Genomic DNA, 57,671 nt, shown 5'->3' on the forward strand with positions numbered 1-57,671 from the left:
TCAAAGACCTACTTAAATCTACAGGTCAACCAAATCCACAGACCGAAAAACCCATAAGACTATCTGCCAAATACCAACTACGGTTCGTTCAACACTACATTCATGCTTGGCCTATCGGCCGCACGAATGCTTAGTTATTAGTCATTGTACTTTTTTATTTTTCTTGTTTTTATTAATATTATTGCATAATGTTGTATAAGGTTGCGTAATCTTTAGCTATGTCAAAATATCTATCTGTTAGTGAAGCTGCTGAGAAGTTAAACGTTAACTCTGAAACGCTTAGACGCTGGGATAAGTCAGGTAAGTTCAAAAGTTCCAGGCATCCTATAAATAATTATAGAGTCTACAGTGAGGATCAGGTTCTTTCCCTTGTTGAAGAAATGCAAATGGAAATTACCTACCGTAAAAAGGATGCTACAGCTAACAAGTATGAATCATATTTTGAAACTAAGCTTGGCAAGCTTTACAATACTGATTCTTTAGATTTTTTGCAAACCTTAGAACCAGCCTCTGTTGATCTCATATTTGCAGACCCACCTTACAATATTAAAAAAGCTGAATGGGATTCTTTTTCTTCCCAAAAGGAATATGTAGAATGGAGCTTAAAATGGATAACAGAGTCAAGCAGAATTCTAAAAAGTACCGGTTCGCTTTATATTTGTGGTTTTTCTGAGATTTTGGCTGATATTAAGTGGGCATCAGCACACTTGTTTAAAGGATGTAAATGGCTCGTATGGTTCTATCGCAATAAAGCGAATTTAGGAAATGACTGGGGTAGGTCTCATGAAAGTATTCTGCATTTAAGAAAGTCGAAAGAGTTCAAATTTAGAATTGATGAGGTTAGAATCCCTTATAATAAACACACCTTGAAATATCCTGTTCGACCTCAGGCAGAATCTTCTCAATATTCTAAAGGGAAGAAAAATGGTAAAAAATACATTTGGGAACCACATCCATTAGGTGCAAAAACCAAGGACGTTCTCGAAATTCCAACTATATCAAATGGATCATGGGAGCGTTATGAACACGAAACACAAAAACCAGTCGAGTTATTGAGGAAAGCTATTCTATCCTCAACTGATAAGGGGGATCTTGTTTTAGATCCTTTTGGTGGTTCGGGTTCAACGTTTGCCGTTGCAGAGGCTTATGAGAGAAAGTGGATTGGAATTGAAAAAGAAGCTTCGTATTGTGATATTATCTCAGAAAGACTTTCTGACCAGGATCACATAAACAGAATTAGAAGTGAGGTTGATACAAGAGAGTCACAAAAAAGAAGGAAGAAATTAAGAGGCGAGTAATCTCCAAACATCCTGAGTGATCAAATTTGAAAAGGATTTCATATACTTATTGTATGGTTCCTTTTTTGCGTTGGGTGGAGGATCCAGATAATAAACACCTTCCAATTCGGTCAAAAAGTTACTATAGACCATAAAAAGACCTGACACCAATGTGAAGCTGATATTGTCCTCTTCCTTTCTCTGAACATCGTTAAGAAAAATTCCTATTACCTTTTGATCATGTTTGACAAAACGTTCAAGTAGTATTTTGTCTATAAACATTTTGCCCATCCTATCTTTTGAAGTGGTTTTAACAGAAACAACAATTTCTTTTTTATCTAACGATTTTGAAGTCGATCTGACCTTGTCGAAAGGTGAAAGAATGAGATCATTTTCGCATTTATATACCTTTTGTCCTTCATCTGTTTCGTAAGGAATTTGTAATACCGTTTTTTTTGTTCGAAACACCAATTTCTGTGAAAACACATTTAACCAATTCCTCGAAGCGGTTTCCCACATGTTTTCTGGCACTATTTGGATTGACTAATAAATCTAATCCAGCACCGATTGATTGTTGAATAGTATAGAGGGTTTGGTCTATGATCAGTAACTCATCATTAAAGAAATCTCTTTCACCATTTTTTATGCGTAACAGAATGGCTAAAAATGCCTGATACTTGATCTCAAAATCGCTAGAGTCGTGAATGAAAAAATTGAGATTGATTGGTCTGATGAATTTTCGGACACCAGCTTGTTCATTAAGATAAATTCTGTAATCCCCTTTATCTTTCTGGTTAGTTAATACAGCTGGCAGATAGTTCAAGATACTCTTGGTTAGAATCACAAACTCAGAAAGGCTGTTTTTCTTTTCTTGTAAATCTGCGTCAAGTGCCATTTTTTCTTTTTTTTCGCTAATCTAAGGTTTTGCAAATTGGAAAGCCAATCGTTCCAAATAAAAAGGCTTTATGCCTAACAATACATAATCTTCATAGCTGATCATTCACCCTTCTTCACATAAGGCAACAGCTTATCAAAGATTTCTGTGTTTTCGTAAATCCCGGTAAACTGTGCACTGTTTACTCCATGAGCAAAAACAGGAATAAGAGTAGCTGAATGGCCTCCTGTAGAAAATGAAAGCGATATTTTATTGTAACTTGTTTTTTCGACACCCTTATCGTCAGTTATTTTACCTGATGCCAAAGTTGCCCCACCGGTTTCATGATCTGCCGTTACCACCACTAGCGTGTTCCCATGCTTCTCTGCATAGTCCAATGCTACTCCAAGTGTCTGGTCAAAATCCAGTACTTCACCTACCAGATACTCTCCATCATTGGCGTGTCCACCCCAATCAATCTGAGACCCTTCTACCATCAGAAAAAAACCTTCTTCTGTACCTGACAGATATTCCAGTGCCTGTGCTGTTGATTTGGCTAAAAAATCTCCCCTGCCATCGATCATTTTAGGCAACCCATCTTTGGCCAGCAAAAAACCATATTTTTTGTTTTTGTCCAATGCCTTATCCAGTCCATCACCAATGGTATCCATTTCAAAGCCATTTTGAGTCAATTTTTCTATGTAATCTTTTCCGTCTTTTCTATCTGCGAAATACTTTAAGCCCCCACCAGCAAAGTAATCTACACCTGATTCAGGCATCCACGCTGCTATTTCGTCTTGCATGCCACGAGATTTTTCGTGTGCAAAAAATGATGCGGGAGTGGCATGGGTGATAGAAGAAGTAGCTATCAAACCTGTTTTCATCCCTTTTTCAGATGCGATTTCTACAAGGGTAGCTACAGATGCCGTGTCCTTATCTACGCCTATGGCTCCATTGTAGGTTTTAACGCCAGCTGAAAACGCTGTAGCTCCAGCTGCCGAATCTGTGATCCTATGTGAAGATGAGGAAGTTCTGATCAGACCCACTGTTTCAAATCTCTGAAAATTAGGTTTTTTATCCTGAAAATAGAAAGCAGTTGACACTTGTGAAAGTCCCATGCCATCTCCTATAAGGAGAATGATATTTTTAGGTTGTTGAGCCTTTTCCTCTACTATTTTATTCTCTGTGGTGCAACCAGTAGCCATCCATACACTAACAACAAGTGCCAGCATTAATTTTATTTTGTTCGAATCCATTATATGATATTGTTGAAATTTAAAAGCTTATTCATCTCAAATTTACTGGAAATGTTACATTCCTGTTTTACTTGGTATTAATATTTTGTTACACCACCCTTACTGCTTGAACACTCAGAAAATGAGTTCCTTATCTTTGGTTTCCATCGGCAGAAAATCAATGTCCAAATAACCTCCGCTGGCATTGTCATCTGTCACAATTTGAGGTTTTCCTTTGATCATTTCCATTGAAAAACGATGGATATGCCCTGCAAAAACGCCAATGAGATTTGGTGCTGAAAATACTTCTTTGTGAAAATTGATTGTAGTAGGCGTATGCCCTGATTCAGGCCACCTCATCCTTCTTTCTATTTTATAATTTCCATCACTGGCAGCTCCCCAATCGGGATTTCCACAGCCGAATGAAACCGGCTTTCCCGGTGCATACATGGGAATATGGACCATCAATACCAATGGCAAACCTGTGGCTACTTGCTTTTTAAAAAATGCGAGCTGATCATCATTGATTTGATAAGTAGAATTGTCAACGATCAGAAACCTAACTCCTTTCACATCATAGGCATACATGAGCGGGTTGTTGCCCTGATACATCGGCAGCAAACGTTTTTCAATCCAGGTATCCCGTAAATCCTCCAATGTACCTTCCATGCCTTCATAGTGCCAATCGTGATTTCCTGCTGTATAAACATAAGGAATGTTGATTTTCTCCATCCGTGACAACACCCATTCTATGGCAGCCTCTGACGGAAAACTAAAAATGTCACCAATCAATGTAATCAAATCCGCCTCAGACTCTTCAGCATGTACCAACGCCTGTTCGAAAGCTATCTCCGGATTGATACTTGCACCAGTCTGAAAGTGGGTGGTCTGATTGTATGCTTTTGACATCCTGTTGCTATATTCCTGGTATGGCAAACCACGCTCATCATCCCGGAAAAGGTGTGTATCCGCAATGTGGACGATTTTAATGGGTTCACTTATCGCTTCAGAGAAAAATTGCAATCGGTTTTCTTCCACTGTTGCAGTGAATTGCATTGTTTTTTTACGAACAGAAGCTTCGCTATTCAGAGATTGAGTAGTTAGCCCAAGTCCTAAAGATGCAGCAGTGGCTTTCTGGACAAATGATCTTCGTTTCATTGAAAAGTATTATAAAAATTGGAAACTCTATAGAAGGTAAACTTATCTATTTCAATTTTAATTTATAGTATTTTAATATGACAATACCTGATCCGGCTGATCACCAAAACCTTTCAGCATCAATTTGTCAGAATACACATCCATAATGCCACACGATGTTTCTGAGGTAGCCTCTACCATGCCTTTCATAGTCAAATGATGGATACCGTTGACTTTCTCATATCCTCCGGCATGGTGGTGTCCGGACACCCACGCCACAACTGATTTATTACCTTCAATCAGTTTCAATACTTTTTTGTTATTCCAAAGCTGAGTACCGTTTTCAGGCAACAACGGCCAATGGCAAAACAATACCACTTTCTTGTTTTGAGATTCTGCCTTTTCAAGCCTTTTCTCCAGCCATGAATATTGTTTTTCTCCAATTCCTCCATTCCAGTCATAAGCATTATTACTTCCTTGTTTCTTCACTTCTTCCAATTTCGCCAATCCTTCACTGTATTTCTCAGAGTCCTTTGCATAAGCAAGCATGCTTAAATCAGTGCCATCCACAACAAGAAATACAAGATTGCCCTCTTCAAATTCAAAATATCCCTTTTTATTGTTCAACCGCTTTTTCACTTCACCCTTGAATTGATCATCTATAGCATATTCATGGTTGCCTATGATATTATAAATTTTTGCTTTTGATTTGTCCAAAATAGCCAATGGTTTATCAAAACTTTCATAGTCCCGGTCAATAACATCTCCTAAACTTACCACAAATGAAAGTTCATGTTTGTTGAACTCTGTAATACAATTTTCTAATTTGCTCAGTGAGTTTCGGTAATCTCTTTTACCCTTTTTATCTGCATCAGCATATTGAATGTCGGCCAACACTCCAAATGAAAATAGTTTTTCTGACGGATTTGTTTTTTTCTGACCATAAGTCAATTGCATAGATATGCCAATAAGCAATAAGGTAAGTCTTAATTTGAAGAAATTCATTTTTTCGCTAAAACAGTTTATGGTAAAATAATAAACAACAAGAGTGAAATATTCACTCTTGTTGTTTTACAAATTTTCAAGTTGTCAATACCCGGTATTATCAGGTGCTAAATTAGGATTATTGGAAATACGTCCAACAGTTATGGGTAAATAATAATGCCTTGCCTCAAAATCTCGAGTCACCACATCAGCATTTTCAATTTTCACTTCATAGGTTTTACTATCCCAGTCAAAATTCATTTTAATAGAATGCATCTCTTTAGAAAGTTCTTCTTCGGCAATCCTCCACCTTCTGAGATCCCAGAAGCGATGACCTTCAAAAGTAAGTTCTACTTGGCGTTCCTGCCTGATTTTCTCTCTATCAACGGAAGTCAGCAAAGCAATTCCTGCCCTTTCCCTAATTTCATTCAGATAATCCTTTGCTTCATCGGTTTTACCTAATTCAAATGCAGCCTCTGCAAGGTTCAGCAAAATTTCACCATATCTGAATACAATATAGTCCGTATCAGATTCCCCTGCCAATGCCTGTTCTTCTGGTTCATTGATCATCTTTCTGATAGAAAATCCTCTTCCATATGTACGATTCTGAAACGGGCTCACTGCGTACCAGGGAAGTCCTTTATATTCACCAATCAAAGTAGTGGTGGTAATTAGTTCACCATCAACATAGGTACCCCCGTGGCAATAGATCATCCCATCTTTAAAAGTAGCTCCGGGATATAATATAGATGCAAAAAAACGAGGGTCTTTATTTTCAAACAGCTCATCGAAACTAATGGGGTTGTTCTCTAAAAAATTATAATCCAGTTTGCCACTGGTGCCATCAACATATTCAAAGCTTTCAACTGTTTCAAGATAAGCAGCAGTTGAACCTCCCCAATTTTTTTCGAACCCTCCCGGATAGTTGTAATAATCGAATGAATGACCAACCTGACCTTTACCATTAAATACTTTAGCAAAAATCACTTCACTGTTTCTTTCTTCCAGAAAAAGGTACTGAAAATTTTCAGCTTTGTCAACCTTTCCCTCGTACAATTCAAACAGCTCCGAATCAACAATAAGTTTTGATGCATCATAAGATTTCTGCCAATAAGCTGTAGCTTCTGCTGCCGGAAATCCCAACAAACCGTCTAACTGTTGTGTACTGTAAGTTGCAATACTAGCTGCATACAACATCGCACGAGATTTGAGAGCAAGTGCAGTGTATTTTGTTGCTCTTCCGTATTCATCTGCTATTTCTGGCAAAACCTGAGCAATGTCATCACATTCACTTGCTATAAAATCGTACACTTCCTTTTCAGTATCCCGATGTACATACAGCTCGTCTTCAGGAGCATTTATGGATTGTGGAATAGTAATTATAGGCACGCCTCCATACCTTTTCACCATTTCGAAATAGACAAAAGCTCTTAAAAATCTGGCTTCTGCCAAACGAACTTCCCGTACATTTTCATCTATTGGTGACTGACTAACATTCTCTATAAAGTCATTAAGGTTTCTAATATGGCCATACGCCCAATAGTCCCAAACACCACCCGTTTCATTGAGTGTTCCCTGTATCCATGATGATGATGCATCATGCACATAAGCTTCTGCCCCCATATAAGCTGGCTGAGTTGCCATCAATGAATTTTCTGAATAAAAGAAAGGAGTATTGGCATATAAATCGGCCAAACTGGCATCTATAAGTTGCTGATCGCTCCAGACCGCACTGCTTGAAATTTTATCCAAAGGCTGTCGGTCAAAAATATCTTCGCAGGCCGCTATTACAAGCACAAACGTTACTATTGATATATATTTTAAATATTTCATGATCAAGTTCTTTAGTTTATAATACAATGTTTAACCCAACAGAATAAGATTTGTACAAGGGATAAGTCCAACTATGGCCTATTCCTTCCGGGTCAAAAGGAAATTTTCCCAGTTTACTTATGGTTAAAGTATTGTATCCTGCCAGGTATATTCTGACTTTATTTAAACTGATCTTATTAATCAACTTTTGAGGCAGACTGTATCCAACAGAAAAACTTTTTAGTCTTAAATAACTTGCGGATTTTAGCCAGAGGTCAGATGTTGTATTCATATAGCTATTGTGGCCATTTGTGGTTCTTGGAAAATCTGCATTAGGGTTTTCAGGAGTCCAACGACCATCATATAAAAATTTATAAGAATTCCACACATTATTAATGGTCAGGGTTCTCATATTTTGGCTAAACTCAAGGTTGAAATTAGAAGCACCCTGCCACAACATACTCAAATCAAATCCTTTATACTCACAGCTAAGATTTAAACCAAACATTATCTCTGGAGTACCATTTCGTCCAATCTCTACTCTATCTCTCCAATTTATGACTTTATCATCGTTGACATCCACATATTTGATCATGCCCGGCTGCAATGTGGAATTTCCTTTTTGGTCATAATCAATAGGACTCTCATCTATTTCTGCCTGCGTCTGAAAAAAACCGTCTGTTTTGTACCCAAAAGTGCGGTTCGTCCATTGTCCCGTTCTTTTGTACAATCGTTCCTCATCAGGATCGTCATACTCTTGCTCAGCATAATCGACATATTTTGATCTTGTCCAGGAAATATTGCCATCAATGGAATAATTAAAATCATTGATACGGTTTCTATGCTTCAGTACCAATTCAATCCCTCTATTGTCAATACTATTGATGTTTTCTTGTGGCAAACTAGCACCAAAAGTATTAGGCAAAGTAGAAGTTCTGCTCCCTAAAATCCCTTTTCTCAACCTGTAAAACCAGTCAAATTCGACACCAAGCAAACCATTCCACAAATCAACCTCCAAACCGGAATTATAGGTGTAAATGTCTTCCCATGATATAAATGGATTTTCTATTCCATTGTTTTTAATTGTCTTATACGGGGTATTTCCAAATACATACTGTGTGGAATAACTATAAGTAGATAAATACTGATAAGCACCAGCATTCAGGTCATATCCGGTATGACTGTAAGAAAGTCTGAGCTTCATGTTATCGATAAATGAAAAATTATCTCTTATGAACTGCTCTTCAGACAGACGCCATCCCAAAGACAAACTTGGAAACAGTGCCCATCTGTAGTCGCTGGCAAAACGTGATGAGGCATCATAACGCAAAGTACCTTCCAACAGGTATCTGGATTTATAGACATAATTGAGCCTACCTACATAACTCATCCTGCTTTCCTCAAATGCACTTCCATTTGTACTCATGTTTTCGCTGGATCCGGCAAACATCTGATCAACAGCTCCTGAGATGAAACCATCTTTATAACCATTGAACCAGTTAGATCTCGTGTCTATAATTTCACTAACCAGAAGCCCCTTTATCTCATGGTCAGAAAATGTCTTTTCATAGTCTATAAATCCCTGAAACGTCAACATTTCCTCACGAGAATTTTCCTCAGACAAACTGTAATTGCCACCTGTGGAAGCCACGGCGTAATCATCATTTACACGATCGTAATAGTAAGTAGAATAAGGAATAGTCCAAGTTTTTTCGTAACTGCGGTCTCCAACATAATTGCCTCTGGCTTTTACAGACAGCCCTTTAACGAATGGAATGTTATATTTCAGAGTCAACGCTCCTGTCAGGTATTGCCGATTGGTATTGTCATAACCACTCAAATCAGGGTTAATCTTTATTTGAGGATTATGTGAGCTTCTCCCTACGTAAGGTATTTTGGTAGGATCCGGATAAGATGCGGGATACTTGTTGGTGGTAGTACCAATAGTTTGAAAAATGGCCTGACTATTAAAAGGTACATCATGGTTGTTGGTAGTACGTGCCGACAAATCCAGGCCTACTGAGAGGTTTTTTGCCAATCTGACATCTACATTTGAACGAACATTATATCGTTTCATATTCACCCCGTCAGAATTGTAAATTCCATCCTGAAACATGTAACCTGCTGATAAAAAATAATCCACATTGTCACTTCCTCCACTCATATTGAGGTTATACATTTTAAGTGCTGACCATTTCTTAATTACCTCACTATAATGATCCACATTCGGATAATCAGGATCAGTGCCATCTTTGTACTTTTGAATTTCTTCATCCGTGTATGCAGGAGCCTGGCCTGCAAATTCATTCGCTTCATTCTGAATTATTGCATATTCCCATGAATCAACAAACTCAGGATATACAGTAGGTGTTTGTACTGAAGTAGATGCACTAAAATTAATAGTTGGTGGTCCGTTCTTTCCCCGTTTTGTAGTAATAAGAATAACACCATTTCCTGCCCGGGATCCATAAACCGCAGCAGCTGCATCCTTCAGCACAGAAAATGATTCTATTTCATTTGGGTCAATATTATAGTAGTTGTCTTGCTGAATCCCATCTACAATGATCAGCGGGCTTCCAAACCCCCGAATACTAATACTGGGAGCAGAACCTGGCTTCCCCTCTGATTGCTTGCTGATGAGACCAGGCAACCTTCCTGCCAAAGCCTGAGAAGTGGCAGCTACCGGTACCTGAGTGAGTTCTTTACTGTTGACAGTAGCCACAGCCCCGGTTACATTTACCCTTTTCTGGGTACCATACCCTACGACCAAAACTTCTTCTAATCGTTCGGCATCAATTTCCATTTGGATATCTATAACGTTTTGATTGCCCAACTGTACTTCCACATTTTTGTATCCCACAAAAGATACGACCAAAACGGCATCATCAGGAGCACTCAGTTTATAGTTGCCTTCTACATCCGAAGTAGTGCCATTTGTAGTTCCTTTAATGATGACGGATGCTCCCGGGAGGTTTTCACCGTTCTCATCTGTGATTTTTCCAGAAACATCAATATCCTCCTGCACAAAAACTGCCCCCTTATTTGAATATCTGTTAAGTCTGGTCTTAACATTAATATTGCTATTGATTTGTCTGAACTGTACATCTGCCATTTCAGATATATCCATAAGAACATCGTATAAGGATTGGTTTTTGTACTTCCTGTTGAATTTTACCTGATTTCTAAATTCCCTCTTATTATAAATAAATTCAAGGCCCGTTTCTTGTGTAATTTTCTCAAAAACAGTTATCAAATTATCATTTTGAAAATTGATATCAATCTGTATCTGTTTTACACTCGTATTTTTTTGAGCATTAATCTCCCCTGTAGCCAATAGTATGCCACTGAATGTGAGAAGAACTATGACTGTGTTCAAAGAATACACTATAATTTTATTAATAGGTAATAATTTAAATTTCATATCTTTACTTGTTTTTAATGTAGTTCAATAATTGCATTAAATCTGATCCTGAATACTCAATTCTATTGTTAGCGCACGTGAAATTGAATCAGGAAAAATAATCAGCAGTGCTCCTTGAGCATTGCTGTTTTTTTCTTTATATATATATCATATTGCCTCTTCTTTTAGGTTTAAAAAACTGATTTCTATATTCTTATCATTCATACTATATTCAAATCGAAGAGTATAGGCCAATGATTCCAACACATTTTCAATAGGTTCATTGTAGTAATTTGCAGTAATCTCACCCTCCGCTGTTCGAGAATTGGCATAAGTAATATTTACTCCATACCAGGCTTCCAACTTTAATTTTATTTGATCCAAATTGGCATTTTTGAGTACTAATACACCATCTTTCCATCCAGTGATCTCTTCCAGTTTGAACCTGTCCTTATTAATTATGTGCTGATCTTTGCTGTATGTAGCTATTTCATTAGGCTCCAGATATATCTCCTGAAGTCCTTTTGAATAAAGAGTATCATTCTTACTCTTTACAGAGACTTTACCACTTACCACTGCTACTTTTATCTCATTGTGATCTGGAATTGCCTGTATATTAAATGAAGTACCCAATACAGTTGTTTCAATATTTCCGGAATGGACAATAAATGGTTTTTCCACATCCCTCTTCACTTCAAAAAATGCTTCCCCTTCTAATATTACTTCGCGCTTATTCCGGTCAAATTGAGAAGGAAATTTGATTAAACTAGCCGAGTTTAGTTTAATAATAGTACCATCACTCAACATAAAGGTGGATTTCTGCCCTTTTGGATTTATCTTTTCAACTATGTCAGAAGAGTGTTTGGTTAGTGTTTGATGATAATTATTAACCAACCAAACCAAGCCTGTAGCTACCAGCAGCACAGCAGCTATACGACCAAAATACTCCCAGAATGGTTTTTTAATATCTTTTACCTTTATTTCATCATGTTTGATTCGATTGTTAATACGCTTATATACCTTTTCTTTGGATATTATTGGAAGTTTTTTATGATGCATCCAATGAAACCTGAATGAATTAAAAATAGTCTTATGCGACTGATTTTCATTCAACCATTCATCTAATTTAGATTTATCCGGATTTTTCTCACCAGATAAAGCCTTGGCTATTATGTCGTATATATCCTCGTCCATACTTATGTCTTTTCAACCTGTCATATAGAGGACGAAGAAAAAATGTGCAACCCTTAAAAAGGATAAAAAAAATTGATTTTCTTATGAAAAAGCGAGGCTATTAATACGTAAACAGATAAATTGAAAAGGATAAGAATTTATTTCTATCTTCGTTTTCTTTTCCTTTCAGATATAAATCTATATCATAAGCAATTTTCTTAATTGCTATTCTCATTTGGCTTTCGATAGTTTTGGGTGAAACAGAGAGCTGTTGTGCTGCATCCTTATATGAGCTACCCGTCTCTCTGATTAGCAAATAAACTTCTTTGCATTTTGGCGGCAACTTTCCGACAGATTCAATTATTTTAGAATTGAGTTCCTGATACAAATAGGTATCTTCAGGAGATTCCATAAAATCAAGCTCTGCTAGATCGTCATTTATCTCAACTTGATGAAGCTTAGTTCTTCCTCTATGCTTATCGTAACATCTATTTTTAGTGACTGTATATAAATATGTCTCAAAATTATTTATTTCATCATATCTATCTCTTATTTCCCAAATCTTCACAAAAACATCTTCAATGATCTCCTCTGCATCTTCATTGGATTGGATAATGGTGTAGGCAACTGTAAAAAGCCAGGAATGATAGCGATCAAATAATTCTTTGAAGGCCTGATGATCGTCAAATCTGGCAATCTTGTCTAATAACTTTCGTATTTCCTTTTTCTCAACTACCAAAACACATTCGTTTATGCCACAATGATATGCCATTTTTTCTAATCAAAATTGGCTTGATTTATATTATTTGATTAAGAAAGTGTTACCAATATTTTCTTTTAAAGATCAATCCATCAAAAAAATCATCGGTTTTCTCAAGCCCTTTTCCTACGATTTAAACTTGTTCTCTTCTGTTTGTTGGCTGGCATCATACACACGTATGGCCACAACATCAGCCTCGGCTGTCTTTTTACCCTGGCTGTACAGGTCACACTTTAGGACGGTTTTTCGATTTTTGACTTCTATCACTTTTGCCCTCAATTCAACAGGATGATTGTTTGAAGTTGGCAACAGGTATTTTACGTTAAGCGTGCCAGTGGCATACCTGTATTCGGGATCTGAGCCCAAAGTTCGACTTTCCAACCTGTAGGCATAAGCCATAGCAGTACCCATGCAATGGCAATCAATTATAGTGGCTATAATACCCCCATTCAGTAAATCTGACCAACCATGGTATTTTTCTTCAGACTGCCAGATGCATACCGATTCATCATTATCCCAAAAACTTTTGATCTGTAATCCTTCATGGTTGTCATTGCCACATCCAAAGCAAACATTGCCCGGCATGTTATCCTGAAAATATTCTTTTTCGTTTGAGTTCATTACCTTTAAAAGCTTAAATTTTCATTTTTTTGTAAGTAACAATGAATAAATCGAAATCCAAAAAGACTAAAACCAATAAGAAATTAGTCGATTCGAAGCAAACCACTAAACCGGACAATCAGGAAAATCAGCCAGAAGAAACTATAGGAATACCCGACATAGGCCTGAAAAAATTTCTAGGCTGTGGTGGATAATCCGACAGTTATTCACTCTGAAAAACACGTTTCACTCTTTGCCCTATATTGGTCATGATCTCGTACGGAATGGTACCAATTTGATTTGCCAATTCCTTTACACTTGGTTTTTCTCCAAATACTATAACTTCATCCCCGATTTTACAATCGACGTTGGTCACATCCAGCATGGTCATGTCCATGCATACATTTCCAAATACGAAAACCAACTGGCCTCTTACTAACATAGACCCTTTGCCATTTCCAAAAGCCCGTAAATACCCGTCTGCATAGCCAATCGGTATCGTAGCAATACTCATGTCTTTATTTGCCAATCCCTTTCTTCCATACCCAACTGTTTCCCCCCTTTTTATTTTCTTGATCTGAGAAATATTGGATTTTAAAGTACCTACGGCTTTCAATTGATGTTGCTCCTGCTCTGTAGGATCATACCCATACAACCCCACACCGAGTCTCACCATATCAAAATGATATTGAGGAAAACGGCTAATTCCTCCGGTGTTGACAATATGTCTGAGGGGTTTGTACCAAAGTGACTCACAAACCTGATCTGCCATTTGGATGAAATGTTTCACCTGTGATTCAGAATAAGAATCGTGCAGGGGACTTTCACTTCCTGCCAGGTGGCTGAAAACACTTCTTATTTTTATTTGCTTGTTTCTGGCAATCAATTGTTGTACCTGCGTCAATTCCTTGGCTGTGAATCCCAATCTGTTCATTCCAGATTCCAACTTAAGGTGAATACTGGGAATACCATCTGTATCTTCAAAATAGGATATGAATTCATGAAGCAAATCAAGGCTGTATATTTCAGGTTCCAGATTATATTCTTTCAACAATCTAAATGAATCTGAAGTGGGGTTCATAATCATGATAGGAACATAAATTCCATGCTTTCTCAATTCCACAGCTTCATCTATGTAAGCTACTCCCAGGTAATCAATCTTGTGGTATTGTAATAAATTAGCAATTTCAAAAATCCCACCACCATAGGCATAAGCCTTCACCATCGCCATTATTTTAGTTCCCGGTTTTAACTTAGACCGGTAATAATTGAGATTATGAACCACATTTTCCAGGTTGATTTCCAACACAGTTCTGTGAATATTTTTCTCCAGTTGAGATACAATTCTTTCAAAAGCAAAGTTTCTGGCTCCTTTCACAAGCACTACCTCATCAGCTAACTTGTGATTGGATTTCAGAAAAGAATCCGTGTCTGGAAAATAGTTTGATGGCACATCAATTTCTGACCTGTATTTTTCAATCTCTTTACCAATACCTATCACTTTAGAAACCTGATTTTTCCTGAACAATTGATTGACTCTCTTGTAAAGAGCTACCCCCTCAATTCCCGTTTGAGAAATATCAGAGAAGATTACCGATTTGGTTCTTTTTTGATTTTGTCGGCTCAGGAAATCAAGCGCCACTTCCATCCCATGCAAATCATTGTTGTAGGTGTCGTCTATCAGGTAACTCTGGCCAACTGCCTGCTTAAGCTCCAAACGCATCTTCACCGCAGGTAGATTGTTTAGCCCCGACTGAATGATATTTTCATCCAAGCCAAGTACCTTCATTACCACAGCGCAATGAATCGCATTTTCAATAAAATAAGGTTCTTTAAACTTCAACCTAAGATTGACGGTATGCCCGTCAAAGGAAATACGCAGCATATTTTGCTCTAGATGCTCAACTGTCCATCCGATAAGTTTACTTTTATCACCAATATATTGAAGTAAAGCATCTTCTACTATTTTCTCCGACTTTGAATAGATTACTTTCTGACAGCCTTTGAACAACAATGCCTTTTCCTCAGCTTTTTCAACTTTGGATTTAAATCCCTGGTTGTGTGCTTCTCCTATATTGGTAAAAATTCCAATGGTAGGTTTAATTATTTTTTCAAGGTTAGCCATCTCACCTGTTTTGGAAATACCTGCCTCAAATATCCCCAAATTGTCGTTTGCACTCATTTGCCACACTGAAAGTGGCACACCCACTTGTGAATTGTAACTCTTTGGGCTTTTTACAACCTGATAAGCCTGCCCCAGCAATGTGGAAAGCCATTCTTTCACAATGGTTTTGCCATTGCTGCCTGTAATCCCCAATACGGGGTAATCAAACAAACTTCGGTGATAAGATGCGATTCGCTGTAGTGCTTCTATAGAGGATGCAACTTTCAGCACACTTGCCTCATTTAATTCAGCGACATCTTTTTCTACCACAAACAAACGAACCCCTTGGTTGTATGCTTCTTCTACATATTTATGCCCATCATGATTGCTTCCCTGAATAGCAAAAAAAACAGATCCTTTTTGGATGGAAACATTCCGTGTATCAATACACAACTCTGATAAAATTACATCGCCGGACTGTTGCAACACTTCTCCGTTACATATAGTTTCTAGTTCGCTAAACAGCATAGGGTATTTTGTTATTAAAATCCTTGATTTTTAGTCCAAATAAAGGTATTCGGTGAAATACTTCCATCATTTCAACGTATGATATTAAACTACTTTTTAAAAACACAATTTAAGGCATAAATATTATATTTTTTTATCTTCTAAATTACTTCATATATCCTTTCTATTTCATTCAATTGGACTAAATTGCAAGATTTAACACATTATTAACTTAGAATTTTATTGATCTCAACACGTGTAAATGAACGTATCTCTCACTAATCCATTTCAGCTAATTTATACATTGTTTGAACACGAATATTTAGGCTATATATTCGAATCTTTTGTGATCCAAAAAGATGAAGAAGGAAGGCTTACATTTTCTCATCAAAACATCTCTTCTAAAAACGCAAAAGAATTCGACTCGGGACTCGATGACACTGATTATCAACTGATCAAATTGATGGATTCGATGCAACAAGACGTTGTAGCCAGACATTTCAATAAGAAAAATGTAAAAGCCAATGATTTTTTTCTAAAGATTTTTAATGGCAAAGATGGCAATGAAGTTATACAAAATGAAATCAAACGGTATCTCGAAATAAGACGATCAAAAATTCTGCCCCTGCTGAAAAACAAAATGCTGTTTGAAATGGGAGCAGATGGCGAACCTACCTGGAAAAAAATAGAAGTATTACAAGAACCTGCAACTGTCCTTTTCCACTTTAGAAGAAACGATGAGGATACTCATTATTTTCCCACTATAAAGTATGCCGGAGAAAAAGTAGATTATCAATACAAAGGCGGATACATTCTCTGCAACGATCCTGCATTTCTGGTTTTAGAAAACAAACTCTATCATTTTGCCAAAAACATTGACGGAAATAAAATCAAACCTTTTTTGGATAAAAAATTTATTTCTGTACCTAAAAAAATAGAGGACAACTATTACAGAAAATTTGTTGCTCAGCTTGTAGGATCTTTTGATGTGTATGCAAAGGGTTTTGAAATCAAAACAGAAAATTACCCGGTAAAACCCCTTCTTACATTTTCCAAACTGGCAAACGGTTCGAAAACACTTTCTTTATTTGGAGAAAATGGAGTTGCTGCAAATCAGGAAGACAGTCAGGATAAAATCCTGTTTGAACTTTCCTTTGGTTATGGAAACTACAGCTATACCGCCGATAAAATAAAAGAAGTAAGCGTACATGTGGATAAACAGGATGACAACTATATCTTTTACCGGATAAAACGAGATCTGAACAAGGAAAAAAAATATATTCACTTTCTGAATGAAGCCAACATGTCGTTGAGGCATGCCCGGGCAACTATGAATACCTCTACTGCCTTTTCATGGATTCGTCAAAATGAGAAATTTCTCAATGAATCAGGCATTACACTCCGCCAAAATGGAGGAGAAGGCAAAAAATATTTTCTTGGACAAACTTCCATTTCCATTCAGGTCAATGAAAATATTGATTGGTTTGATATCCACGCCGTAATCAAATTTGGAGATTTCAATATTCCTTTCAAGGTTATTAGAAACCATATTCTAAAGAAAAAAAGAGAGATAGAATTGCCAAATGGAGAAGTGGCAGTAATACCCGAAGAATGGTTTCTTGAATACTCCGAGCTGTTTGCCTTTTCAGAAGATGTTGAGGGTCAGGAAGGTTTGGCTTTGAAGAAACATCATCTGGCACTGGTGAATGAGTTGAAAGAATCCGAAATAGCCAAAATTCAACTCAATAGAAAGCTGGAAAAACTGAGCAATTCCTTCAAACAAATCGAGGACTATCCAATAGCCAAAGGATTTAAAGGTGATCTGCGTCCATACCAAAAAGCCGGATACAATTGGATGAATTTTCTGAGGCAGTATAAATTTGGTGGCTGTCTGGCAGATGATATGGGTCTAGGAAAAACAGTTCAGACTTTGGCCATGCTTCAAAATGTAAAGGAGCTAGAAGATGGAGGTGTCAACCTGCTTGTAATGCCTACATCGCTAGTTTACAACTGGGAAAAAGAAGCTGAAAAGTTCACTCCAAAATTAAAAATACTGAACTATACCGGAGTAAAAAGGGTCAAAGATGTCAGCCAATTTGCAAACTACGATTTGGTGCTCACATCGTATGGTCTCATCAGACAAGACCTTGATTTACTAAAAGATTTTTATTTCAACTACATCATACTCGACGAATCTCAGGTAATCAAAAATCCTGATTCCAACATTGCCAAAGCAGTAAAGCATCTAAAATCGAGTTACAAACTGATACTAACAGGCACTCCGATTGAAAACACAACCATGGATCTGTGGTCACAAATGGAATTTCTCAACCCCGGATTGCTGGGTGGGAAAACTTTTTTCAAAAACAACTTCCAATTGCCTATAGAAAAAAAACAAGACGAACAGCAAACAAAAAAGCTGTACACGATCATCAAACCATTTTTACTCAGAAGGCACAAGTCTCAGGTAGCCACTGATCTGCCAGAAAAGATAGAAACTGTCAGATATTGCTCTATGACTGAAGAACAGGAAAGTGCTTATGAGGAAGTAAAATCAGGCTACAGAAATGAAATAATGAGCCAAATAGAGGAAGGTGGACTTGGTAAATCTCAGTTCTTACTACTTCAGGGTTTGACAAAGCTGAGACAAATTGCCAATCACCCCAAGATGATCGATGAATCATACAAAGGTGAGTCTGGTAAATTAAAAGAAATCAGCTACATGCTTGAAAATGCCATTAACAAAAACCATAAAATCCTTGTATTTTCACAGTTCGTGAAACATCTGGGTATTATTTCAAGCTATCTGAAAGAAAAAAACATAGACTATTGCTACCTGGATGGCAGTACCAAGGACCGGGAAGCACAAGTCAGCCGTTTTCAAAATAATGAATCGGTAAAAGTATTTTTAATTTCACTCAAAGCAGGTGGCCTTGGGCTCAATCTGACCAAAGCAGAGTATGTGTTTCTGCTTGACCCATGGTGGAATCCTGCCATAGAAGCACAGGCCATTGACAGGGCTCATAGAATTGGGCAGAAAAATACGGTATTCACCTATAGGTTCATCACCAAGAATTCCGTAGAGGAAAAAATCATGATGCTACAGCAAAACAAAAGAAAATTGGCGTCTGATCTGATCACAACAGAGGAAAGCTTCGTCAAAAACCTATCTAAAGAAGATATTGTTAGTATATTGGATTAGTAAAAAACAACTACCCAATGATTACTACTATTCAATCTACGTTCGAGGCACAAAAGATAAAAAGCCTCGAACTAAGGTATGAGTCTATTCAAAACCGTATTGAAAGACTCAAAGCCCTAAAATCCTGGATACTCGACAATAAAGACCGGATCAGAAAAGCGTTATATCAAGATTTGAAAAAACCGGAAACAGATACTGATATTTCGGAAATATTCACCGTTACCTCCGAGCTCAACAAGGCACTTAAGTATATAAAACAATGGACAAGACCAGAGTATGTTTCACCAGGGCTGACTTATCTGGGCACTTCTGCCTACATTCACTATGAGCCCAAGGGAACTACTCTAATCATTGCTCCATGGAATTTTCCTTTCAACCTGGTTTGTGTGCCATTGGTTTCAGCTATAGCCGCTGGAAACACAGCCATTTTAAAGCCATCAGAACTCACTCCTGCCACTTCAGCTTTAATTACCCAAATGGTGAAAGAGGTATTTAACCCGTCAATTGTTGCAGTAATAGAAGGAGCTGTAGAAGAAACCACAGAGTTACTTAAACTTCCTTTTGACCATATTTTCTTTACCGGAAGTACCAACGTAGGAAAAATTGTAATGGCTGCTGCTGCCAAAAACTTAAGCTCGGTAACGCTGGAGCTGGGTGGAAAATCACCTGTCATTATTGATAAATCAGCCAACATAAAAGATGCTGCGAAAAAAATCGTCTGGGGCAAATTCGTAAACAATGGGCAGACATGTATAGCTCCGGATTATTTGTTTATTGACAGTGAAGTAAAGGACAAATTCGTAAGCGAAGTAAAAAACCAAACCCGAAAGCTGTTTGATTCAGACTCTTCAGGGTTCGAAAATTCTGATTCTTATTCCAGAATGGTCAATAAGAAACATTCGAAAAGGCTTTCTACTTTGTTACAAGATGCTTTAGACCAAGGAGCCGTATTAGAAATGGGAGGAGAAAACAGCTCTGATCAAAAATACATGGAACCTACATTGCTGTCAAATGTCCCCTCTGATGCCACTATATGGAAAGAAGAGATATTCGGGCCTCTCCTGCCATTGAATATCTATGAATCTGCTAAAGATATCATTGATCATATCAATTCACAGCCTAAACCCCTGGCACTGTATGTCTTTACCAAAGACAGGAAGTTTGCCAACGAACTACAGCAAAAAACCTCTTCCGGTTCTATGTGCATCAACGATGTTGTAATTCAATATTCTCATCCAAATCTACCTTTTGGCGGTGTTAATGAAAGTGGAATTGGGAAATCTCACGGATACTATGGCTTTCAGGATTTTTCAAATGCAAAGTCGGTCATCAAGCAGAGAATTGGGTTGACAAATACCTCGGCATTCTATCCACCTTTCGGAGAATTCAAAAGGAAAATTGTGGATTTTATGATAAAATATTTTTGATGAGAATATCTACCCAAACAAACAGGCAGGAATTCCTTTTACTCCCATTTCAGCCATAAATACATCACCACTATTGGGGTACTTTTCCAGTTGCTCTGGTGTCACACCTTGTCTGGCAGAAGTAATATATAATTGGTCAAGGTTTTCTCCTCCAAACGCACATGAGGTAACATTTATTGCTGGCAGTTGTATAGATTCTATCAGCTTGCCGGTTTTAGGATTCCAACAGCCAACAGCCCCTCCTCCCCAAAGTGCCACCCAAAGCATCCCGTTTGAATCAATGGTCATACCATCAGGAAAACCCAGACGCTCCTCTACATTGACAACAACTTCGGGATTTGAAATTGTAGCATCATTCTTATTAAAGTTGTACGCCACAATTTTTCTGGTTGGAGAATCGATATAATACATTGTCCTGCAATCCAGTGACCAACATATTCCATTGGACACAGTTACACCTGTTATCATTTTTTCTACTGAAAAATCAGGACTAATTTTATAAACTGATCCAACAGCATCTTTTTCATCCAAGGGCATACTTCCAACCCAAAAATTTCCCAGTGGATCACATTTCCCGTCGTTGAACCGATTATCTGGTAAATCTTTCTCAGGGTCAATTTTGTATTCTATTTGTCCGCTTTCTAAGTCGAAATGAGCAATACCATCTTGCAGTGCAAGCAATACACCTCCTGATTTGACGGGAACAACCGTTCCAATCCTTTCAAAAACATCATACACTTTATCGTTTTGAGAGACAGGATCAAACACATGCAATGACTTACCTTCTATATTTACCCAATAGAGTATTTTGTCAACAGGATGCCAAATAGCTCCTTCTCCCAGTCTCGCTTTTGCATCCAAAACAACTTTGGACGATGTATGATTACCCATATATATGCTTTTGTTATTTGCTATTAGAAATAAAGTACGACACAATATGATTGATCAGCATCGTTTTCCTTTTTTCAGTAATATTAAAGAATCTTAAATGGAATTTAAAACTTCTGACAAAACCCGTAAGTGAATTGGACTACCTCTTCAAATATCCCCTGGACAATAAGGTCTAACCATTTCTATTTTAACCTTTCAATGCATTTCTTTGCATTCAATATGCGAAAAATAAAAAACGAAGAGCTACAAAGAATATCCATTGATGAATTCAAATCTTCGGATAAAAATCCTGTTATTCTGATTTTGGATAACATCAGGAGTTTAAACAATGTAGGCTCTGCATTCAGGACATCTGATGCCTTTATGGTTGAAAAAATATACTTGTGTGGCATCACAGGAATCCCTCCACATCGTGACATAAATAAAACAGCATTGGGGGCAACTGATTCCGTAGATTGGGAATATCAAAAAAATACATTGGATGCGATCAGTAAACTAAAACAAGATGGTTGGCAAATAATAGCTGTTGAGCAGGCAGAAAAGAGCTTATCGCTTGAAAAATTCGAACCACAAAAGGATGAAAAATATTGTTTTGTATTTGGCAATGAAGTATTCGGAGTGGATCAGGAAGTAGTGGACGCATCGGATGCCTGCCTGGAAATCCCGCAATTTGGCACCAAACACTCTTTGAATATTTCTGTGAGCATTGGAGTAGTACTGTGGCATTATGTCAATAAAATATGCTTCTGATAAATTCTGCTTTTCATTTTTTAGAATAAATGTTGAATGTCTGATTATTACTAGAAACCTATTTATTTTACACTTGCATTTAAGTTAAATTTAAGGGAGAGATATTTCTCTCTTGTGCTATGAAAAAATACATCAAACAAACTGATCCGTTTATTGTACCTACAGGTGACGACAAGCTCATTGAAGAACATTTCGGAAACGCCAGTTTAAAGTATGAGGGATGTAGTATATGTAGATGTGAAGCCCCTCCCAGATGGAAAGAACCTTATCAAAATCCTGAATTTGATGAAATAGTGATCGTCTCAAAGGGAAGACTTGAAATTAAGATAGAAAAAGACCGAGAGGTAATAGAAAAAGGTCAATCAATACTATTAAAAAAAGGAGCACGAATAAGATTTCGTAATCCCTTTGATCAGCCTTGCGAATATTATTCTATCTGTATGCCTCCCTTTTCCGTAAAAACAGCGAACAGAGAATAATTATAATCCTGACATTTTTAAATATTATACAGTTATACAAATGGAATACAGAATAGAACATGATACCATGGGCGAAGTAAAAGTGCCTGCGGATAAATACTGGGGTGCACAAACCCAGAGATCCAAAATGAATTTTAAAATTGGTGGTGCAAATATGCAAATGCCAATTGAAATAGTAAAGGCATTTGCCATACTCAAAAAATCAGCCGCAGAAACAAATTGTGAGCTAGGGGTTTTGTCCAAAGAAAAGTCCGATCTGATAGGCAAAGTCTGTGATGAAATATTATCCGGTCAGCTAGACGACCAATTTCCCCTTGTAATTTGGCAAACCGGATCTGGTACACAATCCAATATGAATGTAAATGAGGTAGTAGCCAATCGGGCACATGTGCTCAATGGGGGTTCTTTATCAGACGATAGTAAAGTCATTCATCCAAATGATGACGTCAACAAATCTCAATCGTCAAACGATACATTCCCTACTGCCATGCATATCGCAGGGTATAAAATGATAGTGGATGACACTATTCCCAAAATAGAAACACTACGCTATACACTCAATGACAAAGCTAAGGCTTTTGCAAAAGTTGTGAAAATAGGCAGGACACACTTTATGGATGCTACTCCTTTGACCCTTGGGCATGAATTTTCCGGATATGTATCTCAGCTGGATCATGGGTTAAAAGCACTTCGCAATACACTTGAACACTTGTCAGAACTAGCTTTAGGAGGAACGGCAGTTGGCACAGGCCTTAACACACCGCAAGGCTATGCCGATCTTGTTGCAGCAACAATCGCAAAACACGCAGGCCATCCATTTGTTTCAGCAAAAAATAAGTTTGAGTCTTTAGCAGCTCATGATGCGATCGTAGAATGCAGTGGTGCACTCAAACAACTGGCGGTTAGCCTGATGAAAATCGCAAATGACATCAGAATGTTATCTTCAGGGCCTAGAAGCGGAATTGGAGAGATAATGATACCGGAAAATGAACCAGGTTCTTCAATAATGCCAGGAAAAGTCAATCCAACACAATGTGAAGCACTGACTATGGTATGCGCTCAGGTAATAGGAAACGACGTGGCTATTTCTGTTGGAGGCATGAATGGTCATTTTGAATTGAATGTATTTAAACCGATGATGGTTTACAATTTGTTGACTTCTGCCCGATTATTAGGTGATGCTTGTCTGTCATTCAACGATCATTGTACTGTTGGTATTGAACCTAACTATCCAGTAATAGAGGAAAAATTAGAAAAATCATTGATGCTCGTTACCGCACTCAATACTCACATTGGGTACGAAAAGGCAGCAAAAATCGCAAAAAAGGCGCATAAAGAAGGTACTACTCTAAGGGAAGCTGCCTTGGCACTGGAATTCCTAACCAATGAGCAATTCGATCAGTGGGTCGTTCCTTCCAAAATGGTAGGAAGTATGGAAAAACAATAAACAATACAGTATAAGAATCAAATTTGGCTTTTATAGAGTTATTTTTGTACATTAGTAATTTAATAAGTGAACCAATCAATTAATCATGAGAAATATATTAGGAATACTTGCCATTATTTTTTGTGTAGCAATCGTTACGGATGCAAGCGCACAGATGTCCAAAAAGGAAGCAAAAGAATGGAAAAAGCGTATCAAAAAACTTACTCCTGATCAATATCAAACTTTGCTCGAAGAAAACAAGTCATTGAAATCTCAGGTGAGCAGTCTCAAGAAAGAGGTAACCGGAGTAGATGACAAACTAAAAGACAAGGACGATCAAATTGCACAATATCAGGATCAGGTTTCTTCCTTGAGGAGTGATTTGGCCGCCGCTAAAAAAGAAGCTGCCAGCAAACCTCAGCCAGTAGCATCTTCTGCACCAGTTGGTGGAAGCGTACAAAGTACAAGTGGTGTTGTCTTTACTGTACAGATCGGGGCATTCGCTAAGAAAGATTTGAAAAAATTTGCCGAGAACAATCCTGCATTTCAATCTGACTCTAAAGACGGTCTGATGAAATATACTATTGGAATGTTCAGAGACTACTGGGAAGCTGATACTTTCAAAAAATACCTTAGAGAAATTGGGGTAAAAGATGCTTTTATAGCTTCTTATAAGGATGGTAAAAGGGTTCCAATTAAGGATGTTTTAGAAGGAGTAATCTAAAAACAAAAAAACTTATTAAAAGCCTGACTATTTCCCAATGGTCAGGCTTTTCTTTTTTAGAAAGTATAATTAATATAATTTTGCCCTCCACAAATTCTAAAGCATGATTAAATATAAAACACGTGAGGAAATTGAACTGATGAGGCAAAGTGCTCAATTGGTGTCAAAAACATTGGGAATAATAGCCAAAGAAGTTAAACCTGATGTAACACCTTTGTATTTAGATAAAATCGCTGAAGAATTTATAAGAGATAACGGAGGCATTCCTGGATTTTTGGGACTTTACGATTTTCCCAATACACTGTGTATGTCTTTGAATGAACAGGTAGTACATGGCATACCAAACAATAAACCCTTGAAGAATGGAGATGTCATTAGCATAGACTGTGGCGTATTTATGAATGGATTTTATGGAGATCATGCATACACATTTGAAGTCGGAGAAGTCGATCCTAAAGTAAAAAAACTACTTAAGGTGACAAAAGAATGTCTCAATCTGGGAATTGAACAGGTAAAAAAAGGTAACAGAATTGGTGATATAAGTTTTGCCATTCAGCATCATGCTGAAAAAAATGGATACGGTGTAGTGAGAGAACTGGTAGGTCATGGATTAGGAAGAGAGATGCATGAATCACCCGAAGTTCCTAACTTTGGTAAAAGAGGAAGAGGTACTCAAATTAAAGATGGATTGGTAATTGCAATCGAACCAATGATAAATTTGGGTTCTAAAAATGTAAGACAACTGTCTGATGGTTGGACAATTATCACAGCAGACAAATTACCATCTGCTCACTTTGAACACGATGTGGCTTTTATCGATGGCAAAGCTGATGTCCTTTCTACTTTCGAATATGTAGAAGAAGCCCTGCAGGTAGTCAATGTCTAAAAATATATGGAATGCTTTTTTGAAAATAAAAGTAATTGCTACTTTTTCAAAAATTTGTGTGCTTCTTTGAATCGGGTGAATTCATCTTTCACTACTAAGAAATAATACCCGGTAGAGAAATCTTTCACGTTAATCCTGAACTTATCTCTACCTATTTCTTCCGGCACTATTGTCACTTTATTACCGATTATGCTTCTCATTTCAAACTCAACACGATCTAGCTCGGAATTTTTGATTTCTATAATGAGAAAGTTAACAGAGGGGTTAGGATAAATTTCTATCTGATTTTTGATTTCCAGTGAGGTATTTTCAAAATCAGGAGATTCAATTGACCTGTTGACATTGGAAGTAGAATCCTGAGCCTGAACTACAAGGAATCCTATGCTTAATATCAATGACAATATGGTCTTTTTTAATGACAAGTAGTATTAGGTTTTTATAACTTATATTCAAAATACGTTAAGACTTCACTAAAGTTCCTTGAAGATAATAAAATTTTTAGAAAAAACTGTCGTTACCGCAATTAATTTAAATCTAAATACATCACTTTACAATGAATATATATTACTATTCATATATAGCGTCAAGTATTGAACTCTATCTTTAATACAATTTAACTATCTCCTTCCCTTATTTCTGCAAAGGACTTTGGCAAAAGATCAATTAAATCACCTGCAATCAATCCTTCTTCTGAATTTTCTTTAACATACAAATTCCCTGCCAACCCGTGTAAGTACGCACCTAGTATTGCGGCTTCCAAAGAATCATATTTCTGACCAAGCAATGCAGTGACAATCCCTGTCAACACATCACCACTTCCTGCGGTAGCCATACCAGGATTACCTGTGGTATTAAAAAACACCTGCCCATCAATACTAGTAATGCTGGTATGTGCTCCTTTGAGTATTACAACCACCTTGTTTCTTTTTGAGAATTCAATCTGCTTTTCTAATCGCTCAAAATCATCATTCCAATTTCCAACCAGTCTTTTAAACTCTAACGGGTGAGGAGTTAAAATACTTTTTTCAGGAATTAGATCAATCAAGCCTTCCAAGGCAATAATATTTAAAGCATCCGCATCCAACACCATAGGTTGATTCACCTTTTTCAATAACTTAACCAACGCATCAACAGTTAATTTATCCACACCTATTCCCGGGCCTACTCCAATAGCATCGTACTGATTAACATCAGGAACATTAGAAAGCATATTTTGGTGTGTATCTGTAATCACCATAGCCTCAGGAACGGCAGTTTGCATAATTTCATATCCACACTCTGGAAGATAAACAGTCACCAGACCAGCTCCTGATCGAAGACAAGCCCGTGAAGCCAATACAGCAGCTCCAATTTTCCCTTTACTCCCTGAAACAATCAGGTTTCTACCCATATTTCCTTTATGAGCATATTTCCCTCTTGATTTAAAAATTGATTTAATAAACTCAGGTGTAATCAAATAATGCCTGGCTTTTTGTTTCGCTATGAAATTTTGGTCTAACCCAATATCAACAACAAACAAATTTCCGGTAAAATCATCATTTTGAGGTAGATAAAATGCGAGCTTGGGAATTTGAAAAGTGACAGTTTCAGTACATTTAACTATCATTTCTCCAGAAGCATTTTGATCACAATACAACCCAGATGCAATATCAATTGCAATTACATTAGTTGCACTCCTATTGATATGATTAATCAGCAAAGCATGAAGCCCCTTAACAGGTCTGGAAAGACCCGATCCAAAAATCCCATCAATTATTATATCATTCTGGTTTAACAAAGGAAAGTCCGATTCTGCCTTTATCAGGATGGGATCATATAATTTTTTCAGCCTGTTTAAGTTGACTTGGAAATCTTCAGTACCATTTGATCCAGTACCAATAAAATAGGTTTCTACCTGACATCCATATTCTAAAAGCAATCTGGAAATTGCCAGACCATCTCCACCATTGTTTCCTGTTCCACATAACACCTTGACATTGTCACGAATTCCATGTTTTTTCAAAAACCAGGAAACGAAGGCTTTTGATGCTTTCTCCATAAGGTCTATTGAGGAAATTGGTTGGTTTTCAATAGTAAATTGATCAACCTGCCTTATTTGTTCAGACGTAAGTATTTTAGTCAATTTATCCAGTGAGTTCATATTCTAAATTTAACTCATCAGGCATCAATGTGCAATATTCAAAAGAAATTGGTGATTACCTATCTACCTCACCCAAAACAAAATCCAACGAACCAACGATAGCTATCAGGTCTGCAATCATATATCCTTTTGACAGTTCTGGTAAAATGGAAAGATTGGAAAAACAGCAAGAACGTGCCTTACATCTGATGGCAATATCGGATCGTCCATCTGCTCTGAAAAAGAAACCAATTTCTCCTTTGGGATTTTCGGATCTAACATATAAATCCTGAGCTTTTGGCCTTATTTTTTTGGGTGCAATTTGTCGAGGGTCAAATTCTTTGGTTCGCTTGTGATCACCTTTCAGTTTTTCAAGACACTGCTCAATGATTTTAACCGATTCTTTACACTCTTCTACTCTTACCCAGGTTCTGTCCCAACAGTCACCGGTTTGTCCCATTTCACCCTTACCCACAGGAATATTAAAATCCAATTCTGGATATACAGAATAACCATCGACCTTCCGCAGATCAAATTTGAGCCCTGTAGAACGAAGCATTGGACCCGTCACACCGAAATTGATAGCGAGATTACGGTCTAAAACGCCAATATTAGCAGTTCTGTCAACAAATATTTTATTATTAATTAAAACATTGTCCAACTCAACCAACTTAGGTTTCAGGTAATTGATAAATTCCGTGCATCTTTCTTCAAAACCAACAGGCAAATCATAGTATAATCCCCCTATCCAGATATAGTTGTAAAGCATGCGTGCACCACTTACCCATTCGAGCATTCTAAGGATATGCTCACGGTCTCTCATGAGCCAAAGAAAAGGCGATACAGCACCTATATCCAATCCATAAGTGCCAACTGCTACAAAATGAGAAGCAATACGATTAAGTTCAGCTACCAGTACTCGTATATATTCTACACGCTTTGGAATCTGATCCTGAATACCCAGCATCCTCTCTACTCCCATCGCATAAGCGTGTTCATTGTTCATTGCTGCCACATAGTCCAATCGGTCAACAAAAGGAATTACCTGATTGAATGGTACAGATTCCCCATGTTTTTCAAAACAACGGTGTAAATAGCCCAAATGCGGCACTACATCTACCACTATTTCTCCATCTGTAACGACTTCAAGCCTCAATACTCCATGTGTTGAAGGGTGTTGTGGTCCGATATTGATGACCATTTCTTCAGAGCGGAGATTATCTTTATTATAGATATTAGGCTCAGACTTTTTCAGGTTGTCCTTATGGTATTTGTATTGAATCTCAGGCATTAGTCATCTTCTCTTCTTATGGTTTCCATTCCCCTGTATTCAAGCGGCTCTTCATAATCCTTTTGCAAGGGATGCCCTTCCCAATCAGCAGGCATCAAAATTCTACGCAAATCAGGATGTCCAATGAAATGTATGCCCAACAGGTCATAAGCTTCTCTCTCGTGCCAGTTTGCAGTTTTCCATATCGAAGCAACAGAAGGAATTTCAGGTTTCATTCTGTCTGTTTCAACCTTTAACATCAAAGAAACTTCGAAAGGAATAGAATATAAATTGTAAACAACTTCCATCGTGCCTTTCTCCAAACCATTGTCAATACCTGTGAGACACGATAGCGAATCGAAATATGTTTCTTTGTTTTGAAACAATTCCTGACAAACAACATCAATTTTATGTGCCTTGATCAAAATCGCCTTAGGAGTGCAATTCAGATCCTCACCTAATATTATCTCTTCTCCAAAAGCAGATAACAGTATTTTCTTTATGTCTTCGAATTTATCCAAGTGTCAAACTTTTTCCTTCATGGCATTGATCAATAGTCTTGGAGCAATCAAAGATTCTCCATCAATTTTCTCCCTTAATTTGATGATACCACCGATCAACGCTTCTGGTCTTGGAGGACATCCTGGTACATATACATCTACAGGAATAATTTTATCTACTCCTTTTACCACATGATAGCCATGCTCCCAATATGGCCCTCCACAATTGGCACATGAGCCCATTGATATAACATACCTCGGTTCAGACATTTGCTCATACAACCTCCTTACTCTGTCTGCCATTTTATAGGTAACTGTACCCGCTACTATCATTACATCCGATAATCTGGGAGAAGCTCTGGGAATCACACCATATCTGTCCAAATCATATCCGGAAGCCATACTTCCCATCATTTCAATAGCACAACAAGCCAAGCCAAATCCCATGGGCCAAATACTGGACAGCCTTGCCCAATTGGTCAAGTCCTCCAATTTACTCACAATAACACCACCGCTATTTAATTGACTGTCTTTCTGCATCAGGAGTATTTACTATTTATCTGTGTGTATAAATCGTCCGGTATTTTAGAATCAAACTTCTTTATTTTAAGCTCTGGCTTGTCCCATTCCAGAAAACCTTTAGCCCACACATACGCCAAGCCCATTACAAGAATGAGAATAAAAATACTCATTTCAACAAATGCAAATTTGCCCCAGATACCTTCCGTGGCTTCAATCAGATTTTTATCGCCAAAAACAATTGCCCAGGGAAAAAGAAATACCAATTCTGTTTCAAACAAAATAAATATTAGGGCTACAACATAAAACCGGATATTGAACTTGCCCCATGAGTTTCCAATAGGATCTTCCCCACTCTCATAGGTGGTGTTTTTCTCTTCATTTGGACGGTCTGGACGGATAAAGCGTCCCAAAACCAAAGGTGCTGCAACGCCAATTAAACCTCCAAAAATAAAGAGTAATATGATTTGATATGATGTTAATTCTATCATCGCATTCGAAAAACTTAAAATTAGTTGAATGTAGGAATTCTATACGAGGAAATGTAGATTTTTATCTAATTGATCCTCTGAAGAGCCTGATTTGTACATGAAATTAATATCAGGGTATCTTTCCCCCTTTATTCCAGATTCTTTTCTAAAACGTAATCGTCCATCACATATCCACCTCCAATATCTATTACTACAGAATCTCTCTGAACAAATCCAACATTAATATACGCTTTTATACTATCTGTATTGTTTTTATTCACTGTCAAGCGTATTTTATCCAAACCATAACTTTTTGCATGGCTTTCTACAAAAAGTAAAGCTGCTTTACCCAACCCCTGGCCTCTGAAGGAGGCGTGCAGGTAAATTTTACTCAAAAAAAGTGCATCTTTTTCCTGTTTAACACCTAGGTATCCAATACTCGAATCATTGGTCTCAATAAGAAAATATTCATAACCATCGTCAATTTGAGATTCGATGGCTTGCTGAGACTGAAACTTTTCAAGCATATATTCTACTTGCTCACAACCTATAATAGGTGTATAATGTTCTGTCCAAATTTCCTTAGCCAGATTTTCTATTATTTCAAATTGAGTAAGAGAGGAAGCTTTTACTATTTTTATCATCCCACTTTTTTATTGCCCCAAGGATAATAAAAAACGAAATGAGTTGAACTATAAGTAAGAGAATCAATTCAACTTATTGCACTATCAATTTTTTAGACACAACATTTTGCTGATTGCTAATTTTCAGCATATAAATACCACTTCTAAAATTGCTAGTAGAAATAGTAGTATTTCGGTCAAATGTACCACTAGACATTTCATTTCCGTTCAAATCAAAAAGCGACCAATTAGTTTGAGAATCAATAGATCCCCTGAGAAAAACCTGTGAACCAGAAGAAACCGGATTAGGATAAACATCCAGAGAACTGCCAAAAGTGGGGCTTACAGCCAATACTCTCAGGTACTCAAATTTTCCATCATAATCAGTTTGTTTCAGTCTGTAATATGTCAGCTCCATAAGATCACTGTCATCTGTCCAACTATATGACCTAATGCTGTTTGAGTTTCCATTTCCAGAAATAGTAGCCACTTCATAAAAATTAACCCCGTCGTTGGATTTCTCTATGCTGAAGTAATCATTATTTATTTCCACAGCTGTTTTCCAAAACAAAGAAACATAACCATCTGTAAAAGAATATCCAAAACTAATAAGTTCTACTGGAAGAGGACTGTTAGGTTGCTCGCCGAGCCAGGCATTGAAATCAGGGTTGGTATCTATCAGGTCTTGTTTATTTCCTATGTTGTCCGTTGTATCACTCCCACCTCCGGAATTTGTTACAGTACCATTAACATACAAACCATAAGGGTTGGAAGCATTATTATTTATAATATCATCACCACCTCCACTAAAGTCAATATTACCATCCACATACATCTGACCTCCCGAATTAATTTTAAGAAAAGTGCCACCAGACCCATCGTTTCTCACATCTCCATACACAGCAACTCTACCATTTTGGTTTACTGTAATATCTCCGCTCTCTTCAGAAATAAGATTTCCTTTTATTACCAAATCTGCGTAAGGTGGTGGTGCTACATTAGTCCCTACAATAAGACTTTCATTGCTATGGATTATTAAATCGGATTCTGCTATCAATCTGCCACGAGGATATATTCGGATATCATTTCCTCCATTTGCTTCTATTGTGCCGGGAACTGACAGAGTATCGTACAACGAAAAATTACCATTGTTTATATTAAGATCACCTCCAAAACTCAAGTCACCGTTCCCTCCATTTACAGTAAAATTACCTCCCGAAACAGTAACTGCATTGGCAATATTAAAATTCCCATCAGCAGGATTTAATGTAAAGCTTGCAGATCCACTTGTTTTGAATGCACCTGCGTTAAAAATCCCACTTTGGTTAATAGTTTGCGTACCACTTGTGAATCTCAAATAATCTGCAACATCAAATTGTCCTGTGGATCCTACTGTATAAGTCGATGCATGCGAACTTGTAAAGTTATCAGCATTGAATATTCCATCTATCGTCCATCCCTGAGTAGCAGAACTCGTAAAATCATTTGCTACACTTAATTCTCCCGTTGACTTAATATTATAGGTGGATGGGTGTGTACTATTAAAATTACCTGAATTAACTTCTCCATCTATTACCCACACATGAGTACCTGCTGTGCTAATATTACCTGTAACATCTAACAAACCAGTTGAAGCAATATTATATGTCTTTCCATTAGTACTTGACAATGATCCAGCAAATAAAGTACCATCAATATTCACTATTTGAGAACCATTGGTCAATGACACAGTATTTGTGACTGTCATATCACCATCTATATTTAATGTAAACATCCCTCCACTAGAATACGAATCCGCATCCAATGAACAAGTTGAACAAACATTTAATTGCTTTCCTGATCCCCCGCTCATAGACATAGCTGTTCCTATATCCATAATCGAACCATTAGTTAGACTTAATCCTGTTGACCCACTTAAGGTAAAATAAGTTCCTGTAGTGAGTGTAGAATTATCTATTGATATAGAATTTTGCTGAATGTTGTCCTGAAAATAGGTGCCAATGTGAAGTTCGGCTTCACCAGACATGCTCAACCCTGAATGGTAGCCGGGTGTATAGGCACCAGTAACATTTACCACTACTCCATCCAGCGACAATGTAGTGTTCTGACCTGAGTTTACACTATTGGTATTTATCGTTCCTCCAGAAACGGTTATTGTTCTGGCAGATCCTGAATAAGAATTGTTAAGCTGGCCTGTTACCGTTACAGTTATCCCATCAACTACTGTTAGATTAGCATTTAAGGTGAGGTCTCCTGTAATAGTAACGTTAGACGATATTGTACAAGGTAAGTTTACTGTCAAATTACCAGATACGTATCCAACAGTACATTGTGACTTACCGGTAAAACTTACACCAAACAAAAGAAATATCATGGTAATAATAACAATAAATCCACGACATGAGTAAACTAATAATTTCATAAATACACGCTCTACAGCATTTTTTGGGTTAACATTGGGCAAAACTAGACACGGTTTAAACTGGAAAACCTAGTCAATTGAAAGAAAATCGGTGAAAATGGATGATTTCAGATGGCAACTCAGCTAAAACGCTATAACTCTTCTTTTCAAACTAACTGAAATCAGATTTTAAACTTTTTTCAAGTAAAACTGCATTGTTCAAACACTCTTGCGACACATCATATTACTTGGTGAAAACTTCAACTTATTGAATTAAATAAACCAACTTAATAACTCTGCCAGAAATAAATCAACGGTTACTTTACCACTCATTTCTTAGAAATAACAAACTCATAACCAACTCATAATCAACTAGATATTATTAAGTATTCTAAATATTGCAACACGACAAATTTACGCCAGGCTTGAACCAGTAGTTCAAAGTTTTCGATAGTCGGACATTAAGTGTAGATAAATAGACAGTATGTTCCTTTAAAGCATTTTTGCTACTTTGTAAGTACTGTCAGGTTTGTTTTACAGGAGGAGCCGGGTGGTTAGCACATCATACCTCTTTTGAAATTGCTATATCAACTTAACACCCTGAACCAAAGCAATCTTATCTTTCAATTGGTTAAACTTTGATGGAAGTATTTTCCCTACTATCAGACAAGCTTCTTCAAATAGCTGACTTGAGACATCAACTTCAAATTCGCCAACCAGTCGCATCACTTCGCTGGTTTTGGTATAAGGATAATGAATTTCAATTGTTCTTTTCACCACTACTTCTATAACTCTGGCTTTAGACAGGGCGTCTTCTGCAGCAGTTTTATAGGCTTGAATTAATCCGCTCACACCAAGCTTAGTACCACCAAAATACCTGATAACTACTACCAGTACATTTTCTAATTCAAAAGATTTGATTTGCCCCAGAATAGGGTCTCCTGCACTATGTCCGGGCTCTCCATCATCATTCGCACGGACAATTTGTTGGTTGTTTTCTCCCAAAATAAAGGCATAGCAATGGTGTCGGGCATCATAATATTCCTTTTTTAATTCACTTACTCTTTTCTTTACTTCAGTGGTGCTTTTTACCGGATAAGCGTATGCTATAAACTTACTGCCTTTTTCTTTGTAGAAACCCCCGGCTTCATTAGCAATAGTTTTGTAGCTACGGTCTTCCATTACAGTTCCTTCAATCGCTGTTTCGCTTCTTTTGTTACCTGATCATTGTCATCAATAGCTACAGCCTCTTTGTAATAATCTTCAGCCTCTGACTTATTCCCTCTTTCTTCTGTAATTTTTCCCATTCCAAGCATACAAAGGCTCTTATAATAGAGTCCCTTATTCTCGTACTGATTGCTCATTTCAAGTGCTCTTTTGTAATGTTGCTCTGCGAGTATATTATTCTTTTTGTATTTTTCCTGATAGACACCAAAATAAACTTCGCTACACAAAACATAATATCGATCTTGTTTTGTACGCAATTCCATAATCAACGGCATAGCTTGTTCATAGTCATTTTGAGATACCATGCACTCAATAAGTTTGGACTTGAAATAACAGTTGTTAGGATACTCACTCACCAGATTTTCTAAATAATGCCGGGCCTTATAAGACTTATTTTCGTACCGAAGGTATATGTAGGCTAAATACAGGTGTGCCTCTATTTTGATCAACTTACCAATCTTAGTAGCACGATCAAGTTGAACTAACCCTTTTTCAATATCTCCACTTTTAAAAATCCACATAAATGGTTTGTAAATAGGATGTCTTTCAGGATATTTTTCTCTGAAGTAGTTATATAGCCCTGTGGAAAATAAAAACTCTGAATTTTCATCGACAAAGTCAAATCCTGTCCTGGCCAGGCCATACATTCTCCTCGCCTCCCCAAGAGCTTTAAGATAATTGCCTTCTCTGGCATAATACTCTGTGAGTAATCCCCTGGCAGACATTTCAAAAAACACTCCTTCCTGATGATCATCAGCTTCTTCCTGAAGCTTTTCTGCCGCTTCAATTACTTTTTGTAAAGCCTCATAATGAGCAGGAAACACTTCACTTGTGGTTCTGATTGGCATCTCTTGCCACGCAATATTCAACGCCCTCATCATATAAACTATAGGGTGTCCAGGCAGAATTCTTTCCACAATCAATATAGCACTATCTGCCTTCTCATATTCGTTGTTATATATGAAATAACCAGCTTTTTCTACCACTGACATCCTTTCCGGATAATCAAACAAAGCTAACTTTTGGGAGAAGGCCTGACAACAAGAAAACAACAAAATCAGTATCAAATACTTTCTCATTTCGGAAATCTCTGGTTATATATGCAAGGGATATGGAGGAGCTTCAAATTATTGGTCAAAAATAGATACATTTATAGTTATGGCAATGAAAAAGTGAATTACACCTAAGCATAATGTCAGAAAAATTATTGCATAAACCACCTCTACGTCTCAAACTAATTGAGTCTCAAAAAGCACCTTTGTTTGGTAAAGGATTGCTATTATTTAGCTCTAAAGAATTTATCGAACTAAATAAAAACCGGCAGGTGGTCAACTATAGTGCCCAATTGTCAGAAGATGAACCAATTTGCAATATAGGCTTTGATATTGAGGATAATAAAGCCATTTCTCTACTCTATTGTCCTTATGCAGGGCTGTCTATCCCTTGTAAGATTGACAATAAAATACTAAAGACGTTTATTGAAAGTATAACAAAGAAGCTTGGTAGTCAGGGTATAAAAGATATTATCATCAAACAACCTCCACTTTTTGCCGAAAAAAATCAGAAAAATGGACTTGATAAAATTCTTAAAAATTGCGGGTTCAAAGTACTATCAAATGAAATCAACCATCATATCGATTTATCCAAGAATAATTATCTGAATTCGGTGCATCAGATGCAACAGCGGAAAATAAAAAAATGTATCCAATCCGGATTTGTGATAAAACAGGAACTTATCAATTCTCTATCTGAAATTCATAAATTCATAGATAATTGTAGAAGTCAGGTAGGAATCAGAATCAATATTTCTCCAGAAAACTTATTTACAGCATTTCAAAACTTACCTCACTACTATAAACTTTTTACCGTTAGAAATCCGGACAATCAGATTATGGCAGCTACTGTTGTGGTAATAGTAAACGATCGTGTAGTATATAATTATTTACCTGCATTTGACAGGACTTTTAAAATTTACAGCCCCCTTACTTTCCTTACTCATCATTTGGTTGACTTATACAAAAAGGAGGGGTATCAATACCTGGATTTAGGAATCTCTTCGGCAGATGGTACTCCACAAAAAAGTCTGATTACTTTTAAGGAAAGAATGGGAGGTATAGAATCCAACCGACTAGTATATCACATAGAGATGTAGTTTTTGAAGAAGGCGAGCATAATAATTTGTACAGAAAAAGGGATTTTAGAAAATATGTCGAAAATCCTGATCAGTTCCATCAGGCAATTTGGAGGAGCTGTTAAAGACTGTCCCATTTATAGTTTTCAACCAAGAAAATCAAAAAAGGTATCTAAAGAAACACTACTATTCTTTGAAAAACACCATGTTGACTTCATAGATATTGAATTGAATAAAAACTACGGTTTTTACCCTTTAGCAAATAAACCTCTGATTTGTGCGTGGGCAGAGCAAAACATTGATACAGAAATATTGACCTTCTTAGATTCAGATGTCGTGCTGTTTAACCAACCAGATGAACTGTTCAATCTAAGCGAATATGATGTCAGGCTAAGGCCTGTGGACATAAAAGGATCAGGATCAGATGGAAATACGGATGTTAACTCTGCCTATTGGAACAGATTGTATAAATGCCTGGGTGTGAGTTCCCGAAATTATATCACTACTACCGTGGATTCACAGCATATTTTAGCCTACTGGAATGCTGGTCATATTGTTTCTAAAAGAAGTACACATTTGTATAGTCAATGGAAACAAAATTTTGAAATGCTGATGTCAGAAAAATTAATTCCGAAAAGTGGATTATTTTTCATGGATCAAATCTCACTGGCTGCCACTACATCTGCTCTTAATTTGAACGTTTCCGAATTTGGAAACAACTATAATTACCCTATACATTTACACCACAAACTGGTGCAGACCAGTCATTCAGCTGCCAAAATTGAGGATGTGATCAGCATACATTACCACGATTTGTTTTCGGAATCTCATATACCTGATCATATTGAAAAGTATTTGAAAACAAATGAAAAAGGAAAATGGTTGCTCGAAATGCTTGAAAGACACGATCTAAGAATACCATTTTATAAAAAGAAGATGGCACAATTCCGATCCTACAAAAACAATATGATCTTTAAGTTTTCTTAAAAGGTGAATTCGAAGATGAAAAAAATTAAGCTTGCCAGACTGCTACTTAGAGCGTTTGCTCTTTTTCCAAAAAAATACAAGCTCAGAAGTAGGGTTAAAACAAGTGAAGATCCTTTTTTTATTTTCGGTTCTGGTAGAAATGGCAGCACATTGCTAAATGTAATACTCAACCAACATCCTGAGATTTTTTTACCGCCTGAGCAGTATTTCATTGGCAACAGCATTATCAAATTCCAACTGTACAACCATATCCTTTGGAGAGATTTGGTGAAAATAATCTATGGTGAGTTAGTAAAAGAAACCGGGAGTCATTCATGGAATTTTGATCCTGGTATCATCACTAATCAGGCATTTCTGTTTGAAGGAGAGCAAAGAAATATGGAAAACATCCTTCATCACATTTATAGCAATTGTGCGGGTCAAAACGGAAAGTCTAATGTCCTTTGGGGAGACTCCACACCTATGAACACAAGATATCTCAATGAGATTTACAGTTGTTTCCCCAATGCCAAATACATTTTTCTTGTGCGGGATGGGCGAGATGTAACTGCTGCATATAAAAAGGGGAAACCAGAAACTTTTGACAAACTGATAAACCCTGAGCATTCTTCAGACTTATGGATTAAATCGATCAAAAAATATAATTGGTTGAAAAAAAGAACCAATGTATTATTGGTGAAATATGAAGATTTGGTATCAACTCCTGAAACAGAACTAAAGAAAATAATACACTATCTGAATAGAGAATTTGATACAGAAATGTTGAATTTTCAAAATAAGGTACCTGATATAAAAGAGTACCAAGAGTCTCACCACAAAAATTTACATACACCAATAAAAACAACATCAATAGGACAATGGAAAGAACTCCTCAATGCCTCAGAAAAAGAGTTGGTGTCAGAAAAATTAAATCCATACCTAAAGCAATTTAACTACCAATAGTTTTGAACATCCTGATCGTCCCATCCTGGTATCCAAGCCCTGAGAATCCCAATACCGGGATTTTCATAAAAGAACAGGCTATCTTGTTTGCCAGACATTTCCCTGAACATAATGTGGGAATCAGTACTTGGGGATCAAATCATCAGCCTCTGCTTCTAAAGATTGCAAAACCTTTTCAGACTTTAGTTAAATTATTCAAAAAACCCGACAATCATCAAATTCTGTTAGCTCCAAACTGTAAGGAATATTTCTCTCCGGCTTACACATGGACGAGGAAGATTCTAAAAGGAAATATTAAAAACATCATTACTGCCAATACAAAGAACATCAGGGAATTTGAACTCCAATTTGGTAAAATAGATTTGATACATGCACATGTGTCCCATCCAGGGGGATATATTGCAATGCATTTAAGTAGGAATCTCAATATTCCATTTGTCATTACCGAACATATGACACCATTCCCTTTCAGTTCTTATCAAAAAAATGGTAAAATCAGTAAACTTGTAACTCTACCTTTAGCAGAAGCCTCCAAAACCATTTGTGTGAGTGACTTTTTAAAAAGATCTATCGCCGGGAAAGCCAAAGCCAATCTATGCGTGATCAACAACTTTGTAGATGAAGATTTTTTTACCCCAAAGCAAAAAATATCTGACCGCAATGATCCCATTTCTCTGCTTTTTATTGGACGACTTGTCCCTCAAAAAGGACTAGACATTTTACTCAAAGCACTAAAAATACTTCTGAAATCAAAACTCCATATTGAATTGAAAATTGGAGGGACGGGAGAAAATGAAAAAGAATACCAACTGCTTTGTAATGAATTAGGACTCGGAAACAATGTGGTATGGCTCGGTAATCTTGACAGAAATCAAGTAAAGCACTACCTTCAACAATGTGATGCATTCGTACTTCCAAGTCGTAATGAAAACAACCCGGTGGTAATACTAGAAGCTCTGGCATGTGGAAAACCTGTGATAACAACATCTTGCGGAGGACCTGAGGAGATGATAACTGAAGCCGAAGGATTAATAGCAAAACCCGAAAACCCTGACGATTTATCTAATAAAATAAAGATTTTGTCAGACAATTTATCAATATATAATGCCACTACAACAAGAAACAATTTCATGGAAAATCACTCCTCTAAAATGAGTACGAATAAATTATTAGACATTTATAAAAGTGTCGTTTAAAATACTTAAGAAGAAGTAAAAAGTTACCCTGATCATATTTTAGGCTGATATTATGAATATGTAACCATTATTCCATAACTTCGTTGCAGACAATAACTTAACTTGAAAACTGATTTGAAAAATTTTATATTAACAATACTAACCTTTTTCCTTTCTTTCTCAGTATTTGCTGATTCTAATGACGAAGACAGCATGTATATTTCACAAGCACTAAAAACTACTGAACCATCAGCCGGTAGCCTTTCCCCGGTAAAAAAGCCCGAAATTAAAGAGCCTTCAAATCTGGAAATGACACAGGAAAAGAAAAACACTGAGATAGATTCCAGCTACTATTCTGTCAATAAATTCAATTTTCTATTTTATCTGATGTATAAATTGAAATACACAGAAAATGAAAATCCGATAGAACAAAAGACAGAAACCATTACAAACAGTAAGGAAATCAAATAACCTTCTACCTTTTGTTGTTATGGGACTTCAACTCAGAAGGCCCCCCTTCAAAAGTAATGTAAAATGTCAGGTTGTGAGTTGTGATTTTCTTAAGTCCGGCACTAAAGATATTCGGTGTATCTTCAAGCACATTAACCAATCCATAAGAGTAACGTAATTCTGGTGAAAATTTAAAAAGCGGTTGATACAAATCAAAACCCACGCCAATCTCAAAGGCCAGATTGGTACTCTTAATCAGCAATTTTTCTTCATCATCTTCTCCCTTGCCTGCAGCCCTTATCGAAGGACTAATCCCTCCCAGCAAATACATCCTTGTGTTTCCTCTTCTTACCGACTTATACTTCAACATAAGCGGAAGCTCCACAAAGGTGGGATCTCTCAGTTCCGTCAAAGTGGTTCCATCTGTATATCTATAGGTGAGATTGTTTTGATAAAATCCGACCGTGGGTAATACCCTGAAATCAAGGTATTGAAAAAGATGGAAATTCACCACAAAACCGAGCTTAAAACCTCCAAGATTTGCAGGAACTATGGAGTGGATAGAATCTAAATCCTGAGAAACAAAAGCATCAGAATACTGTATCCTGAATTTGGAAGAATGCCCACCCAACAAAAAACCATAGTTGACTATTTTGTCATCATAAGTGGGCAGATTTATTCTTTTTGTGTTTTGGGCATAGCTCTTAAAACTACCTCCCACCAACAAAACGAATAATATTACTTTATTCCCGTGTATATTGAACTTATTCCAAATGTGAGTGAAGTGCATTTAGTTTCTTTGAATCCTGTTTTACTTAAAATACCCAAAAAGTCTTTGCCATCAGGAAACTGCTGAACCGACTCAGGTAAGTAAGTATATGCTGAATCGTCCTTTGAAACAATTTTTCCAATCAACGGCAAAATAGCTTTAAAATAAAAGCTGTAAAGTTGTTTGAAAGGAAACACTGATGGCCGTGAAAATTCAAGGATTACCACCTTTCCTGCCGGCTTCAATACCCTGAACATATCGGTCAATCCTTTTTCGAGGTTTTCAAAATTCCTAACTCCAAAAGCAACGATAACCGCATCAAACTTATTGTCATCAAACAACAACCGTTCTGAATCCCCTAACTGAAGTTCAATCATTTGATCGTGTCCAAGCCTGATCATTTTCTTCTTTCCTACTTCCAGCATTCCCTCGGAAATATCAACACCTGTTATCTTTTCAGGATTCAGTTTTAAAGCCTCGATAGCAAAGTCACCCGTTCCGGTAGCAATATCTAAAATGGTCTTTGGGGCATCATTTTCCAGTAAGCTTATGGCCTTTTTTCTCCAAAGAATATCAATACCCAGGCTTAAAAAATGATTGAGGAAATCGTATTTTTTGCTGATATTGTTGAACATTTCAGCCACCTGTTCCTTTTTTCCCTGATTCTTATCTTTATATGGTAATACTTCCAAATTCTTCAATTTTGCTGCAATAATAAGGTGTTCAAAGTTATGAATTATTGGGAAGGAGGCAGAATTATGTCAAAACTTGTCCAACTTGCGGAAAAATTGAGGTAATTAATCCACCACTGGTATGAAAATTAAAAAAGCGGAATTCGTTATCAGCAATACTGATCATTTGAAATGTCCCGTGACAGAAAAACCCGAATATGCTTTTATCGGGCGTTCCAACGTAGGCAAATCTTCGCTGATCAATATGCTGACGAATAAATCCAAGTTGGCGAAAACCTCGGGAAAACCGGGTAAAACGCAACTCATCAATCATTTCCTTATCAATGATGAATGGTATCTGGTGGACTTACCTGGTTATGGATGGGCACAGGTAAGTAAAACTCTGAAAGAAAAATGGGATAAAATGATTCGATCTTATTTACTAGAAAGGGCAAATTTATTCAATGTCTTTGTGCTTATTGATTCCCGGATACCACCTCAGCAAATTGATCTTGACTTTATCAACTGGCTTGGAGAGAATGGTATCCCATTTTCTATAATATTTACTAAGGCCGACAAACAAAATAGTTCAAAGACACTATCCAATATTTCAACATTTGAAAATACACTTAAGAAAACATGGGAAGAGCTTCCTGCAAGATTTGTGAGTTCTGCCGTGAATAAAGTTGGACAAAAAGAAATATTATCTTTCATTTCCGATATCAATAATTAATTTTGGGTCGAATTAAAAAAGCAAACACAGCGTATGGATTTTAATGAAATAGCAACGGTATCAGGAAAAGGAGGACTGTTCAAGGTATTGGCTCCAACAAAAGGGGGAATGATACTGGAATCTCTGGATGATCAGAAGAAGAAATTGGTGGTCAACATGCACTCCAAGGTTTCGGTGTTGGGTGAAATATCTATTTATACTACCAATAAAGAGGGCTCTGTTCCTTTGATAGATGTGATGAAAAAAGTTCATACGGAATTCAAAGGGGATATCGGAGTAACGAGTGCTTCTGATCCAGAAGAATTGAAATCGTTCTTAAAATTCATACTCCCAGACTATGACGAAAGCAGAGTGTATGTTTCGGATATAAAAAAACTCAGCAATTGGTACAACATACTGTCAAAAAACTATCCCGACTTGTTTGAAGAAAAAGTAGAGGAAAAGAAGGAGAAAGTTAAAAAGGCCAAGAAAAAGGTTGAAAAGAAAGAGACAAAAAAGGAAGAGTAGTCTTGACCGAACAACAGGAAGTTTCTCAAAGCATACAACTCATTAGCAACCATTTCTCTATTGCTGATCAAGAACTGACGCTGGAAGAAAACACATTTGATTCTTTAGAAAAGAAGCTGACCTCTATTGTAAGCTATCTTTTGGACAAAGACATGAACAGGCTGTTGAATTCTCTTTACAGAATAGATCTGGATGAATCTGTATTCAAAAAAATACTCACCGAAGAACCTCCGGAAAACCTGAGCCGAAGAATAGCTGGAGAAATCATAAAAAGAGAACTTCAAAAAGTAAAAACCAGAGAAAAATATAAAGCTCAATAAATCTATTAGCGGAATGACTGAGCTTTTTCCACCATTTTCTTTGACCCCATAAAAAGTGGTGACCTCTGATGAAGTTCTGTCAGTTCCAACTCCATAATTCTGTCCATACCATCAGTAGCCACACCTCCTGCCTGCTCTGCAATGAAGGCGAGTGCATTGCACTCATACATGAGCCTGAGTTTCCCATTAGGTGCACTTTCCGTTTTGGGATAAATATAAATTCCTCCCTTCAGCATATTTCTATGAAAATCGGAAACCAATGAACCAATATATCTGGCACTGTATTTTTCTCTTTTGCAATAGTCAATGTAATCACGCACAGACTGTTCAAAGCTGTAATAGGCTCCTTCATTTATGGAATAAATCGTTCCACTTTCCGGGCACTTCATGTTTTCATGAGACAGTACAAATTCTCCCAGACTTGGTTCATAGGTAAAGCCATTTACCCCGTGACCTGTGGTATAAACCAACATCGTAGAAGACCCATACAATATATAACCGGAAGCCACCTGATTGATACCCTTCTGAAGTACATCTTCCATTTGCACTGGCCCTCCTACTGGGGACAGCCGTCGATATATCGAAAAAATAGTTCCTATGGACACGTTCACATCAATATTGGAAGAACCATCCAACGGATCCATCGCTACTACATACCTGCTGTTTGGATTCACATGGATGATCTCATCTTCCTCTTCTGATACTATAGCACATACTTCTCCTCCATTAGTAAGTGCCCTCACAAATCGTTGATCAGCAATTACATCGAGCTTTTGCTGTGCTTCGCCCTGCACATTGGTACTGCCATGACCTCCGGCTATATCAGACAATCCGGCTTTATTCACATCTCTGTTGATGATCTTACCAGCAAGCGCAATATCCCGTAGCAGTTGCGACAACTCTCCTGTGGCAAAAGGAAATTCAGATTGTTTGTTGTTGATGAACCGATCCAGCGTTTTTCCGATCGATGAAGTAATATTTTCTTTGGTCATAATAAGTGAATGAAAGAATATTAAGCGAAATTAAAGAAATGTCAAGCAAACTTTTTAAGAGTATTAACAATACTACCGAGATAAGATGAGCCAAATAAATTGAGATGTACCAGCAAAGGATACAAGTTGAACAAATCTACCCTAGAATCAAAACCCGACATCAATGGATAAGTATTTTCATAACTGTTGTAAAAAAGCTCATCAAAACCTCCAAACAATTGAGTAAAAGCCAGCTCCGCTTCTCTATGCCCATAATACACTGCCGGATCAATCAAATATGGCCTTTTTTCCTGATCGCAATGAATATTTCCACTCCACAAGTCACCGTGCAATAAAGCAGGTTTTTCGACTGGCATCAAATCGTTCAATTGTAAATAAAGTGTTTCAAATCTGGCTACTATATCTGTACTGATCAAACCTGCGTTTCTCGCCAGCTTTATTTGAGGAATAAGTCGGCAATTGATAAAAAAATCTACCCAGTCAGCATGAAATGTATTTTTCTGATACAACCTTCCAATGTAATTGTCGTGATTCAGCCCAAATTGAGCATTAGTACTTTTGTGCATCTCCGCCAGCCCATTACCCAATTGCTGCCAAAAACCACGATCCATTTTGCCAGGCTCTATATATTCCATCAACAGATAACCTTTGCCTTCTAATTCTCCCGACTGATAGACCTTTGGGATACTGACCTTACCGGATTTGGATAAAAGTTTCAACCCCAGTGATTCTTTCTCGAACATATCCACCTGAGCCTTGTTCCATTTCAGAAAATAATTTCCACTTACAGTTGTCAGCCTGACCGCTTGATTGATACACCCTCCGCCTATCGGTTGGTGCCTCAATACCACGTCATTTTTTCCAAGAGCACTGGTGAGAACGGATTGAAAAAAATCAACCATTGTTTAATCCTTTTTCAATTCTGTTTCTATAAAATTATCAATGGCTTCTGACATCATTTCAAAAATATTGTTAAATCCATCAATACCTCCATAATAGGGATCTGGAACATTTCTACTGTTCCCGGAATCAAAATCTCTAAGCAGGTACAAGTGCTCAGGCTTGTACCCTGATATACTTACTATATCTCTATAATTAGACTCATCCATAGCAAAAATAAAATCAAATTCATCACAGTCTTCGGGCTCAAACTTACGTGCCTTATGATTGATATAAATACCATTTTCTTGCGCCACCTGAATGGATCTGACATCCGGTTGTTCACCGATATGGTATGCTCCGGTACCTGCAGAATCCGAAGAACAATTTACAACGCCCTTGATTTTGCACTTATGATTGAAGATTGCTTCGGCCAACGTCGACCTGCAAATGTTACCAAGACAAACAAATAATACTTTTTTCATATTTTTTTATTTTACAAAATATGCGGTTTAAGCTCTAAAATCAATGATAATTTGTGATTTATATAAATAATTTAAAATAAATTAAAAAAAAGTTAACACCGGGGGTTACTTTCTTTGACCTACCAGTATATACTCGTACATAACACAAATTTTATTCATACACCTGTTTAACATTTTTATCAAAAAAAAAGCCCACCATTCGGAGGGCTTTTTTTCTGTCCTTTTTGTTCTGTTTATCTTATAGACAGGCCTACTCCAAGTGATATTGTATTGTACGCCTGAATGGTGTAGTCTCCATGAATAGTCAATATTGCCAGTTTCAACCTCATTCCTAAAGTTGCTCTTGCTCCACTGCTGTCAAAATTTTGATGAACGGGATCTTCTAGTATTAAAGGGAACAAAGGATCATCTGTCTCAATTTCATAAGTACCTAACATTTCTAGATTGGAAGAAACGCTGTTATAACCCAGTCCTGCATAAAAAGTAAGTACTGACAGTTTCTTAGATACCAATACCTGATAAGTAAGTGCATTTACATTGTAGCTTGCTGTGCCATCATCTGTAATATCAGAGCCAGACAAATCAAAATCAGTAGTCAACTTAGTGTATCCCACAAATACAGACATGTCTATTGGCAATTGCTTTAAACCTGGTATCCATTGTTTGAAATCATGCATAATACCAAAACCGATCAATCCAACTTCATACCCATCTTCTTCGCTTTTTTGAGTAGGAATATATCTTATTTTCAAATCCGTATTTTTAACCAAACCTAGTCCCAACTGAACCATTGGTACTGGTACATAACCCCCAAAATCTTCCACGTCAATCCCCGGAGGAGCATCAAATGTCTGATCTACAGTATAATCTGTTCCATTCACGTTTTCAGTATAAGAAGTTTGTAACTGTTCAGATGTTTCTCCACCGAAGATTGTAGGTAAATTAGCAGAACCTCCTCCTACCAATCTCAGATTATTATACTTTGAAACTGTCGCATCAGAACCAATGAAATTAAAAAGCAAATCCTTTTGCGGTACTTTTGCTAAATTGGCAGTAACAGTTAAGTCAAACCCTAAAGATTTGTGTGTTTTTGCGGTATTATACCAGCCACTGGCCATACCATATCCGAAACCTTTGGCAAATGGGGAGATATATTCACCCAAAAAAGTATTGGCATCTTCTGCTCCGGCTTTAAGTACCTGATCAAAATCCAAATCCCCTTGTGCATTGACGTTTTGATTACACAACATACAGGCACCAACTAGAAGACCCAGAAAAATGTGTCTTAGATTAATCATATTTTTTATTTTAAGTTTTAAAGTTTAAAATTAGGCCGAATATACAACAATCTGAAAACTTTCTATAAAATGAATAAAACAAACAAGCCTTCCAAATTAACTGGAAGGCTTGCTATTCATCCAAAAAGTATATTTTTATTAACTATTCTCTCTAAAAGTAAACCCCAGCCCCAGAGACAGGGTATTGTACTTCTGAATGGTGTAATCGGCATTTAGAGTTAAAATGAAGAATTTCAACCTAAAGCCCAAAGTGGTTCGCATGCCACCTCCACCATTGAAATTAAGCATTACAGGATCGTCATTTCCCGAAACAGTTTGGTATTGAAAATAATTTGAAGTATTGTTCACATCTGTGAGTCTGAAGAGTTTATAATCTCCGTTTACTACAAGAGAAGTGCTCACCGTATTGAAACCAATTCCGAAATAAGGAGTAAAAAAAGATATTTTTTTAGAAACCACAGCCTGAAATGTTGAAGCAGTTGCTTCAAATTCTGCCAAACCGTTTTTTACTTCCCAGTCTATACCATCATCATCTCCTCCTTCAAAATGATATTCTGCCTGCAATTTGGTAGTGCCTGCGAATATGGATATGTCTATAGGCACTTGCCTGATTCCGGGAATCCATTGTTTGACATCATGAAGCACACCTATTCCGAACATTTTCACACTATAGTCTTCAAAATTTTGCTCAGGCACAAAGCGCAATTTGATGTCTGTATTTTTGAATATCCCAATACCCAACTGCAAGGTGGGAGCTGGCACTCCAACGAAGGGGACATCCTCCACATCAAATCCACCAGGTGCATCAAACTCTTTAGTCTGTTCGTATTGATATGTTACTCCATCAATTTCAATTGACTGTGTAGTTTGCACCATTAGAATCTCACTGGTAGATCCTCCCACCAATGTAGGCATTTCGGTATTTCCACTAGCTCCTTTTACACGTAAAAAATTGTACTCCGAAGGATTGAAAGAAAACAACCTTTCAGAAGTTGGCATGTTGGCCACATTGAGTGAAAATGACAAGTCCATTCCAAAAGGTTTATGGGTTTTAGCTGTATTGTACCACCCTGCAGCCATGCCATTGCTAAAAGACAACATCGCCGGGCTTACATAGTTTTCCAAATACAAAGCTGCATCGTCTGGAGTTCCTCTAAAAATATCAGCAAAATCCCCTTCTTGTGCATTGGCTGAAACAGCGTGTAAAAAGACAAGAAAAATTAAAATCAGTTTAATGGTCAGGCTTTTCATAATTTATTTTTTTGATAATACCAATATAAAGTTACTGCGATTTTTACTCTTCTACAAAAGTTACCCTTTAACAAGGTAAGTCCTTATACAAGCCCCTAAAACCCTATTGTTTAAGCCTGCAAAGTATGAAGTGCAGAAGATATCAATTAGCAAGTACTAAATAATCAACAAATGCCTACCGTCTATGAAGACATAAACATTATTGATTGTAGTCTGCCTTGCTACTTCTGTTTTATAATTTACTTTTGTGCAAAATTGAAACGCATTTATTAACTTTAAAACATAATATTAATGTCATTAGTAGGAAAAAAAGCACCTTTATTTACTGCACCGGCAGTAATCAACGGAGAAGAAATTGTTGAAGATTTTTCATTGGAGCAGTACATTGGAAAGAATGAAGTAATATTCTTCTTTTATCCTAAAGATTTCACTTTTGTATGCCCAACTGAAATTTTGGCTTTTCAGGAAAAACTGGCTGAGTTTGAGAAAAGAGGAGTAGCGGTGGTAGGAGCTTCTACAGATACAGAAGAAACACACCTGGCATGGCTATGCACTCCAAAAAACCAAGGTGGAATTGAAGGAGTAACTTATCCAATAGTAGCAGATACAAGCAAGGTAATTGCAAGTAATTATGGCGTATTGGCAGGTGATTGGGATTACGACGAAGAAGGAAGGCTTTCATTTACCGGGCTTCCAATAGCGTACAGAGGATCATTCCTGATCGACAAAGAAGGTACTGTAAGACACGAGACAATCAATGACCTTCCATTGGGAAGAAATATTGATGAAATGATTCGTTTGGTAGATGCGCTTCAGTATGTTGAAAAACATGGTGAAGTTTGTCCTGCAAACTGGGAAGAAGGAAAAGAAGCAATGCAAGCCACCAAAGAAGGTGTAGCAAGCTATTTGGCCTCTCACTAATATTGATCCTGAACAAGTTCAGGTTAAAATATAAAATACAGCAAAAGCCTCTCCATAGCGAGAGGTTTTTCTATTTTTGGCGATAATGAGCGTTATACTATACAATCTGGGGATTTCCACATTTAGCCTGCTGATTAAATTTGCTTCCGTTTTTAACCCGAAAGCTAAAAAACTATCCGAAGGAAGAAAAAATGTTTGGATTAAGCTGGAACAATTTTCCCGAGAAAAACACAACCATGTCATCTGGTTTCATGCGGCTTCCTTAGGTGAATTTGAACAAGGAAGGCCAATAATCGAGAAGCTCAAACACCTTGATCCATCTTTAAAAATATTACTTTCTTTCTTTTCTCCATCAGGATATGAGGTGAGGAAAAACTATAATGGAGCTGATCTGGTGGTTTACCTTCCTGCTGACACATCAAAAAATGCAAAAAAGTTCATAGAACTGGCCAGGCCTGAAGTAGCTGTTTTCATTAAGTATGAATTTTGGTATCATTTTCTAAAAACCTGTGCAGACAATAAGGTTATAACACTCTCCGTTTCTTCCATTTTCAGAAAAAGCCAACCTTTTTTTAAGGTATATGGAGGATTGCACAGAAATATGCTGAAATGTTTTGACCATTTCTTTGTGCAGGACGACTATTCTCAAAAATTACTGGAAGACTCGGGTTTTAAAAACATTTCACTTTCCGGGGATACTCGATTTGACAGGGTGCTGGATATTGCCAGTCAAAAAAGAGAAATTAAGGAAATAGAGATGTTCAAGTCCGGAGAAAAAATGATGGTTTTGGGTAGCGTATGGCCAAGTGATATGGAGGTCTTACTTCCATTTTTACAGACATATAAAAACAAATTAAAATTCGTCATTGCGCCACACAACATAGGTGAAAAAGATGTATTGGAAGTTGTAGATCAAATTGGAGACGGTGTGGTGCGGTTTTCTAAAATTGGAAATAACTCTAACTCACTCAAGGATGCCCGTTTTCTAATCATTGACAATATGGGCATGCTCTCTTCGCTGTATGGGTATGGTGAATATGCCTACATAGGTGGTGCATTTAGAAAAACATTGCATAATACGCTGGAAGCTGCCACTCACGGTGTTCCGGTATTCTTTGGTCATGACGAGACAAACGTAAAATTTAGAGAGGCAGGAGAACTTGCACAAACTGGTGCAGGAATTGCGGTACAAGATACTTCGGAGATGATAAATAAGTTTGAAGCTCTATTTGCTAATGAGAAAAAAAGGCAACACCTTGGAGAAGTCGCTCAGAATTATGTGAAAAACAATACAGGAGCCACAGACATGATTGTTGAATACCTGAAAAACAAGATTTAAGATGCAATCCATAAAATCAATAAATTCACCCAAATGAAAGGCACGGTAGTAAAATCCATGGGACTCTGGTATGTGGTAGCCGATGATTCCGGATTGGAATACAATTGCCGGCTGAAAGGGAAGTTCAAACTACAAGACAAAAAAATCACCAATCCAATAGCAGTAGGAGATTTTGTAACAATACAGCCCGACAATGCCAACTCTGAGTCATGGATTATAAATGACATCCTACCCAGAAAGAACTACATCGTTCGTAAGTCACCAAAGAAAAAAGGCTTTAGCCACATCATCGCTACCAACATGGATCAGGCAGTGCTAATTGCCACACTTGCCACTCCCAAGACTTCTTTTGGTTTTATCGATCGTTTTTTGGTAACGGCCGAGGCATTTAGAATTCCTGCCATTATTGTATTCAACAAAAAAGATCTCCTGAAAAAAGAAGAAATCAAAGAACTGGAAGATAAAATGATGGAATATCAAATGATTGGCTATGACAGTTACATGGTTTCCGTTTTGGAAAATGAAGGTATGGATGATTTTAAATCCATCTTATCCAACAAAACTACCTTGCTCTCAGGACATTCCGGCGTAGGAAAGTCAACTCTCATAAATAGCCTGGTGCCTGAAGCTCATCAAAAAATATCTGAAATATCGGAATTTTCAAACAAGGGAATACACACTACTACTTTTGCCGAACGGTTTTCTATAAATCAAAATACTCACGTAATAGATACACCCGGGATCAAAGAACTTGGCCTGGCAGAAATCGAAAAGGAAGAATTGACCCATTATTTTCCTGAGTTACGAAATTTATTTGGCAGTTGTAAGTTTCACAATTGTTCCCATACTCACGAACCCGGTTGTGCTATTGAAGAAGCTTATAAAACAGGTAGAATATCCCAGACAAGGTATGACAGCTATATCAGCATGCTTATGAGCGATGATAACAGGAGGTGATTTTGATTATGACAATAATATCTCCGCAGGGATACCAAGCTTTTGATGCAATAAGCGCATAATAGGTGCTGTCAGTGGCTTTTTCCCATTCAATATTTGAGAAACATATCCTTTGCTTCCCAAAGTAGGCACAAAATCTTTTGCCCTCAAACCCAATTCGTCCATTTTCAATTTGATAGCTACCAATGGATCTGGTAAAGATATCTGATGGTGCTTATCTTCATAATCCTTTATTAAAATCAATAACAACTCCAACTCATCTCCATCTGCTGTATTTGGCTTTGCTTCAAAGATTTGATCCACTCTATCCAGTGCACAATCGTACTCTTTCTCTGATTTTAAAACTTTAATCTCCATAGCCTTATTTTTTTAATTGTACCTTCACCACATCTATTTTATCATACTCTTTATGAGTCCCAAACCACTTAATCTGAATAGCCTTATAAGCAAAATTAATTCTTACCACCAATCTGTATTTATTGCCTCCAATGTTAAACACGACCCTGTTATCTGCAACAATACTTGCATTTTTGTAAACATTTTTAAGCTCGTTTGAATTATTAAAGTCTTCCCTTTTCAACTCATAATACCACTTTTTGAGTGGTTCAGCAGCCTCAGGATATTGCACGCAATACCTGTTTAATGTTCTTCTGGTAATTATGTTGAACATCATGCAAATATACAAAAGTTTACCTATAGAAAACCTATTCTCACTAATAAAACCAGTAAGGTGCATTTTTTTTGACTAAACGAACCAGCTTCTGATACAGATTCCTTAGAAACGAAAAATCTATTTTCAGCCTGTTCAACAATTCCAACAAACGAAGGGTAATTGGCAAGGCTTTCATCTCCCGGTATAATGCAACAAACAATTTGGCTTCCTGATAGTTTCCTGAAAAAACAGAATGCCTGATTTCATATTCCAACCTTTTCCTAAGTGCTCTATTCTCCGATTCGGTTTTGTTTAGCGACTTTATCTTTTTACAAACCACATAAGTACTATACAATTGCTTGTCATGTTTGGAGTATGCCTTTGACGACAGGGAATCTTCAAGCCTACGAACCAAAGTAAGCTTTTCAGGCTGATATGCATAGAGCCAGTCTCTTGATGACCGTATCCAAAAATCGAAATCCTCATAAGCGAGGTTTTCATCGTATCCGTTCAACTGCTCCAAAACTTCTCTTTTCATCATCATGGACGGAGGTGGAATAAAATAAGTACTTATCAGTTTTTCATATACATTGCCTGTATATGGTATGTGTTTCTTGTTAGAAAAATGATGACTCAATGGCTGGCCATTTCCATCTATATAAGCAACATCAGAATAGATTACCCCTGTACTATTGCTAGACTCTTCAAAAAAAGCAACCTGTTTTTCAATTCTGTCCTGAACCAACACATCATCTGCTGCCAAATCAATAATGTATTTACCATTGGACCGAACAAAAGCCCTATTGAAGGCTTTTGTATTACCGACATTCTCAGGTAAGTAAAGAAAAGTGAACTGCTGGTTTTTCAATATTTGTTCGATCTCCCCTTTGCTTCCATCTGTACTGGCATCATCCACCACTATCAATTCTATGTTTGAATAGGTTTGGTTAAGTACAGACTGTATGGCCTGAGATACATACTTTTCATGATTGTAGCAAAGACAGAATACAGAAACCAGAGGAAGTTTTTTCATTTCTATTTTGAATTCCTTGCGGAATAATGAGAAGCATTAAAAGCTCAATAAGCATTTCTCTTGCAATTTACTTTTTTATGGGTACTTTTGTGAACTTTTATGAACAGGTTGCACAACATATTAAAGCACAAAACACTATTGATCGTCACAGGAGTGGTTATTGCCTTGGCAATAGTATCGGTACCTGTGCTGAAAAATTATGTAACCTGCCCTGTTGTAACCAAATGTGAACAGACCGACAAGCAAGAGGACAAACAACCTGAAACTCAGGTTTCATCCTTTGATGCTGTAGCACCTGTTTTACAAATAAACTTCAACCTCGAAGAAATACTCATTGAAGTATTTACCATTGAATACAATACAGTTCAATCTCAAATTTTAAAGTACATTTCAGAAACGCCTGAAAAGTTTCTGAAAATTCTGTTTAGGTGGATTATTTCACCAAACGCACCCTAATCATTCCAATATTTTTCCAGCAACCAACTGCAATCCATTAATCAATGGACTAGCAAATTTTTATATTATCAAATCAAAACTTTTTAATCTATAATAAAATGAAAAACAAAGGTGGAGTAATCTTACTTACTGTCATTATATCAGCATTATGTCTGTATTATCTATCATTCACATTTGTCTCCAGAAGGGTACAAAAAGAAGCCATAGAAGCAGCCACTGATATCAATAACAATACTAATTTTGTAAAAAAACAAGCTTATCTGGATTCTGTATGGAAAGAGCCTGTTTACAATTTACTTGGAATTGATTTTACTTATCAGGAAATCAAAAAAACAGAATTGAACCTTGGCCTGGATTTGCAAGGGGGTATGCATGTTACACTTGAGGTTTCACCAATCGAAATTGTAAAAGGGATCAGTGGCAATAGCCAGGACGAAAACTTTCTCCAAGCCCTGGAAACCGCTAAAGAGGCAATCAAAGGAACTCAGCTTGATTTTGTGGATGAGTTTTACAGTGCCTACCAAAAATTAGCTCCAGGAGAAAAACTCAGTTACATCTTTGCCACTGAAGCAAATCAGGGCAAAATCAGCTTGAAATCTACCGATGAAGAAGTTCTGCAAGTAATAAATGACGAAGTAAACGGAGCAATAGACCGTTCGTTCAATATCCTTAGAACAAGAATTGATAGGTTTGGTACTTCTCAACCAAACATCCAGCGTCTTCCGGGCACAGGACGTATTCAAATCGAACTTCCGGGGGTCGATAACCCGGCAAGGGTAAGAAAATTACTTCAGGGTGTAGCCAAGCTGGAATTCTGGGAAGTAAATGAAGTGAATGAAATAGGTGCAACGCTTTCTGCCATCAACGATTTATTGGTAAAAGAAATGCAGGCCAAGCTTGCTTTGGAAAAAACAATAACTGCACAGGATGAAAAAACCAATGATTCTGATGCTATAAATGATTTATTTGAAAATACAACCGACTCAACTGAAAACGACTTGGCTTCACAATTGGAAAGTGACAGTACGTCTTTGGACTCTGCTGCTTTCAACAGCCAGGTATCTCCACTTTTCAGTCTTATTGATCAAAGGTTTGGAGGCTTATTCTACAACCTCAAGGATACTGCTCAAATCAACAAAATTTTGAAAAGGAAAGATGTTAAATCAATTATTCCTGCCACGATGAAGTTCTTATGGGCTATTAAGCCTGTAAAAAATCAAGATCCTGCTGATAGTGATGAAATTCTCGAATTGTACAGCATCAAAACAAGTCGTGGAGGCAAAGCTCCACTAACAGGTGAAGTTATCACCGACGCAAGACAAGATATCGACCAGAGATCATCTCCATCCATCAGCATGAATATGAATGCTACGGGAGCAAAAAAATGGAAAAAACTTACTGCATCAAATATCAACAGGAGAATTGCCATCGTACTTGACAACTATGTGTATTCAGCTCCAAATGTGCAGGGAGAAATCCCTAACGGAAGTTCTCAGATCACAGGAAACTTCACATTAGAAGAAGCTCAGGACATGGCTAACATTCTGAAAGCCGGTGCTTTACCAGCACCTACTACTATTGTAGAAGATGTAGTGATCGGACCTACTCTGGGTAAAGTTGCGCAAGCACAGGGAATTATATCCATTTTAGCAGGTTTGATTATAGTTGTATTGTTTATGGTTGCATACTATGCCAAAGGAGGGCTTGTAGCCAACATTGCATTGCTCTTTAACATTTTCTTTATTTTGGGAATTCTTGCTCAGTTCAGCGCAGCATTGACACTCCCTGGTATCGCAGGTATTGTACTTACCATTGGTATGTCCATTGATGCCAACGTATTGATTTTCGAGAGAATCCGAGAAGAATTGAAAAATGGTGCGGGAGTAAAACAAGCTATTTCTTCCGGTTACAAAAAAGCGTATTCTTCTATTGTAGATGCCAACGTAACTACCTTACTTACTTGTATCATTCTATACTCACTGGGACAAGGGCCAGTAAAAGGTTTTGCCATAACATTGATGATCGGTATCATTTGTTCATTCTTTTCTGCTGTATTCATCACCAGAGTATTTGTAGAGTGGATGAGCAAAAAAGGAGAGCAAAGTAAAATTTCATTTGACACACCTTTATCCAGAAACTTATTGTCAAATATTAATTTCGATTTTATAGGAAAAAGAAAAGTGGCCTATATCTTCTCTTCTGTTTTTATCGGAATTGGAATCATAGCCATGATAGCCAAAGGATTGACATTAGGTGTTGACTTTCAGGGAGGCAGATCTTATGTTGTAGCTTTCACCGATCCGGTGGAGCCCTCTGCTCTTAAGATTTCATTGTCAAAAACATTTGATAACCAAGGCACTGAAGTGAAAACATTTGGAGCAAACAACAGATTAAAAATCACTACCAGTTATATGATCAGTGATGAATCTGATGCGGCAGATGCGACAGTAAAAGCTGCATTGGTCAAAGGAGTTGCTGCGCATACTTCGCTACAGTATATCCAGGATGATACCAAATTAGATGCAGGCAAATTTACCATCGCAAGCTCATCAAAGGTAGGAGCAACCATTGCCGATGACATCAAAAATGCTTCTACAGAATCTGTCATTCTAGCCTTAATTGCCATATTCCTCTATATTGTTATCAGGTTTAGAAAATGGCAGTTTGGACTTGGAGCGATCATTGCTCTTTTCCATGATACTCTTTTTGTACTTTCTGCTTTTGCTATTGCAAATCTGATTGGAATCTCGTTTGAAGTAGATCAGGTTTTTATTGCGGCGATGCTGACAATCATTGGTTACTCAATAAATGATACGGTGGTTGTATTTGACAGGATAAGGGAAAACCTTGCTATCAAAGCAGGCTCAGACATGAAAAAAGTATTTAACCAATCTTTGAATGATACCATCAGTAGAACAATGATTACTTCTATCACTACATTAATCGTGGTAATTGTATTGTTCCTTTTTGGTGGGGAAATCCTAAAAGGCTTCTCATTTGCTTTGTTGATAGGTGTTATGGTCGGAACATACTCCTCTCTTTTCATTGCTACTCCTGTAGTAATAGACTTCAACAAGGAGAAAGAGAAGAAATAAATCAAAGGTCGAATAGAACCTTAAAAGCCACTTCAGCTATGGAGTGGCTTTTTTTATGTTGACACTACTACGAATCAACCGATATTCGCTTGTGATATTTTTGTGATCTTTCTGAATTACTTTTGGACAATCCGTATTGAGTTATTCTTAGTAACAAATTGAATGAAGACAGTATTAATAGTAGAAGACGACAAAAATATCCTTGAGCTATTAGAGATTCACCTTAAGGATTTATACTGCGAAGTGACTATGGAAATCAATGGCAAACAAGGATATGAAAAAGCCATTTCAGAGCCTTTCGACCTCATCATATTGGACATTAACCTACCGGAAAAAGATGGTCTTGACATTTGCCGGGATTTACGGGCCAACAAAGTAAAAACGCCTATCATGATGCTCACCGCCCGTACGGAAGAAATTGATAAAATACTTGGACTGGAAACAGGAGCGGATGACTACCTCACCAAACCATTTAGTGTACGAGAATTCATTGCTCGGGTAAAAGCCATTTTCAGAAGAATGGATATGACCGTAGGTTCTTCTTTTGAAGGAGATACTGCACTGAATTTCAGCGGATTGAATATTGACAAATCTAAAAGAAAAGTACTCAAATCCGGTGAACGCATTGACCTTACCCCAAAGGAATTTGACCTGTTGTATTTATTGGCATCCAATCCGGGGAAAAGTTACACCAGAGAACGGCTTTTGTCCCTGATCTGGGGTTATGAATTCAATGGATATGAGCACACTGTCAACTCTCATGTCAACCGTCTCAGAGTGAAAATAGAAGACGATCTCAATGAACCAAAATATATATTGACCACCTGGGGAATTGGCTACCGATTCAACGA

Annotated in this window: 55 protein-coding genes (1 of these 55 running past the window's edge); 23 read left to right on the forward strand and 32 right to left on the reverse strand. The window is 37.2% G+C overall.

The annotated features are described in order from the left end of the window. The first annotated feature begins 218 nt into the window (after positions 1-218). Positions 219-1,298 carry a DNA methyltransferase gene (locus AAOP42_RS10820; protein ID WP_349528526.1) on the forward strand — a complete coding sequence of 360 codons (1,080 nt, stop codon included), beginning with the start codon at positions 219-221 and terminating at the stop codon, positions 1,296-1,298. Here AAOP42_RS10820 and AAOP42_RS10825 read toward each other — a convergent pair. The 10 genes from AAOP42_RS10825 to AAOP42_RS10870 form a co-directional block, all read right to left on the reverse strand. After that, positions 1,284-1,763: a hypothetical protein gene (locus AAOP42_RS10825; protein WP_349528527.1), complete on the reverse strand. Its 480-nt coding sequence runs from the start codon at positions 1,761-1,763 to the stop codon at positions 1,284-1,286. The genes AAOP42_RS10820 and AAOP42_RS10825 overlap by 15 nt on opposite strands. Then, positions 1,696-2,172, reverse strand: coding sequence for a hypothetical protein (locus AAOP42_RS10830; protein WP_349528528.1), 477 nt, complete (start codon positions 2,170-2,172; stop codon positions 1,696-1,698). The genes AAOP42_RS10825 and AAOP42_RS10830 overlap by 68 nt, the downstream gene beginning before the upstream one ends. Before the next feature lie 101 nt (positions 2,173-2,273). Continuing rightward, positions 2,274-3,407, reverse strand: coding sequence for an alkaline phosphatase (locus AAOP42_RS10835; protein WP_349528529.1), 1,134 nt, complete (start codon positions 3,405-3,407; stop codon positions 2,274-2,276). A 114-nt stretch (positions 3,408-3,521) separates the two neighbouring features. After that, positions 3,522-4,544 carry a metallophosphoesterase family protein gene (locus AAOP42_RS10840; RefSeq protein ID WP_349528530.1) on the reverse strand — a complete coding sequence of 341 codons (1,023 nt, stop codon included), beginning with the start codon at positions 4,542-4,544 and terminating at the stop codon, positions 3,522-3,524. A gap of 72 nt (positions 4,545-4,616) precedes the next feature. Next, positions 4,617-5,528, reverse strand: coding sequence for a metallophosphoesterase (locus tag AAOP42_RS10845; protein WP_349528531.1), 912 nt, complete (start codon positions 5,526-5,528; stop codon positions 4,617-4,619). An 84-nt stretch (positions 5,529-5,612) separates the two neighbouring features. Continuing rightward, positions 5,613-7,340 carry a RagB/SusD family nutrient uptake outer membrane protein gene (locus tag AAOP42_RS10850; protein WP_349528532.1) on the reverse strand — a complete coding sequence of 576 codons (1,728 nt, stop codon included), beginning with the start codon at positions 7,338-7,340 and terminating at the stop codon, positions 5,613-5,615. 16 nt (positions 7,341-7,356) lie between these two features. Further along, positions 7,357-10,740 (reverse strand): SusC/RagA family TonB-linked outer membrane protein, encoded by a 3,384-nt coding sequence (locus AAOP42_RS10855; protein ID WP_349528533.1) that lies wholly within the window; start codon positions 10,738-10,740, stop codon positions 7,357-7,359. Positions 10,741-10,887: 147 nt separating this feature from the next. Then, the gene (locus tag AAOP42_RS10860) at positions 10,888-11,913 is read right to left on the reverse strand and encodes a FecR family protein (RefSeq protein ID WP_349528534.1); all 1,026 of its coding nucleotides are present in this window, start codon (positions 11,911-11,913) and stop codon (positions 10,888-10,890) included. 100 nt (positions 11,914-12,013) lie between these two features. Next, positions 12,014-12,664 (reverse strand): RNA polymerase sigma factor, encoded by a 651-nt coding sequence (locus AAOP42_RS10865; RefSeq protein ID WP_349528535.1) that lies wholly within the window; start codon positions 12,662-12,664, stop codon positions 12,014-12,016. A 114-nt stretch (positions 12,665-12,778) separates the two neighbouring features. Next, positions 12,779-13,273: a PaaI family thioesterase gene (locus tag AAOP42_RS10870; protein ID WP_349528536.1), complete on the reverse strand. Its 495-nt coding sequence runs from the start codon at positions 13,271-13,273 to the stop codon at positions 12,779-12,781. Positions 13,274-13,314: 41 nt separating this feature from the next. On the opposite strand from AAOP42_RS10870, the gene AAOP42_RS10875 reads away from it, so the two are divergent. After that, entirely contained in the window at positions 13,315-13,467 is a 153-nt protein-coding gene (locus tag AAOP42_RS10875; protein ID WP_349528537.1) for a hypothetical protein, read from the forward strand. Between the two features lie 8 nt (positions 13,468-13,475). Here the strand turns inward: AAOP42_RS10875 and AAOP42_RS10880 are convergent, their stop codons facing one another. Continuing rightward, on the reverse strand, positions 13,476-15,884 hold the full coding sequence (locus tag AAOP42_RS10880; protein WP_349528538.1) for a bifunctional UDP-N-acetylmuramoyl-tripeptide:D-alanyl-D-alanine ligase/alanine racemase: 2,409 nt from the start codon (positions 15,882-15,884) through the stop codon (positions 13,476-13,478). A gap of 241 nt (positions 15,885-16,125) precedes the next feature. Between AAOP42_RS10880 and AAOP42_RS10885 the strand changes: the two genes are divergently transcribed. Then, entirely contained in the window at positions 16,126-19,065 is a 2,940-nt protein-coding gene (locus AAOP42_RS10885) for a DEAD/DEAH box helicase (protein ID WP_349528539.1), read from the forward strand. Between the two features lie 17 nt (positions 19,066-19,082). After that, positions 19,083-20,492 (forward strand): aldehyde dehydrogenase family protein, encoded by a 1,410-nt coding sequence (locus AAOP42_RS10890; RefSeq protein WP_349528540.1) that lies wholly within the window; start codon positions 19,083-19,085, stop codon positions 20,490-20,492. 9 nt (positions 20,493-20,501) lie between these two features. Here the strand turns inward: AAOP42_RS10890 and AAOP42_RS10895 are convergent, their stop codons facing one another. Then, positions 20,502-21,383 carry an SMP-30/gluconolactonase/LRE family protein gene (locus AAOP42_RS10895; protein WP_349528541.1) on the reverse strand — a complete coding sequence of 294 codons (882 nt, stop codon included), beginning with the start codon at positions 21,381-21,383 and terminating at the stop codon, positions 20,502-20,504. A 219-nt stretch (positions 21,384-21,602) separates the two neighbouring features. Here AAOP42_RS10895 and AAOP42_RS10900 point away from each other — a divergent pair, with 219 nt between their 5' ends. From AAOP42_RS10900 to map, 5 genes are all read left to right on the forward strand, one after another. Then, complete coding sequence (locus tag AAOP42_RS10900) at positions 21,603-22,133, forward strand: RNA methyltransferase (protein WP_349528542.1); 531 nt, start codon at positions 21,603-21,605, stop codon at positions 22,131-22,133. A gap of 119 nt (positions 22,134-22,252) precedes the next feature. Beyond that, positions 22,253-22,612: a cupin domain-containing protein gene (locus tag AAOP42_RS10905; protein ID WP_349528543.1), complete on the forward strand. Its 360-nt coding sequence runs from the start codon at positions 22,253-22,255 to the stop codon at positions 22,610-22,612. A 40-nt stretch (positions 22,613-22,652) separates the two neighbouring features. Continuing rightward, the gene (gene fumC, locus AAOP42_RS10910) at positions 22,653-24,059 is read left to right on the forward strand and encodes a class II fumarate hydratase (protein ID WP_349528544.1); all 1,407 of its coding nucleotides are present in this window, start codon (positions 22,653-22,655) and stop codon (positions 24,057-24,059) included. A gap of 85 nt (positions 24,060-24,144) precedes the next feature. Then, on the forward strand, positions 24,145-24,762 hold the full coding sequence (locus AAOP42_RS10915; RefSeq protein ID WP_349528545.1) for an Ezrin/radixin/moesin family protein: 618 nt from the start codon (positions 24,145-24,147) through the stop codon (positions 24,760-24,762). Between the two features lie 103 nt (positions 24,763-24,865). Beyond that, the gene (gene map, locus AAOP42_RS10920; protein WP_349528546.1) at positions 24,866-25,648 is read left to right on the forward strand and encodes a type I methionyl aminopeptidase; all 783 of its coding nucleotides are present in this window, start codon (positions 24,866-24,868) and stop codon (positions 25,646-25,648) included. A 38-nt stretch (positions 25,649-25,686) separates the two neighbouring features. Here map and AAOP42_RS10925 read toward each other — a convergent pair whose 3' ends face one another. The 10 genes from AAOP42_RS10925 to AAOP42_RS10970 form a co-directional block, all read right to left on the reverse strand. Next, entirely contained in the window at positions 25,687-26,070 is a 384-nt protein-coding gene (locus tag AAOP42_RS10925; RefSeq protein ID WP_349528547.1) for a T9SS type A sorting domain-containing protein, read from the reverse strand. A 191-nt stretch (positions 26,071-26,261) separates the two neighbouring features. Beyond that, positions 26,262-27,788: an NAD(P)H-hydrate dehydratase gene (locus tag AAOP42_RS10930; protein ID WP_349528548.1), complete on the reverse strand. Its 1,527-nt coding sequence runs from the start codon at positions 27,786-27,788 to the stop codon at positions 26,262-26,264. Positions 27,789-27,843: 55 nt separating this feature from the next. Continuing rightward, positions 27,844-29,058: an NADH-quinone oxidoreductase subunit D gene (locus AAOP42_RS10935; protein ID WP_349528549.1), complete on the reverse strand. Its 1,215-nt coding sequence runs from the start codon at positions 29,056-29,058 to the stop codon at positions 27,844-27,846. After that, a complete protein-coding gene (locus tag AAOP42_RS10940; protein WP_349528550.1) occupies positions 29,058-29,558 on the reverse strand; it encodes an NADH-quinone oxidoreductase subunit C in 501 nt (166 codons plus the stop codon). The genes AAOP42_RS10935 and AAOP42_RS10940 overlap by 1 nt, the downstream gene beginning before the upstream one ends. 3 nt (positions 29,559-29,561) lie before the next feature. Then, complete coding sequence (locus AAOP42_RS10945; RefSeq protein WP_349528551.1) at positions 29,562-30,077, reverse strand: NADH-quinone oxidoreductase subunit B; 516 nt, start codon at positions 30,075-30,077, stop codon at positions 29,562-29,564. After that, a complete protein-coding gene (locus AAOP42_RS10950; protein WP_349528552.1) occupies positions 30,077-30,547 on the reverse strand; it encodes an NADH-quinone oxidoreductase subunit A in 471 nt (156 codons plus the stop codon). The genes AAOP42_RS10945 and AAOP42_RS10950 overlap by 1 nt, the downstream gene beginning before the upstream one ends. 128 nt (positions 30,548-30,675) lie before the next feature. Beyond that, positions 30,676-31,170: a GNAT family N-acetyltransferase gene (locus tag AAOP42_RS10955; RefSeq protein WP_349528553.1), complete on the reverse strand. Its 495-nt coding sequence runs from the start codon at positions 31,168-31,170 to the stop codon at positions 30,676-30,678. Positions 31,171-31,243: 73 nt separating this feature from the next. Further along, a complete protein-coding gene (locus AAOP42_RS10960) occupies positions 31,244-33,571 on the reverse strand; it encodes a T9SS type A sorting domain-containing protein (protein ID WP_349528554.1) in 2,328 nt (775 codons plus the stop codon). 561 nt (positions 33,572-34,132) lie between these two features. Continuing rightward, positions 34,133-34,732 carry an IMPACT family protein gene (locus AAOP42_RS10965; RefSeq protein WP_349528555.1) on the reverse strand — a complete coding sequence of 200 codons (600 nt, stop codon included), beginning with the start codon at positions 34,730-34,732 and terminating at the stop codon, positions 34,133-34,135. Continuing rightward, complete coding sequence (locus tag AAOP42_RS10970) at positions 34,732-35,856, reverse strand: tetratricopeptide repeat protein (protein ID WP_349528556.1); 1,125 nt, start codon at positions 35,854-35,856, stop codon at positions 34,732-34,734. Before AAOP42_RS10970 ends, AAOP42_RS10965 begins: the two co-directional genes overlap by 1 nt. A 113-nt stretch (positions 35,857-35,969) precedes the next feature. Between AAOP42_RS10970 and AAOP42_RS10975 the strand changes: the two genes are divergently transcribed. The 5 genes from AAOP42_RS10975 (at position 35,970) to AAOP42_RS10995 (ending at position 40,483) form a co-directional block, all read left to right on the forward strand. Continuing rightward, on the forward strand, positions 35,970-36,929 hold the full coding sequence (locus AAOP42_RS10975) for a GNAT family N-acetyltransferase (RefSeq protein WP_349528557.1): 960 nt from the start codon (positions 35,970-35,972) through the stop codon (positions 36,927-36,929). A 3-nt stretch (positions 36,930-36,932) separates the two neighbouring features. Beyond that, the gene (locus AAOP42_RS10980) at positions 36,933-37,895 is read left to right on the forward strand and encodes a GT-B fold glycosyltransferase domain-containing protein (protein WP_502947657.1); all 963 of its coding nucleotides are present in this window, start codon (positions 36,933-36,935) and stop codon (positions 37,893-37,895) included. A gap of 15 nt (positions 37,896-37,910) precedes the next feature. After that, positions 37,911-38,837 (forward strand): sulfotransferase family protein, encoded by a 927-nt coding sequence (locus tag AAOP42_RS10985; RefSeq protein WP_349528559.1) that lies wholly within the window; start codon positions 37,911-37,913, stop codon positions 38,835-38,837. 2 nt (positions 38,838-38,839) lie between these two features. Then, complete coding sequence (locus AAOP42_RS10990) at positions 38,840-40,033, forward strand: glycosyltransferase (protein ID WP_349528560.1); 1,194 nt, start codon at positions 38,840-38,842, stop codon at positions 40,031-40,033. A gap of 114 nt (positions 40,034-40,147) precedes the next feature. Then, entirely contained in the window at positions 40,148-40,483 is a 336-nt protein-coding gene (locus tag AAOP42_RS10995; protein ID WP_349528561.1) for a hypothetical protein, read from the forward strand. Positions 40,484-40,487: 4 nt separating this feature from the next. On the opposite strand, the gene porT is transcribed toward AAOP42_RS10995, so the two are convergent. Continuing rightward, complete coding sequence (porT, locus tag AAOP42_RS11000) at positions 40,488-41,252, reverse strand: type IX secretion/gliding motility protein PorT/SprT (RefSeq protein ID WP_349528562.1); 765 nt, start codon at positions 41,250-41,252, stop codon at positions 40,488-40,490. Then, positions 41,201-41,923 (reverse strand): bifunctional demethylmenaquinone methyltransferase/2-methoxy-6-polyprenyl-1,4-benzoquinol methylase UbiE, encoded by a 723-nt coding sequence (gene ubiE, locus AAOP42_RS11005; RefSeq protein WP_349528563.1) that lies wholly within the window; start codon positions 41,921-41,923, stop codon positions 41,201-41,203. Before ubiE ends, porT begins: the two co-directional genes overlap by 52 nt. Before the next feature lie 121 nt (positions 41,924-42,044). On the opposite strand from ubiE, the gene yihA reads away from it, so the two are divergent. Genes yihA through AAOP42_RS11020 form a run of 3 tightly spaced genes read left to right on the forward strand, consistent with a single transcriptional unit; the run spans position 42,045 to position 43,462 of the window. Beyond that, positions 42,045-42,635 carry a ribosome biogenesis GTP-binding protein YihA/YsxC gene (gene yihA / locus AAOP42_RS11010; RefSeq protein WP_349528564.1) on the forward strand — a complete coding sequence of 197 codons (591 nt, stop codon included), beginning with the start codon at positions 42,045-42,047 and terminating at the stop codon, positions 42,633-42,635. Between the two features lie 33 nt (positions 42,636-42,668). Then, positions 42,669-43,142: a DUF5606 family protein gene (locus AAOP42_RS11015; RefSeq protein WP_349528565.1), complete on the forward strand. Its 474-nt coding sequence runs from the start codon at positions 42,669-42,671 to the stop codon at positions 43,140-43,142. Positions 43,143-43,144: 2 nt separating this feature from the next. Beyond that, positions 43,145-43,462 carry a hypothetical protein gene (locus tag AAOP42_RS11020; RefSeq protein ID WP_349528566.1) on the forward strand — a complete coding sequence of 106 codons (318 nt, stop codon included), beginning with the start codon at positions 43,145-43,147 and terminating at the stop codon, positions 43,460-43,462. A gap of 5 nt (positions 43,463-43,467) precedes the next feature. Here AAOP42_RS11020 and fbp read toward each other — a convergent pair whose 3' ends face one another. The 5 genes from fbp to AAOP42_RS11045 all read right to left on the reverse strand — a co-directional run bounded on the left by fbp (position 43,468) and on the right by AAOP42_RS11045 (position 48,367). Further along, positions 43,468-44,454: a class 1 fructose-bisphosphatase gene (gene fbp, locus AAOP42_RS11025; RefSeq protein WP_349528567.1), complete on the reverse strand. Its 987-nt coding sequence runs from the start codon at positions 44,452-44,454 to the stop codon at positions 43,468-43,470. A 41-nt stretch (positions 44,455-44,495) separates the two neighbouring features. Continuing rightward, complete coding sequence (locus AAOP42_RS11030; RefSeq protein ID WP_349528568.1) at positions 44,496-45,356, reverse strand: fructosamine kinase family protein; 861 nt, start codon at positions 45,354-45,356, stop codon at positions 44,496-44,498. Positions 45,357-45,359: 3 nt separating this feature from the next. Further along, positions 45,360-45,818, reverse strand: coding sequence for a low molecular weight protein-tyrosine-phosphatase (locus tag AAOP42_RS11035; protein ID WP_349528569.1), 459 nt, complete (start codon positions 45,816-45,818; stop codon positions 45,360-45,362). A 233-nt stretch (positions 45,819-46,051) separates the two neighbouring features. Further along, positions 46,052-47,116, reverse strand: a complete 1,065-nt coding sequence (locus AAOP42_RS11040; protein ID WP_349528570.1) for a DUF6588 family protein — start codon at positions 47,114-47,116, stop codon at positions 46,052-46,054. A 138-nt stretch (positions 47,117-47,254) separates the two neighbouring features. Beyond that, entirely contained in the window at positions 47,255-48,367 is a 1,113-nt protein-coding gene (locus AAOP42_RS11045; RefSeq protein ID WP_349528571.1) for a DUF6588 family protein, read from the reverse strand. Between the two features lie 291 nt (positions 48,368-48,658). On the opposite strand from AAOP42_RS11045, the gene AAOP42_RS11050 reads away from it, so the two are divergent. From AAOP42_RS11050 to rsgA, 3 genes are all read left to right on the forward strand, one after another. Further along, positions 48,659-49,288: a peroxiredoxin gene (locus tag AAOP42_RS11050; RefSeq protein ID WP_349528572.1), complete on the forward strand. Its 630-nt coding sequence runs from the start codon at positions 48,659-48,661 to the stop codon at positions 49,286-49,288. 85 nt (positions 49,289-49,373) lie between these two features. Then, complete coding sequence (locus AAOP42_RS11055; protein WP_349528573.1) at positions 49,374-50,627, forward strand: 3-deoxy-D-manno-octulosonic acid transferase; 1,254 nt, start codon at positions 49,374-49,376, stop codon at positions 50,625-50,627. 33 nt (positions 50,628-50,660) lie between these two features. Next, entirely contained in the window at positions 50,661-51,584 is a 924-nt protein-coding gene (gene rsgA, locus AAOP42_RS11060; protein ID WP_349528574.1) for a ribosome small subunit-dependent GTPase A, read from the forward strand. A 6-nt stretch (positions 51,585-51,590) separates the two neighbouring features. Here rsgA and AAOP42_RS11065 read toward each other — a convergent pair whose 3' ends face one another. Genes AAOP42_RS11065 through AAOP42_RS11075 form a run of 3 tightly spaced genes read right to left on the reverse strand, consistent with a single transcriptional unit; the run spans position 51,591 to position 53,269 of the window. Continuing rightward, positions 51,591-51,941 (reverse strand): helix-turn-helix domain-containing protein, encoded by a 351-nt coding sequence (locus AAOP42_RS11065; RefSeq protein WP_349528575.1) that lies wholly within the window; start codon positions 51,939-51,941, stop codon positions 51,591-51,593. 4 nt (positions 51,942-51,945) lie between these two features. Further along, positions 51,946-52,257 carry a type II toxin-antitoxin system HigB family toxin gene (locus AAOP42_RS11070; RefSeq protein ID WP_349528576.1) on the reverse strand — a complete coding sequence of 104 codons (312 nt, stop codon included), beginning with the start codon at positions 52,255-52,257 and terminating at the stop codon, positions 51,946-51,948. A 40-nt stretch (positions 52,258-52,297) separates the two neighbouring features. Beyond that, complete coding sequence (locus AAOP42_RS11075; RefSeq protein WP_349528577.1) at positions 52,298-53,269, reverse strand: glycosyltransferase; 972 nt, start codon at positions 53,267-53,269, stop codon at positions 52,298-52,300. A gap of 99 nt (positions 53,270-53,368) precedes the next feature. On the opposite strand from AAOP42_RS11075, the gene AAOP42_RS11080 reads away from it, so the two are divergent. From AAOP42_RS11080 to AAOP42_RS11090, 3 genes are all read left to right on the forward strand, one after another. Then, positions 53,369-53,725, forward strand: a complete 357-nt coding sequence (locus tag AAOP42_RS11080; protein ID WP_349528578.1) for a hypothetical protein — start codon at positions 53,369-53,371, stop codon at positions 53,723-53,725. 98 nt (positions 53,726-53,823) lie between these two features. Further along, on the forward strand, positions 53,824-56,820 hold the full coding sequence (gene secDF / locus AAOP42_RS11085; RefSeq protein WP_349528579.1) for a protein translocase subunit SecDF: 2,997 nt from the start codon (positions 53,824-53,826) through the stop codon (positions 56,818-56,820). A gap of 162 nt (positions 56,821-56,982) precedes the next feature. After that, on the forward strand, positions 56,983-57,671 hold the 5' portion of the coding sequence (locus AAOP42_RS11090) for a response regulator transcription factor (RefSeq protein ID WP_349528580.1). 13 nt of this gene lie beyond the right edge of the window; the window shows 689 of its 702 coding nt (coding positions 1-689); it begins with the start codon at positions 56,983-56,985; the stop codon falls past the right edge of the window.

The sequence above is a fragment of the Reichenbachiella sp. MALMAid0571 genome (assembly GCF_040151475.1).
Taxonomy (GTDB): domain Bacteria; phylum Bacteroidota; class Bacteroidia; order Cytophagales; family Cyclobacteriaceae; genus CAXBNB01.

What these genes read in the sequence shown, in the direction of transcription:
- AAOP42_RS11015 (WP_349528565.1), top strand. Translation starts at nt 42,669, where the DNA reads ATGGATTTTAATGAAATAGCAACGGTATCAGGAAAAGGAGGACTGTTC.
- AAOP42_RS10865 (WP_349528535.1), bottom strand. Translation starts at nt 12,664, where the DNA reads ATGGCATATCATTGTGGCATAAACGAATGTGTTTTGGTAGTTGAGAAA.
- AAOP42_RS11045 (WP_349528571.1), bottom strand. Translation starts at nt 48,367, where the DNA reads ATGAAAAGCCTGACCATTAAACTGATTTTAATTTTTCTTGTCTTTTTA.
- AAOP42_RS10875 (WP_349528537.1), top strand. Translation starts at nt 13,315, where the DNA reads ATGAATAAATCGAAATCCAAAAAGACTAAAACCAATAAGAAATTAGTC.
- AAOP42_RS11030 (WP_349528568.1), bottom strand. Translation starts at nt 45,356, where the DNA reads ATGGTTGATTTTTTTCAATCCGTTCTCACCAGTGCTCTTGGAAAAAAT.
- AAOP42_RS11055 (WP_349528573.1), top strand. Translation starts at nt 49,374, where the DNA reads ATGAGCGTTATACTATACAATCTGGGGATTTCCACATTTAGCCTGCTG.
- AAOP42_RS10830 (WP_349528528.1), bottom strand. Translation starts at nt 2,172, where the DNA reads ATGGCACTTGACGCAGATTTACAAGAAAAGAAAAACAGCCTTTCTGAG.
- AAOP42_RS10955 (WP_349528553.1), bottom strand. Translation starts at nt 31,170, where the DNA reads ATGATAAAAATAGTAAAAGCTTCCTCTCTTACTCAATTTGAAATAATA.
- AAOP42_RS11070 (WP_349528576.1), bottom strand. Translation starts at nt 52,257, where the DNA reads ATGATGTTCAACATAATTACCAGAAGAACATTAAACAGGTATTGCGTG.
- AAOP42_RS10820 (WP_349528526.1), top strand. Translation starts at nt 219, where the DNA reads ATGTCAAAATATCTATCTGTTAGTGAAGCTGCTGAGAAGTTAAACGTT.
- AAOP42_RS10835 (WP_349528529.1), bottom strand. Translation starts at nt 3,407, where the DNA reads ATGGATTCGAACAAAATAAAATTAATGCTGGCACTTGTTGTTAGTGTA.
- AAOP42_RS11080 (WP_349528578.1), top strand. Translation starts at nt 53,369, where the DNA reads ATGAACAGGTTGCACAACATATTAAAGCACAAAACACTATTGATCGTC.
- AAOP42_RS10880 (WP_349528538.1), bottom strand. Translation starts at nt 15,884, where the DNA reads ATGCTGTTTAGCGAACTAGAAACTATATGTAACGGAGAAGTGTTGCAA.
- AAOP42_RS10855 (WP_349528533.1), bottom strand. Translation starts at nt 10,740, where the DNA reads ATGAAATTTAAATTATTACCTATTAATAAAATTATAGTGTATTCTTTG.
- AAOP42_RS10850 (WP_349528532.1), bottom strand. Translation starts at nt 7,340, where the DNA reads ATGAAATATTTAAAATATATATCAATAGTAACGTTTGTGCTTGTAATA.
- fbp (WP_349528567.1), bottom strand. Translation starts at nt 44,454, where the DNA reads ATGACCAAAGAAAATATTACTTCATCGATCGGAAAAACGCTGGATCGG.
- yihA (WP_349528564.1), top strand. Translation starts at nt 42,045, where the DNA reads ATGAAAATTAAAAAAGCGGAATTCGTTATCAGCAATACTGATCATTTG.
- rsgA (WP_349528574.1), top strand. Translation starts at nt 50,661, where the DNA reads ATGAAAGGCACGGTAGTAAAATCCATGGGACTCTGGTATGTGGTAGCC.
- AAOP42_RS10840 (WP_349528530.1), bottom strand. Translation starts at nt 4,544, where the DNA reads ATGAAACGAAGATCATTTGTCCAGAAAGCCACTGCTGCATCTTTAGGA.
- AAOP42_RS10860 (WP_349528534.1), bottom strand. Translation starts at nt 11,913, where the DNA reads ATGGACGAGGATATATACGACATAATAGCCAAGGCTTTATCTGGTGAG.
- AAOP42_RS10900 (WP_349528542.1), top strand. Translation starts at nt 21,603, where the DNA reads ATGCGAAAAATAAAAAACGAAGAGCTACAAAGAATATCCATTGATGAA.
- fumC (WP_349528544.1), top strand. Translation starts at nt 22,653, where the DNA reads ATGGAATACAGAATAGAACATGATACCATGGGCGAAGTAAAAGTGCCT.
- AAOP42_RS11035 (WP_349528569.1), bottom strand. Translation starts at nt 45,818, where the DNA reads ATGAAAAAAGTATTATTTGTTTGTCTTGGTAACATTTGCAGGTCGACG.
- AAOP42_RS10905 (WP_349528543.1), top strand. Translation starts at nt 22,253, where the DNA reads ATGAAAAAATACATCAAACAAACTGATCCGTTTATTGTACCTACAGGT.
- AAOP42_RS10935 (WP_349528549.1), bottom strand. Translation starts at nt 29,058, where the DNA reads ATGCCTGAGATTCAATACAAATACCATAAGGACAACCTGAAAAAGTCT.
- secDF (WP_349528579.1), top strand. Translation starts at nt 53,824, where the DNA reads ATGAAAAACAAAGGTGGAGTAATCTTACTTACTGTCATTATATCAGCA.
- AAOP42_RS10930 (WP_349528548.1), bottom strand. Translation starts at nt 27,788, where the DNA reads ATGAACTCACTGGATAAATTGACTAAAATACTTACGTCTGAACAAATA.
- map (WP_349528546.1), top strand. Translation starts at nt 24,866, where the DNA reads ATGATTAAATATAAAACACGTGAGGAAATTGAACTGATGAGGCAAAGT.
- AAOP42_RS10945 (WP_349528551.1), bottom strand. Translation starts at nt 30,077, where the DNA reads ATGCAGAAAGACAGTCAATTAAATAGCGGTGGTGTTATTGTGAGTAAA.
- AAOP42_RS11040 (WP_349528570.1), bottom strand. Translation starts at nt 47,116, where the DNA reads ATGATTAATCTAAGACACATTTTTCTGGGTCTTCTAGTTGGTGCCTGT.
- AAOP42_RS10975 (WP_349528557.1), top strand. Translation starts at nt 35,970, where the DNA reads ATGTCAGAAAAATTATTGCATAAACCACCTCTACGTCTCAAACTAATT.
- AAOP42_RS10890 (WP_349528540.1), top strand. Translation starts at nt 19,083, where the DNA reads ATGATTACTACTATTCAATCTACGTTCGAGGCACAAAAGATAAAAAGC.
- AAOP42_RS10970 (WP_349528556.1), bottom strand. Translation starts at nt 35,856, where the DNA reads ATGAGAAAGTATTTGATACTGATTTTGTTGTTTTCTTGTTGTCAGGCC.
- AAOP42_RS10950 (WP_349528552.1), bottom strand. Translation starts at nt 30,547, where the DNA reads ATGATAGAATTAACATCATATCAAATCATATTACTCTTTATTTTTGGA.
- porT (WP_349528562.1), bottom strand. Translation starts at nt 41,252, where the DNA reads ATGCACTTCACTCACATTTGGAATAAGTTCAATATACACGGGAATAAA.
- AAOP42_RS10895 (WP_349528541.1), bottom strand. Translation starts at nt 21,383, where the DNA reads ATGGGTAATCATACATCGTCCAAAGTTGTTTTGGATGCAAAAGCGAGA.
- AAOP42_RS10870 (WP_349528536.1), bottom strand. Translation starts at nt 13,273, where the DNA reads ATGAACTCAAACGAAAAAGAATATTTTCAGGATAACATGCCGGGCAAT.
- AAOP42_RS10885 (WP_349528539.1), top strand. Translation starts at nt 16,126, where the DNA reads ATGAACGTATCTCTCACTAATCCATTTCAGCTAATTTATACATTGTTT.
- AAOP42_RS10960 (WP_349528554.1), bottom strand. Translation starts at nt 33,571, where the DNA reads ATGAAATTATTAGTTTACTCATGTCGTGGATTTATTGTTATTATTACC.
- AAOP42_RS10965 (WP_349528555.1), bottom strand. Translation starts at nt 34,732, where the DNA reads ATGGAAGACCGTAGCTACAAAACTATTGCTAATGAAGCCGGGGGTTTC.
- AAOP42_RS10915 (WP_349528545.1), top strand. Translation starts at nt 24,145, where the DNA reads ATGAGAAATATATTAGGAATACTTGCCATTATTTTTTGTGTAGCAATC.
- AAOP42_RS11050 (WP_349528572.1), top strand. Translation starts at nt 48,659, where the DNA reads ATGTCATTAGTAGGAAAAAAAGCACCTTTATTTACTGCACCGGCAGTA.
- AAOP42_RS11065 (WP_349528575.1), bottom strand. Translation starts at nt 51,941, where the DNA reads ATGGAGATTAAAGTTTTAAAATCAGAGAAAGAGTACGATTGTGCACTG.
- AAOP42_RS10845 (WP_349528531.1), bottom strand. Translation starts at nt 5,528, where the DNA reads ATGAATTTCTTCAAATTAAGACTTACCTTATTGCTTATTGGCATATCT.
- AAOP42_RS11075 (WP_349528577.1), bottom strand. Translation starts at nt 53,269, where the DNA reads ATGAAAAAACTTCCTCTGGTTTCTGTATTCTGTCTTTGCTACAATCAT.
- AAOP42_RS10985 (WP_349528559.1), top strand. Translation starts at nt 37,911, where the DNA reads ATGAAAAAAATTAAGCTTGCCAGACTGCTACTTAGAGCGTTTGCTCTT.